Below are 56639 nucleotides of genomic sequence, written 5' to 3' on the forward strand. Positions count from 1 at the left end.
AACCAGTACTAATTGCCCGTGTGGCTTGACCATATAACACCCAAGCAATTTGGTGTGGTCATGACACCGATGAACGACAATCCGAACTTGGATTGAGATACAAGTTACCAGCAACACCCATTTCTATCACCGAACCACCCCTTTACGCTGTGTAGACTAACACCTGCACAGCAACGAATTGCTTGACGACCATAGAGCATTGGAACCACCTGATCCCATCCCGAACTCAGAAGTGAAACGATGCATCGCCGATGGTAGTGTGAGGTTTCCTCATGTGAGAGTAGGTCATCGTCAAGCGCTATACCAAAACCCCGGATATCGAAAGATGTCCGGGGTTTTACTTTGCGCGCAGGAAAACTCACACAGCAGACCGCGCACAGCACCGACACCCGCAAATCATCCTCATTGGCCGACCTTTACTTGGTCATGCCTGGCCCACCCCGTCATTCCCGCGCAGGCGGGAATCCAAACGTAGGTTCAGACCTCGCACATCTCTACAGTTTCTTGCGATGGCGGTTAAGGTCACAATGGTTTCCTCCTGCGCGGGAATGACGGGGAGGTTGGAGCGAAGGGTGGGGCCAGAGGCGGGTAGCGAGTAACGCCTAGGGCGAAGGTGATGGGTGCAGAGACGTTCGCGAAACGGATCACTGATTACCAGCACAAATGCGCCATTGACGCGCTCACCAAGCACCCCCCGCACCCTCTTGCAGCTTGCAGCTGAAATTACTGCGCCGCTTTTTTCCACTCCTCTTCCTGCAGCAGTCGCCACATGATCTTTCCGGTAGGAGACTTGGGAATGCTGTCAGTAAACTCGATCACCACCGGGCATTTATAAGCGGCCATGTTGCTCTGGCACCAGTCGATGATGTCCTGTTCAGTGGTCGCTTCATTACCGGCTGACAGCACGACAAAGGCCTTCACGGTTTCACCACGGCGGGGATGCGGTGTAGAAATCACGCAGACTTCGCGAATGGCTGGATGCGAGTACATGAGCGACTCGACCTCGGCCGGCCAGACCTTGTAGCCTGACGCGTTGATCATGCGTTTGACGCGGTCTACGAGGAAAAAATAGCCTTCTTCATCGTAGTAACCCAGATCCCCGGAGCGGAAGAAGCGGTGACCATCGACTTCTACAAAAGCCTCCTCAGTGGCCTCCGGACGGTTCCAGTAACCCTGGAATATCTGCTCGCCGCGCATGATGATCTCGCCAGTAACGCCAACGCCGACTTCTTCCAGGGTTTCGATATTGATCACCCTGGAGTCGACGCCAATAATCGGAATACCGAGACATTGTGGTTTGCATGCCTGAGGCGGATTGACGTGAGTAGGCGCGATGGTTTCTGACAGGCCATAGCCTTCCATATAAATCAGGCCGGTTTTGTCGATCAATTTGGCCGCGACAGCTGCGGGCATGGCTGCACCGCCACCGCCGATGCTTTTCAGTGAGCTGATATCGTACTGATCGATATCCGGATCGGAGAGCATATCGACGACCATGGTCGAAATATTCCGCCAGGTATTTACCTTGACCCGCTGGATAAGCTCGGCTGCGACCTTGCGGTCCCAACGAGTCATCACGACCAGCGTGCCGCCAGCGTACAGCGTGCTATTCATGCACGATTGCATGCCGGTGACATGAAACATGGGTACTGACACCAGGTGTACAACATCATGTTGCGCATTGGTCCAGACCGCGCCATACACGGTAGTGGCCATGACGCTGTGGTGTGTATGCACACAGCCTTTGGGGTTGCCAGTAGTGCCAGAGCTATAGGGGATAACGCACAGATCATTGGGGCCCGCGGTCAGCGGCCCTGGCGTCAGGTTCGCGGTCAGGGCGGCTTGCCAGCGGGTCACGCCGGGTAGCTTGGCATCGGTGGCAGGCTCGCGCACTGCCTCGGGCAGGTTTAGATTTGTAGGTTCGGTAACGTATTCAGAGTAAGCGCTGACGATCACCTCACGCAGATGTCCCTGGCCAACATGCTCGGAGATGTGCTCGACCAGCTCTTGGGCACAAAGGGCCACCGGCGCCTGGGTGTCTTCAATCAGATACTTGATCTCGGCCGAGCGATTCATCGGGTTGACCGGCACTACTACGGCATTGGCGCGCAAGATGGCGAAGTAGCCAATAATATATTGCGGGCTGTTCTGCATATACAGCAGGACCCGGTCGCCAGCTTTCACGCCGGCATGCTGCAGGTACCCAGCGATGGCCTCGGCCTGTCGCTTGAATTCGTTATAGGTAACATCCGTGCCGTAATAATGAATTGCGGGATGCTCGCCAAAGCGCAAGGCCGAGACGGTAAGGTTGTGAAAGACGCTGGTGGCGGGCAGCTCCAGCTGCCTTGGGACTTGAGGGGGCCAGACGTTGAAGTGGCGTTCGAACATGCGCGAGCTACCTGTGACTGTTGTTGTTTTAACGGTGCATCCAGGGCCTATATGCTGACGGCCAGCGATGCCATTTATTATCGTGACACCAGAGTAGCGCCTTATCGAGCCTATTGTGAACCGCCAGTCATTTTGGTGTTGGCCGGTCATAAGCAGCTGTAAGGTTGCCCTCACTCAAGGCCGGGCAGGGGACCAGATACACTGTTGGATAAGGTATAGTAGAGGCCTATTATTGTCAGGCTAAGCAAGTCTGAAGCGACTGTGTGCAGCGCTATATCAGCCACAAGAGGAGCACTTCCGATGAGTCAGGATCGCGTTATTATTTTTGATACTACCCTGCGTGATGGCGAGCAAAGCCCTGGCGCATCCATGACCAAGGAAGAAAAACTGCGCATTGCCAAGGCGCTGGAAAAGCTCAAGGTCGATGTCATCGAAGCGGGGTTTGCGATCGCCAGTCCGGGTGACTTTGCCGCGGTGAAGCTGATCGCCAATACCATTCAGGACAGCACCATCTGCAGCCTGTCCCGCGCGATGGATGCCGATATTGACCGCGCTGCAGAAGCACTTGCGGGCGCCAACCACGGGCGCATTCACACCTTTATCGCCACCAGCCCTATCCATATGCAACACAAGCTCCGCTTGCAGCCGGATCAGGTAGTGGAGCAGGCGGTTCGCGCGGTCACGCGTGCGCGTAATCTGTGCCCGGACGTAGAGTTTTCCTGTGAGGATGCCGGTCGATCGGAGATCGATTTTCTCTGCCGTATTATCGAAGCCGCAATCGATGCCGGGGCGCGGACGATCAATATTCCCGATACCGTCGGTTATGCGATCCCCCACCAGTTTGGCGAGATGATCAGACAGATCATTCAGCGCGTGCCTAATGCTGACAAAGCGGTGTTTTCGGTCCATTGCCATAACGATCTGGGTTTGGCCGTGGCCAACTCGCTAGCGGCAGTTACCGCCGGGGCTCGGCAAGTTGAATGCACGATCAACGGGTTGGGTGAGCGCGCGGGCAACGCTGCTCTTGAAGAGATCGTCATGGCAATCCGCACCCGTGAGGACGTGTTAGGCGTGCAGACCGGCATCGTCACCGAAAATATCCTCGCTGCATCCAGGCTGGTGTCAGGAATAACCGGGTTTGTCGTGCAGCCGAACAAGGCCATCGTCGGCGCCAATGCCTTTGCTCACGAGTCAGGCATTCATCAGGATGGGGTGCTAAAGCACCGCGAAACCTATGAAATCATGAGTGCCCAGTCAGTCGGCTGGCATACCAACAAGCTGTCATTAGGTAAGTTGTCTGGCCGCAACGCGTTTCGGTCGCGTCTGGCTGAACTCGGCATAGAGCTGCAAAGTGAAGCGGATATGAATCTGGCCTTTGCACGATTCAAGGAACTGGCAGATAAGAAACATGAGATTTTCGATGAAGATCTGCAGGCGCTGGTTTCCGATACGCTGACCGAGGTCGTCGAACATGTGAAGCTGGTTTACCTGGATGTTGCCTCGCGCATGGGCGAGACCCCGCAGGCCCGGGTGGTGTTGAATGTTGATGGTCTAGAGCGGGAAGCCAGTGCGCCAGGTTCCGGTCCGGTGGATGCGACCTTCAAGGCCATCGAACAGATCATCTGTTCAGATTCCATCTTGCAGCTGTATTCGGTGAATGCGATTACACAGGGTACTGACTCCCAGGGCGAGGTCACCGTTCGGTTGGAAAAGGCCGGACGCATCGTCAACGGTAATGGTGCGGATACCGACATTGTTGTGGCCTCAGCGAAAGCCTATATCAACGCGTTGAATCTGATGCGTGAAGGTGCGTATCGCGCGCATCCCCAGGCGGCCGCAGTCTGATGCGCGAATCAGTACGGTTGGCTTATCTCGAAGCCATGGGTGTAACCGGATGGGTACCAATACAGACGCTCGCGCATGCGGCTTTGCGTTCCGCGCCGGAGCCCGAGTTGCCAGCAGAAAACATCCAGCAGCGCCTGGAACCGGCGTTGGCAACAGGTGCGGACGCGGTTATCGATACGCGGAGCGCCGAGCAGCCGACCTCTGCGAACGTCGAGCGCGCGGCTGTACCTGCACCCCGTAAGCATGAGCTGCCGCGCGTGTCGCCGCCGAAGCCGGCTACTTTGCCAGCAAAAATCGAACCCGAAGAAGAAACGGTGGCGCCGGCCGTCGAGCTTACTCAGGTAGCGCCGTTTTATCTGCAGCTATGGATGGCGGGGCCCTGCGCGTTGCTTATCGAAACGCCGGACCCGGGTATCGAAAAGGGTACGCCTCACTATAACTTGCTGGGCGATATCCTCCGCGCTGCACAGTTGCCAACCACCCCGCAGTTACATGCTGACTTCCGCTGGCCATTGAGCCGGAACCCGCAAGTGGCGCGCAGCGCGGCTGCCGCCAGTGAGGCGCTGCAGGCATTTATGCAGGCCCGTCTGGAGCTGGCTCCCGTTAGCTCAATAGGTTGTTTCGGTACCGCGGCGGGTCTGCTTGCCGAAGCTGACCCGCAGCAAGCACAAGCCCTATGCGGCCGGGAGGAAGCGCTGGATGGTTTGGTTGCGGCATGGTTTGCCCCGGATCTGCAGACATTAATGAATCAACCTGAGGAGAAAGCGCGCCTATGGCATTTGTTAAAGCGGGTAATGCCGCGCTGGCAGGACAGGGCATGAGCGAATTGCATTACCGAGCGATGCTCGAAGCGGACCTGGACGAGGTGTTGAGTATCGAAACCGCCGCGTTCAGTCACCCCTGGACGCGCGGTATCTTCCAGGACTGCGTACGCTCCGAATACGAATGCTGGTTGCTGTTTAGCGGAAACCAGCAGGTAGGCCATACCGTTCTTTCCGCTGCCGGCGATGAGTCGCATTTGTTGAATATCACCATCAGACCTGAGAATCAGGGCTTCGGGTTGGGCGCTGCGTTGCTGGAATTCATCATCGACCGCGCCAAACAGCGCAAGGCGGAGGTGACCTTCCTAGAAGTCCGGGCTTCGAATGAGGCGGCTGCGAGGCTTTACGAGCGCTTTGGGTTTAATGAGATCGGACGACGGCGAAACTATTACCCCGCAGCGGGTGGCAGAGAAGACGCTTTGGTAATGGCTTATTCGTTGATTGACTAGATGTGTTCCAGACAAGGTGGTGTGAATGACTGATTTGACGCAGCTGTTTGATAATAACCGCGCGTGGGCTGAATCCATCACGAAGGAAGATCCCGAGTTCTTCTCCAAGCTGGCAGGTCAGCAAGCGCCTGAGTATCTGTGGATTGGTTGTGCCGATTCCCGAGTGCCGGCCAACGAGATAGTCGGGCTGTTACCGGGGGAGCTGTTCGTGCACCGGAACGTCGCCAATGTGGTACTGCATACTGACCTGAATTGCCTGTCTGTTATGCAGTTCGCCGTGGACGTGTTGAAGGTCAAACATATTATCGTCACCGGTCACTACAACTGTGGTGGTGTGCGTGCGGCGATGCATAACAAGCAGCTCGGTCTCAGCGATGGTTGGCTGCGTTCGATTCGCGATCTGTATTATGAGCAACGTAATAAACTCAGCCTGATAGAGAGTGAAGAAGCTCAGCTGGACCTGATGTGTGAGTTGAACGTCAAGCGTCAGGTGGCCAACGTCAGCCACACCAGCATCGTTCAGAACGCTTGGCACCGCGGCCAGCCCTTGAGCGTGCATGGTTTTATTTACGGTCTCAAAGATGGACATCTGAAGGACCTGGACGTGTCTGTAGATAACGCCGAGCAAATCCCTGAGCAGTATCGGCTGAGCCCCCCTTGAACCCGCAGGCACGTTCCTGGGCCATGGCCGGACTGGTGGTCTGCACCCTGGCCTGGGCCGGCAATGCGCTGGTAGCGCGGGCCAGCGCGGGCATGTTACCACCGGTGGGGCTATCATTCTGGCGCTGGGTTACTGCGATGTGTCTGCTATTGCCGTTCACCGCCCGCGGGCTCTGGCGTTATCGCGATGTACTGCTAACCCATTGGAAACAGATTGCCGTGCTGGCCGCTGCCAGTATTACCAGTTACAACACTCTGTTATATGTGGCGGCCCAGAGCACTACCGCGATTAATATCACCCTGGTCAATACGGGTCTGCCGGTATCGGCATTTATCTGGACGCTGATTCTCCTGCATCAGCTACCCACTCGCGCAACGCTGCTGGGCACCTTGCTGTCGTTTATCGGCTTGCTGGTGATCCTCACCACTGGCGATCCGTCCCGCCTGCTGGCCCTGCAGTTTAATCCCGGTGATCTGATCATGGTGATTGCGGTGCTCACCTGGGGTCTTTACTCGGTGTTGTTGAGGCGCTGGCCTATGCCATTGCCCGGCTTGATTCAGTTGGCTGCGATGCTGATATGCGGCGTGCCGCTGCTCTTCCCGTTTTACCTCTGGGAATACAGCCAGCTCGGCGCTATGCCCTTCAGTTGGCATGCCGCCGGTGCAATAGCCTATACCGCCGTGATGGCTTCGCTGGTTGCCTATCTGGCCTGGAATAACGGCGTCAAGGTTCTAGGGCCGGCCACGGCTTCGTTGTTCAGTTATCTGATGCCGGTTTTTGCCGCACTGCTTGGCGTGATTCTGCTGGGAGAGTCGCTGCACTGGTATCACCTGGTCGGCGGCGCATTGACCTTCGCCGGCTTGGTGCTGGCAACGCGTGAAGGACGGCGTACATGAGACGTTTGTGTGTTATCCCGGGTGATGGCATCGGTCAGGAAGTGGTGCCGGTCGCGGTGCGTGTGCTTGAGCGATTGCTGCCGGACCTGCAGGTAACCGAAGCCGAGGCCGGTTGGGACTGTTTTCAGCGGCTTGGGCAATCCGTGCCCGAGGCGACCCTGCAAGCGATGCGTGATTGCGGTGCGGGACTGTTTGGTGCCGTCTCTTCCCCCTCGAACGCCGTAGCAGGCTATCGCAGCGCGATACTGACCTTGCGGCAGCAATTGGCGTTGGGCGTGAATCTGCGGCCGGTCCGCAGCTGGCCGGGTTTGTCGGACAGATCTGGTGTGGACCTGTTGATCCTCCGCGAAAACAGCGAAGGGCTTTACGTGGGCAAGGAACATATGGCCACTGCCGATCTGGCTATAGCCGAATGCCACATCAGTCGTCAGGCCAGCGAACATATTGCCCAGCGCGCCAGCGAGATCGCGAAATTGCGCACTAGCCGACGGATAACTCTGGTGCACAAAGCAAACGTACTGCCGTTAACCTGCGGTTTGTTCAGGGATAGCTGCCGTAAGGTGCTGGATGCCCATGGGCTGTCTGCCCTGGTAGACGAGCGCCTGGTAGATGTGGCCGCCTTACAACTGGTAGAGAGGCCAGAGGAATTCGATCTGATCGTCACCACTAACCTGTTCGGCGATGTGCTTTCGGATCTGGCCAGTCACTGGGGTGGCGGGCTGGGTTTGGCCCCTTCGCTAAATTGGGGGCAGGGCATTGCCTTGGCCGAACCGGTACATGGCAGCGCGCCGGATATCGCCGGAAGCGGCAGGGCGAATCCGTTGGCTGCGGTGCTCAGTGCAGGTTTGTTGTTGCGCTATCACTGGCAGCTTATTGAGCAAGCGGACCGCCTCGACAGGGCAGTAGAGGGTTTGCTGAGAAGCATGGGGAAAGCCGATTGGGGCAAGCATACAACCCGACGGGCAGAGCAGGAACTAATCGCGCGGCTTTAGGCTGTAAAAGCGACAAACAAAAAAGGGCTAGCCGAAGCTAACCCTTTGAAATTGTTGGTGGCTACACCTGGACTTGAACCAGGGACCCCAGCATTATGAATGCTGTGCTCTAACCAACTGAGCTATGTAGCCATCCGAGGCTGCGCATTATTCAGTTGCGCGGGATGAAAGTCAAGCGCTCCAGGCGTTTTATTTGCGTGTCTTATCAATCGGTTAACTTTCGCAGTCATGCAACGCAAGGGCAGCCATTAAACGGGTGGTTATCCGTTACTCGCTGCCCAGTTCCAGCTTGGTGAATACCTGTTCGCCTTCGGCTTCCGCCTGGGTGCCGACGTCGAGCAGATAGACGCGTGAAGCCTCGAGATTGGCGTTATCTACCAGATAGGCCTTGATGGCGTCATTCCGCTGTTGAGCCAATCTGCGCAGGATGGCGGTGTTCTGCCCCCATTGCGATGTGATGGCCTGACGCAGATTGCTTTCGCGCTCCTCGGCTGGCAAGGCCTGCCAGTCTGCGGGAATGTCCTGCTTGAGTCTGGTCTGGTAGATGTTTTCGAGCATCTCGCGTTTGTCTTCTTCGGCCACAGTGAGTTGGCTGGCGTCTTCGGGTACTTCCTCGCCGCGTTCCTGCAGCTGCCGCAACTTGCGTTGCTGGAATTCCCGTTCCAGGCGCTGTTCGCCTATCAGTGGGCCATCTTTCGCTGGGGCGCTCATGCCTTCGACTTCGAGTAACAGGCCGGGGCGATCACGCAACGCCGTGGCTAGCGTGTCCAACGCCTGCTTTGCCTGTTCATCCAGTTCTGCGCTGCCGGGCTGGAAACCGATCTGGCTGAGATCGGCGTCGTTGCTGCCGCTGACCAGGTTGGCGAGCATCTTGAAAGGTGCTTGCACGGCACGTTGCATCAGGTTGCCCAGGGTCTGCCAGATGATCGGCATGACGCTGAATTCAGGGTTGTTCAGGTCGCCACTGATGGGCAGTTCAATATCGATATTGCCACGCGAGTCCTTGAGCAGTGCGACAGCCAGGCGCACCGGCAAATCAACGGCATCGGGGCTATCGACGCGCTCACCCAACTGCAGATCCTCAAGCAGCACCTTGTTCTCGGCACTGAGCTGGCCTTGTTCTATACGGTAATGCAGGTCGAGATTCAGGCGGCCTTTGCGGATGCGGTAGCCGGCGAACTTGCTGGAGTAGGGCGTCAGCGTGGTGAGCTCGACATTGCGAAAGCGGGTGGTGATATCCAGGCTGTTCAGCGGATCAAACGGGGTGACACTGCCCTTGATGGTGACGGGCGCGTAGCGGTCCACATTGCCGGTAATATCGACCTCTGCTGGCTGATCGCTCTGGTTGTCCAGTGTGCCAATCTGGCCATTCAGTTGGGCGATGGCCGTGCCGAAAGGAGGTCTGAGGCTGAAGTCGGCAAAGTTGGCTGAGCCGTCTTCAATCCTGACGCTGCCGATCCGAATGGCCAGCGGTTCGCGATCCGCCCCCTCGGCGTCTTCCGCCTTTGCTGAGGCCGGGTCTGGTTGGGCGATGATCAGTTCATCGATGTTGGTACTTAGGTCCTGGTTGATGATAAAGCGCCCGTAAGGCTGTACGAGGGCCGCGCGCTCAATTGCCAGTGCGTTATCCTGAAAGGCTATACCGTCGAGCTGCAGGGCTTCCCACTTAAGCAGATCGCGATTGCGGACCGTGTCGAGGATATGCAACTGGTCAACTTTCGCCGTGCCGTTGATGCCAAGATTCAGCGGCTCACCGGCGTCGATGGCGACATCCAGAGTGCTGTCCAGGCGGCCGCTGCGCAGCTCCATGCGCACAAACGGCGCCAGATAGGCCTGGGCCAGGCGCAAGTCGAGACTTTGTGTAGTGACTTTCAAGTCGGCGGAAAGGGGGCTGATCTGCGCTTGGCCCTCGGCGGTCAGTTGGCCGCGCTCGCCTACGCCAGTGCTGAGTATCAGACTGAATGGCGTGTTGCCTAAACTATCGAATTCGGCAATTTCCAGCTCCAGCGGGCTGAGTAACAGTGTTACGTCTTCGTCGGGCTGACGATCAGTCAGATGCAGCTGATTCTGACTGAGCTGCGCCTGGTTCAGCAATACACGCCAGGGCTCGCTAGCGGGATCCTCAGGCTGCTCCGAGGTAGCAAATACTCTCAGCCAATTCAGTTCGCCTTCTTCGCTGCGTTCTATCCAGGCTTGCACGGCGGAGCTTGCCAGTTTACCAATGCGTACCTGGCGGGCTGCCAGATCCACCTGCGTATCACTGACCGTTATTTGCTCCAGTTGCAGCAGGGGCTGCTGATCAAGATCCTGAATCGCCAGTTCGCGAAGGTCGATCTGGGTATTCTCCAGAGTCAGTTCAAGAGCGGCGGACATGTCCAGGTGATAGTCACTGCTAAAGCCCATATTGCCCTGGCTCAATACCAGCGGCAGTTGTTCGCGTACGTAGGGCCAGAAAGTGCCTAATTGCGCATCGCTGATGCTTAGCTGTCCTGTTGAGCTCAGCGGGCTTATGCTTAAAGTGCCTTGCCAGTCCAGCTTCGCACCGTCCGGGCCGCTGGCGGCCAGGGTCATGTTGGCATCGTCCTGGGTCACCGTGCTTAGATTGCGCAACTCCAGATTGATAGCATCGTAGGCAAAGGTGACCTGGTCTGTCGGCCGTTGATCCTCGAAGTACAGACTGTTCTGGATCAGGGCCAGGTGCTCGATGCGAACGGGGAAGGGTTCGCTGGCAGCGCTTTCTTCTTGCGCTTGCTCCTGGCTGTCGGCGGGATCAATCAACTGGGCCAGATTCAGAGTGCCTTGCTCGTCGAAGAGTATCTGCACGTGGGCCCGCTCGAGCTTTAGCTCGGCCAGGTGCACTGCACCGCTCCAGAGCGACTTCCATTCCAGGTTGGCATATAGCCGCCGCCAGGCCAGGTCCGGTTGCTCCTTCGCGCCGACGACCAGTTTGCCGGCTTCCAGTTCCAGCGTAAAAGGATTGAATTCAAGCTGCTCAAGCTGGGCGGGTACGGTTAAGCGCTTTTCCAGTTGCTGATTGATCAGATGTAATGCAACACCTGGCAGCAAGAGAAAACCCAATAATGTATAAACAAACAGGCCGACCAAGAGCGATACGGCAACCATTTTCGTTCGTTTTGGCATGGAGTGCTGACAACCTCTAAGCGCAAATGTAGGCGAAGTATGGCACGGGTGGCGCGGGGCTGTGGTTTTTTGCGGGCAAAAAAATCCCCCGCGGCGGGGCGGGGGTTGGGTGTTGCAAGGCTCTAGCTCAGACGTTGAAGCGGAAGTGCATCACGTCGCCGTCCTTGACGATGTACTCTTTTCCTTCCAGGCGCCACTTGCCCGCTTCCTTGGCACCGGCTTCACCGTTGTACTTGATGAAGTCGTCATAGGCGATAACTTCAGCGCGGATGAAACCCTTTTCGAAGTCGGTGTGGATCGCGGCCGCTGACTGGGGTGCGGTCGCACCAACCTTGACCGTCCAGGCGCGCACTTCCTTTACCCCAGCGGTAAAATAGGTCTGCAGGTCGAGCAACTGATAGCCTGCACGGATTACGCGGTTCAGGCCAGGCTCTTCCAGGCCCAGGGATTCAAGGAACATGTCTTTTTCCTCGCCGTCGTCCAGCTCGGCGATCTCCGCTTCGATCTTGTTGCACACGGGCACCACAATCGCGCCTTCTTCGGCGGCAATGGCGTTGACCACATCCAGGTGCGGATTATTCTCGAACCCATCTTCAGATACGTTGGCGATATACATCACCGGCTTGCTGGTCAGCAGGTGGAAACTCTTGATCAGTTGCTTGTCTTCCGCGCCCAGGTCCTTGATCAGCGAGCGCGCAGGTTTGCCTTCGCTGAAGTGCGGAATGAGTTTTTCCAGCAGGGCTTTCTGCGCTACGGCTTCCTTGTCACCGCCCTTGGCATTGCGGGCGACTTTGTAGAGCTGCTTTTCGCAGCTGTCCAGGTCAGCAAAGATCAGTTCCAGATCGATAATTTCGATGTCGCGCTTGGGGTCAACACTGTTGGAAACGTGAATCACGTTGTCGTCTTCAAAGCAGCGCACAACGTGGGCAATGGCATCGGTTTCGCGGATGTTGGCCAGGAACTTGTTGCCCAGACCCTCGCCCTTGGAGGCGCCCGCTACCAGGCCGGCGATATCGACGAACTCCATGGTAGTCGGTAGCACTTTCTGTGGCTTGACGATGGCCGCCAGGGCGTCCAGGCGCGGGTCGGGCATGGGCACTATGCCGCTGTTTGGCTCAATGGTGCAGAAAGGAAAGTTTTCCGCCGCGATGCCGGATTTGGTCAACGCATTGAACAGGGTGGATTTGCCAACATTAGGCAGACCGACGATACCGCAATTGAATCCCATACTGGTGTCCTCTGCCGCACGGCGGCGAATAATGTAATCAGGCTTTGAAACTGTGCAGGCGCTGCATGACCTTGGGCCAGTCGCCATCAATCATGCCTGGAAGTTCGCGGATGGCTTCATCGACGCAGGCTTCCAGGGCTTCCTGTTCGGCTTTGGGCGCGCGGCCCAGTACAAAGCCGGTCACCTGCGAGCTGTGGCCGGGATGACCGATGCCGAGTCGCAAGCGATAGAAGGTATTCTGATTGCCCATGCGGGCAAGTATGTCTTTCAAACCGTTGTGCCCACCGGTCCCGCCGCCTTGCTTGCACTTGACCACGCCGGGTGGCAGGTCCAGTTCGTCATGGGCGACCAGTATCTCTTCGGGGGTAATACGGTAGAACCCAGCCAGTGCGGCAACGGCCTGACCACTGCGGTTCATGAAGGTGGTGGGAATGAGAAGGCGTACATCCTGGCCTTGCAGGCTCAGGCGACCAGTCAGCCCGTAGAACTTGCTTTCCATACGCAGGGCGACGTCATGCTTGTCTGCCAGGCGCTCAATAAAAAGGGCGCCAGCGTTGTGACGGGTCAGTTCATATTCAGGTCCAGGATTTCCCAGGCCGACGATCAACTTGATTCCCTGTGTCACAACGAGGCGCCCCTCTTGGGTTTCAGCTGGATGAATTACTCCGCTGATTCCTCACCATCGGCCTTCGGTTCGCTTTCCGCGGTGTCTTCTTCATCAGACACAACACGTGGAGCGTGAACGTTGGCTACGGGCAAATCGTGATCTGCGCCTTGAGCCAGAGCAACAATGCTCACGCCCTTTGGCAGTTTAAGATCAGTCAGGTGAACGATGCCGCCCAGCTCGATCTCGGCCATGTCCACTTCAATGAACTCGGGCAGATCTTTCGGCAGGCAGGTTACTTCCACATCAGTCATGGTGTGGGAGATGATGCCGCCGCCTTGCTTGACGCCAACGCAAGTTGCTTCGTTGATGAAGTGCAGGGGTACGTGCACGGTCACTTCGTGGCCGGCAACAACGCGCAGCAGGTCAGCATGCATCACGTGGCCTTTGGCCGGGTGACGCTGCAGAGCCTTGATCAGCACGTCCTGCTTTTTGCCATCAACGTTCAACTTGATGACGTGTGAAAAGAAGGCTTCGTTTTCAAGCGCTTTCTTCAGTTCACGGGCTTCCAGTGAAACGCTCTGGGGAGCCTTTTCGCCACCGTATACAATGGCAGGTACCATATCGGCGTTACGACGCAGGCGGCGGCTCGCACCTTTCCCCAGATCATCACGCGCTATCGCTTTAAGAGTGAAGTCGACCATAGTTAGTCTCCTTGCTGAACATCCGGGCACTTGCGACCAGCGCGTCGGATGATTGATATAAACCCGGCTGTCATCAGCCAGGCTGCTTACCCAGCGCCCTGTTCCTAGCGGAACATGGCGCTGATGGATTCTTCATTACTGATGCGGCGCATCGCCTCGGCGATGATCGGCGCCATATCCAGCTGGCGGATACGATCACAGGCGGCGCTCGGGCCGGTCAGTGGGATGGTGTTGGTCACCACCAGCTCGTCGAGCACCGAATTGGTAATATTATCGATCGCCTTGCCGGACAACACCGCGTGAGTCGCGTAGGCGAAGACCTTTGCGGCGCCATGTTCTTTAAGCGCCTTGGCCGCATGGCATAAGGTGCCGGCGGTATCGACCATGTCGTCAATCAGGATGCAATTGCGACCTTCGACATCCCCGATGATGTGCATGACTTCCGACTGGTTGGCCTTGGGTCGACGTTTGTCGATAATCGCCAGGTCGACACCGATCTGCTTGGCCACGGCGCGGGCGCGAACTACGCCACCAATATCCGGAGACACGATCATCAGGTTGTCGTGACGCTGGCTGACCAGATCGTCGACCAGTACCGGCGAGCCGTAGATGTTATCCACCGGTATGTCGAAAAAGCCCTGGATCTGATCGGCGTGCAGGTCGACAGTCAGTACCCGGTCAACACCAACGGTGCCGAGCATGTCGGCGACCACTTTAGCGCTGATGGCCACACGCGCCGAACGCGGACGGCGGTCCTGACGGGCATAACCAAAGTAGGGCATGACGGCGGTGATGCGTGACGCTGAGGAGCGGCGCAGGGCATCGGCCATGATCACCAGTTCCATCAGGTTGTCGTTAGTTGGTGCGCAGGTGGGCTGGATGATGAAGACATCCTTGCCACGGACGTTCTCGTTTAACTCGACAGTGACTTCGCCGTCGCTGAAACGGCCAACCGAGGCGTCGCCCAGGGGAATGTGCAATTGACGCACGACGCGTCGTGCCAGATCGGGGTTGGCGTTCCCCGCAAAAACCATCATCTTGGACACGCTGCATTACCTTTTTTGGGTAGTGGTCAGTGCGATGAACCCGCAGCACGGCCATGCAAAAGCATTGGACCCGAAGCGGATTCAAAATGTAGTGGTTGCTGCCGGAGAAAATGGCAGGGGCGGCTGGATTCGAACCAACGCATGGCGGGATCAAAACCCGCTGCCTTACCGCTTGGCTACGCCCCTGTAACTGTCCGGATGCACGGCTGCATCCTTATTACGCGTCTTTGTTGAGCATTTGGTGTAACGGTGATCTGTTACATCCGTGTGCGACAAAGCTTTGTAGAGTGGCTGGCAACCGGGCGCGAACTTTATCAGCTTCGCGTTCGTTTGGGAAGGCCCCAAACACACAACTGCCAGTTCCGGTCATCTTAGCCTCACAATAATTGTTTAGCAAGATCAAAGCGTTACGTATTGCTGGATAACGCTCTTCCGCGACCGGCAGGCAATCATTACGACCACCTTGTTCTCGGAAGGCCGCTAATGTAATGGCCTGGGTATCACGCGTCAACCTCTGATCGGAAAATATCTCTGCGGTACTGACATGGCAGTCAGGTACCAGCACCAGATACCAGGGCTCATCCAGCTCTACGGGAGTCAGCTGTTCGCCGACGCCTTCGGCCCAGGCGGCCTGGCCAAGCACGAACACCGGCACGTCAGCGCCCAGCTGCAGCCCTAGTGCAGCAAGCTCTGCGCCGTTCAGGCCGGTCTGCCATAGATGATTGAGGCCAACCAGTGTGGTCGCCGCATCGGAGCTGCCACCACCGAGTCCGCCGCCCATGGGCAAGCGTTTATGCAGAGTGATGTCGGCACCCAGTCTGGTGTTGGTATGTTGCTGCAGCAGACGGGCAGCGCGGGTAACAAGATTGTCGTTCATGCTCACGCCGGGCAGATCGGCGCGCAGCAGCACCTGCCCGTCTTCGCGAACTCTGAAATCCAGCGTATCGGCGATGTCCAGAAACTGAAACAGGGTCTGCAGCGTATGGTAACCGTCCGCACGCCGCCCGGTGACGTGCAGGAACAGGTTGAGCTTGGCGGGGGCCGGCAGACTCAGAGAAGCAGGGTTCATGGCAGTGCGCGGGGCTCCCAGTGGGTGACGACCAGTGTCAGCAGCACATCGTGCCCAGACAATTGCATGCGCTGGGGTAATTGCATCTCGCCGACAGTCTGGTAGCGGCTATATTCAATGGTCCAGCCGGCCTGGTTCAGTCGCGCCAGGCGGCTGTCGGTATCCAGTTGCAGGCGGCTGGGGCTGTCCGGCGCCGGCAGACCGCGCACCCACCAGAGCAGATGCTCAACCGGCAATCGCCAGCCGATCTGCTGCTCAAGCAACTCTTCTGCAGAAGCGGCGCGCATGGTCGGCTGCCCGGCGATATCCAGCACGATACCGTCGTTGTTGCCTTGTAATTGGGTTGCTCCGCGCCCTAAAGGCCCGGCCAGACGGATGTCATAGCTGTCCCGCTGTTGTTCCCAATACAGCGTGCCGCTGCCCGACTCCTGGGGCGAGCGCACGCCTATCTTGCCCTGAATCAACCAGGCCTGGAGTGGTTCAACACTTTGCCGATGGACTTTCCAGGCCAGAGTATCGCCGCCCAGTTCAAGGGTTTCGCGCTGGTGCAGGTTGCTACAGGCGGCCAGGGTAGTGATCAGTATCAGTAATGACAGATTGCGAAACAGGCGCATGGGTTCAGTTGCTTTCCAGACGTTGGCGGATGGACGGGATCAGATCGTTCTCTGGGTCGGTCTTCAGCGCTTCGTCCCAGATCTTTCGGGCCTCCCGTTGTTTGCCCTGGGCCCAGAGTACCTCTCCCAAATGCGCAGCGACTTCTGCATCGGGGTAGGCAGTATAGGCTTTACGCAAATAGCTCTCGGCTAGCTCGAGATTGCCCAGGCGATAATGGACCCAGCCCAGGCTGTCGGTAATGGCCGGATCATCCGGGTTGAGGCGCGCTGCCTGTTCAATCATTTGCAATGCTTCATCGAGCCGCTCGTTGCGGTCGGCCAGCGTATAACCCAGTGCGTTCAACGCCATGGCATTGTCCGGCTCGCGTTCGATGATCGTACGCAGATCCACCTCTAGCTGGTCGGGCTGGCCCAGTTTCTCTGCGAGCATGGCACGGGTGTACAGCAGACTGCTGTCGAACTCATATTGCTGCAGCGCCTGGTTCACGCGCTGCATGGCCAGGGCTGGCTCGCTGGGGGCAAGCGCTTCAATTTCGATCAGATAAAGCTGTAGCGCCAGATCCGGGCGGGCTGCTCGATCGGCTTCCAGAGTTTTACCCAGTTCCTCGGTGCGGCCTTGTTCGGTCAGCAACTGGCTGATGCGCAAGCGCGAGGTGAGAAACTCACTTTCACCCTGGACCCCTTGCCATGCCCGCAGGGCGTCGTCTGGGCGGTCGAGTCCCTGGTAGGCAATGCCCAGGTGATACCGCGCGGTAGCATTTTCCGGGTCAATTTCCAGCAGGCGCTCAAAGTGCTGAGCTGCGGCTTCGAATTGCTCGCCTTCCAGATTGATCAGCGCGAGCGACAGCAACAGGTCCAGATCATCGGGGTTGTGCTGGGTGAGTAGGGTGAACTGCGCTCCGGCGGCATCCAGTTCGCCTTCGGACACCAGCAGGCGAGCCAGCAGCAATCGCATGCGGCTGTCATCAGGACTCTGCCTCAAGCCTTCCTGCAACAGGCTGATGGCGTCATCGCTTTTGCCCTCGGCAGCCAGCAGGCGACTATGCAGCATCAGCGCCGGCGGCGCAGACGCTGCTTCAGGATTAGCCTCGAGCAATGCCAGCGCCTCATCTTCGCGCTCGTCCTGCTGCAGCAACAGGGCATTGGCAAAAATCAGCTGGGCGTTCTCGGGGTTTTCTGCGACCAGACGCTCGACGCTATGCAGCAATGCCTTGTGCGTCTCGCCGTCACTCTGAGCGGCGGCCAGTGCCAGAAAGTCGAAATGCGTTTCGCCCTGCATGGCCAGCACCTTCTGCATCGCCTGCATGGCTTCTTCGTGCTGGCCGGCGCGGGCCAGGTGCAAGGCTGCCGAGCGGAAGGCGTCGGCATTCTGCGGGTCTACTTCAGTCCAGAGTATCGCCATATCCAGCGCTGGGCGTTGGGCGCCGAGAAACTCGGCCACGCGCATCGCGCGCTCGACCACGCCTGGATCACGGGTTTGCTCGGCTTGTAACAGGTAGTTACCTAAGGCCACGTCATATCGATTACGCTGCCCGGCAATTTCCGCCGTCAGCAGGTCATACAGCGTATCCTTGCGGAAGTTGCCATAGACTACTGACGCTTCAGGTGCCTCGACCTCTTCAGCCTGAGTCGCCGGTGCAGGCTCAGGTGCTGTCGGGCTGGTGCTTGTGGCAGCGCAGCCGGTCAGAATCAGGCCCAGGCCGAGGCTCAGCAACGGGCGTTGGAAGACTGCCTTGATGGGATGGCTCATGCGTACTCTGGAGTTGTTCGGCGGAGACTTCATCATGACACAGGATCTATTGCAAACCCACTGGGTCAAGGGAATTGATCGCCACCGGTATACATAGGACAATTGCACGTTATGTTGGCATAAACGGGACACCATGGGCTTCCTCGCGTTCGGGATCAATCACAAGACTGCAGCTGTCGATCTGCGTGAACGGGTGGCGTTTGCCCCTGAGCAGCTGGCCGATGCCTTGCGCCGTCTGCGTGATGAAACTATGACCCAGGAAGTGGCGATTCTTTCCACCTGCAATCGCACCGAAATCTACTGCTCGCAGGATCATCCCGACGCCGAGCGCCTGTTGAACTGGTTTGCCGGCTTTCACGGGATGACGTTGGAGGAGTTGCGCGGCTGCAGTTACCTGCACAGCGATGCGGGCGCCGTCACGCACATGATGCGTGTGGCCGCCGGGCTGGATTCAATGGTGTTGGGTGAGCCGCAGATTCTCGGGCAGATGAAAGACGCCTGGCAGTCGGCGCGCACCGCCGGCACGCTGGGTCCCTATCTGGATCGGCTGTTCCAGAGCACCTTCAATACCGCCAAGCAGGTCCGTACCGATACCGCGATTGGCGAAAACCCGGTCTCGGTGGCCTTTGCCGCGGTCAGCCTGTCGCGGCAGATTTTCAGTGATCTCAAACGCAGCACCGCGCTGCTGATTGGCGCCGGGGAGACCATAGCACTGGTCGCCCGGCACCTGTTTGAACAGGGTGTGGGCCGGATTATCGTGGCCAACCGTACCCTCGAACGGGCCGAGCTGCTCAGTGAACCGCTCGGAGGTCAGGCGATTCTGCTCAACCAGATCCCGGATTTTCTCGCCCAGTGCGATATCGTCATCAGTTCCACTGCCAGCCCGCTGCCGATTCTGGGCAAGGGTGCGGTAGAGCGCGCGTTGAAGCAGCGGCGGCACAAGCCGATGTTCATGGTCGATATCGCCGTGCCGCGGGATATCGAGCCCGAGGTAGGCGGGTTGGCCGACGTGTATCTGTACACGGTTGACGATCTGCATGAAGTCATCGAAGACAACCTGCGCTCGCGGCAGGACGCCGCCGAGGCCGCCGAACGGCTGATCGATCTGGGCACCCAGGAGTTTATGCAGCGTCTGCGCGCGCTGGCGGCGGTGGATGTGCTGCGACGTTACCGGGTCAAGGCCGAGGCGATGCGCGATCAGGAACTGGCCAAAGCCCAGGCGCGTCTTGAGCGCGGTGCGGACGCTTCGGTGGTGATGGCCGAAATGGCCCGCGCGTTGACCAACAAACTGCTGCACGACCCAAGTGTGCAATTGAAACAGATGAGTGCCGAGGGCCGTGCCGAAGCTCTCGCGCTGGCCCAGGAGCTGTTTGCCCTGGACGATGTGACTACCACGCAAGGCGAATCATGAAGGCATCTTTATTAAACCGGCTGGACATCATGCAGGAGCGCTTCGAGGAACTATCGGCGCAGCTCAGCGATGCCGAGGTGATCAGCGATCAGACGCGTTTTCGCGCCTATTCCAAGGAATATGCCGATCTGGATGCGACCATCCAGTGCTATATCGGTTGGCAGAAAGTCCAGGCTGACCTGCTTGAAGCCCGCAGCCTGCTCAAGGACAGCGATCCGGACGTGCGCGAGATGGCCGAGGAAGATGCTGCCGACTGTGCATCGCGTTTGGCCGAGATCGAAGAGCGGCTGAATTTTCTGCTGCTGCCGAAAGACCCGAATGACGAGCGCAACGTGTTTCTCGAAGTGCGTGCTGGTACTGGCGGCGATGAGGCGGCGATTTTTGCCGGTGATCTGTTCCGGATGTACAGCAAGTACGCTGAACGACAGGGCTGGCGCATCGAAATCCTCTCGGAAAATACCGGCGAGCATGGCGGTTATAAAGAGGTTATCGCTCGAGTTGAAGGCCAGGGCGTGTATGCCCGGCTGAAATTCGAATCGGGTGCCCATCGTGTGCAGCGCGTGCCGGAAACCGAATCCCAGGGCCGCATTCACACTTCGGCCTGCACTGTGGCGATCATGCCAGAGGCTGACGAGCAGGCGCAGATCGAGATCAACGCTGGCGACTTGCGCGTTGATACTTACCGCTCTTCTGGCGCGGGCGGCCAGCACGTGAACAAGACCGACTCGGCCATTCGCCTGACGCATTTGCCCACCGGTATTGTGGTCGAGTGTCAGGAAGAGCGTTCCCAGCACAAGAACCGGGCCAAGGCCATGAGTCTGCTGCAGGCGCGGCTGGATAACCGCCAGCGCGAGGCGCAGGAAAAGGAAATGTCCGACACGCGGCGCTCGCTGGTTGGCTCCGGTGACCGCTCAGAACGTATTCGCACCTATAACTTCCCGCAGGGGCGCTTGACCGATCACCGCATCAATCTGACGCTCTACAGCCTCGATGATGTAGTACAGGGCAACCTGGATCAGGTGATTGAACCGCTACTGCGTGAATACCAGGCTGATCAGTTGGCTTCTCTGGAACAGATCTGATGACCTGCATTGCCGATTTGCTGGCGCAGGTTGAGCTGCCGGATTCGACGACGCCGGATCTGGATGCCCAATTGCTGCTGACCAAGGTATTGGGCAAGTCGCAAAGCTACTTGAGAACCTGGCCAGAGCGCGAGCTGGATGCCGAGCAATTGGCGGCCTACGAACAGCTGATGGCGCGACGACGCCAAGGCGAGCCGGTAGCTTATCTGCTCGGCCAACAGGGGTTCTGGAGTCTTGATTTACAGGTTAGCTCGGCCACCCTGATTCCCCGCGCCGATACTGAACGTTTGGTCGAGCTGGCGCTGGAGTTGGGGCCACCTGGCGCGGCACGGGTATTGGATCTGGGGACCGGTAGCGGCGCGATTGCGTTGGCACTGGCCAAAGAGCGCTCTGAGTGGCAAGTACTCGGCTGCGACACCGTGGCGCAAGCTGTTGAGCTGGCTGAGCGTAATCGACTGGCTCATAAGCTTGGCAACGCCCGCTTTGTACAGAGCAATTGGTTTTCAGCTTTAGCCACCGATACCTTTGAATTGATCGTCAGCAACCCGCCATACATTGCCGACACGGATCCGCATCTGCAGCGCGGCGATGTTCGCTTCGAGCCCGCCAGTGCGCTGGTTAGCGGTACCGACGGGCTGGATGCAATCCGGCAGATCATCGAGCAGGCACCAGCGCATTTGCACAATCATGGTTGGCTGCTGATCGAGCACGGCTGGGACCAGTCTGCGCCCGTAGGCGAGCTGTTGCAGCAGCGCGGATTTGCTGCAGTGCAATCCTGGCAGGATCTGGCTGGCCACCAGCGTGTCAGTGGAGGGCAATGGCGTGGATGATCAGCAGTTGCTGCGTTACAGCCGGCAGATTCTCTTGCCGCAGATTGATGTCGAGGGCCAGCAGCGGCTGCTCGATAGCCGCGTTCTGATTGTCGGCCTAGGTGGTCTCGGCGCGCCGGTTGCCTTGTATCTGGCTGCCGCAGGTGTCGGTACTCTGGTCCTGGCAGATCACGACCAGGTCGACCTGACCAACCTGCAGCGGCAGATCATTCATCACACCGCTGATATCGGCAGGGCCAAGGTGGACTCTGCGGCCGATCATCTGCTGGCGCTCAACCCGCAGATACAGATTCGTCGGCTGCAGCAGGCCCTGGCCGATAGCGCGCTGCAGGATGCGGTAACTGGCGTAGATCTGGTGCTCGACTGTTCAGATAATTTCGCCACCCGCCAAGCGGTCAACGCCGCCTGCGTGGCCTTTAACAAACCACTGGTTTCCGGTGCGGCCATTCGGCTGGAGGGGCAGTTGAGCGTGTTCGACCCACGCATTGCCGAGAGCCCCTGCTACCAATGCCTTTACGGAAATGGGGATGACCAGACGTTGAGCTGCAGTGAAGCGGGTGTGATCGGGCCGTTGGTGGGGCTGGTAGGTAGTTTGCAAGCGCTTGAAGCGCTGAAGCTGCTAGCCGACTTTGGCGAGCCGCTGGTTGGCCGTCTGCTGTTGATCGATGCGCTTACCAGCCGCTTTCGGGAGATGCGTATTCGCCGCGACCCCGCCTGCAGCTGCTGTGGAGCACGCGCGTGAACGACGCCCCAGTAGGCGTCTTCGACTCCGGCGTCGGCGGTTTGTCGGTGCTGCGTGAAATTCGTCAGCAGCTGCCCAATGAATCGCTGCTATATGTCGCCGACAGTGGCTACGTGCCCTATGGTGAGAAAAGTCCAGAACAGATACGCCAGCGCAGTCGGGCGATTGCCGATTTTCTGTTGGGGCAGGGCGCCAAGACCCTGGTGGTGGCCTGCAACACCGCTACTGCAGCAGCGGTAAATGATCTGCGCAGCCTCTATGACCTGCCAATTATCGGGATGGAACCTGCGGTCAAGCCTGCCGCGCTGGCCACGCGCAGCGGTATCGTTGGCGTGTTGGCGACTACCGGGACTTTGCAAAGCGCCAAATTTGCAGCCTTGCTGGATCGCTTTGCCGGCTCGGTAAAGGTGATTACCCAGCCCTGTCCCGGGCTGGTAGAGTTGATCGAACAGGGGGAGTTGCAGGGGCCGCGGATTGAAGCGTTACTGCGTGGTTTTACTGCACCTTTACTCGCCGCCGGCTGCGATACGCTGATACTTGGCTGCACGCATTACCCGTTTATTCGAGGTGTTTTGCAACATTTGTTGCCTGCGGAGGTCAATCTTATCGACACCGGGGCCGCAGTGGCCAGGCATCTACACGGCAGGCTGGCGGACGCCAACCTGCTGGCAGCGGGTCCAAGCGTCGCCGAGCGGTTCTGGACCAGCGGAAATGTGGAGCAGATGCGAAATGTGTTGCCGGTCCTTTGGAAGCATGATGCCAAAGTGGAATGGTTACCGGTGTAAATTCGACTAAGCTCTGAACTGAAGTCTTGGTCACTTTTGCCAAACGTTTTTTTCAGGAATGGATAGATGAAGAAAAGTAGTCTTTGGGTAATGGCCGGCCTGTGCGCCGCGCTGCTCACACAGCCGGCATTTGCCGCCCGCGGTTTCACACTGGAACTGGGCCAGAGCTCGGAGTCCGATCCAACCTATCGGGCTGGCATGCAGTTCGATTTTGGCAAGCCGATTTGGCAGAGTGATGGTGGGGCGATGGAGCTTGGCGGTTATTGGGACGCTGGTCTGACCTACTGGGATGGGATTGATGCCTTCAGTGCCACGCTGGCACCGATGTTCCAGCTGAACTTTCCTCGTGCCATGAACACCGTCACCCCCTTTGTTGAGGCGGGTATTGGCGCAGCCTTGTTCTCCAAGACTGATCTGGCACCCGGTGCTGATATCGGCTCGACCTTCCAGTTCGAGGATCGTATTGGTCTGGGTATGCGTTTTGCTTCCGGCTCGGAGCTAGGTGTGCGTTATTACCACTACTCCAATGCCAGCATCAAGCAGCCGAATCAGGGCATCGATAAAGCTGCGTTGTACTACCGCGTCAACTTCTGATCAGAAGAGCCGGGCTCTGGCCTGGTTGACGATGACAAAAATGCCGAGGTGAACTCGGCATTTTTGTTACTGCGGTAGACGCATCAGTGCTTGTGCAGGCTCAACTGACGTAGCCGGAATTGCTCGCGATACAGGTGTGCGAAACCGTGCAGCAGCGGATACATGATCGCCCAGCAGATCGCCAGGATCACCGCACTGAGTTGTGTGCCGAGGGGCAGCCTGACCTCTGCCAACGCGGCGCCGGCGAAGTAGGAGAAGGGTCCGGCAATGGCGCCCAATACACAGGCCATCCACAGCGGTTTTGCGCTCCAGGCCAGGCAATGATTCAACGTGGTGCCGAGCATGGCCCACAGCAGCACTAGCCATAACGGTGCCAACAGCGGCTCGCCGGTAAATTGGAAAACCCCCATCTGCAGCAGGAACGAATCCAGCGCGGCGCCTGCCAACATAACGCTGACCACCAGCTTGCCTTCAGCCGCCCAGGAACTGATCCAGGTGAAGTGCACGATCAACGCTGCCAGCGGCACCAGCAGCCACACACTGGTGCCGCCAAGTACACAGGCAAACCAGCCAGCCTGGAACAGCAACGCATTGGCGATCAATTTCACCGGCATATCAGACTCCCAGGTTGTACAAATCGAGTTCCGGTCGGGCGTCGGGTTTGCTCAGCAGTATCTGCGCGGTACCGATTGAGCGTTCGAGAAAACCGCCTTCGCAGTAACACAGATAGAACTCCCAGAGCCGGAAAAAGTAGTCATCATACCCCAGCTGCTCGAGGTGACCGCGCGCGGTTTTCAGATTCTCGTGCCAGAAGCGCAGAGTGCGGGCATAGTGGCTGCCGATGTCTTCCAGGTGCAGCATGGACAGGTCCGTATGTTTGCGAGTCAGTTCACCAATCAGGCTGACTGACGGCAAGGAGCCGCCGGGGAAGATATAACGCTGAATGAAATCAACGCTGCGCCGCGCCTGATCGTAGCGTTGATCGCGGATGGTAATTGCCTGCAGCAGCATCATGCCGTGGGGCTTGAGCAGTTTCGCGCAGGTTTCGAAGTAGGTGCGAAAGTACTCATGCCCAACCGCTTCGACCATTTCGATCGACACCAGTTTGTCGTATTCGCCGGTCAGTTCGCGGTAGTCCTGCAGCAGCAAGGTGATGCGGTCCTGCAGCCCAAGCTCCTCGACCTTGGCGGTGGCATAAGCCAACTGTTCCTTGGACAGGGTGGTGGTGGTCACGCGGCAGCCGTAATGCTGTGCGGCATAGATGGCCATACTGCCCCAGCCGGTGCCGATCTCGAGCAGATGATCATCGGCGCTGAGCTCCAGCTTGCGGCAGATGCGTTCAAGCTTGTTCAGTTGTGCCTGTTCCAGGTTGTCGCCCTGCGGCGGAAACACCGCGGCGGAGTACATCATGGTCGGGTCGAGAAAGTTCTCGAACAGGTCATTGCCGAGGTCATAGTGCGCCTGTATGTTGCGCCGTGAACCACTCAGGGTATTGCGATTGAATCGGTGCAGCGCTTTGAGAGCGGGCAGCCCAATGCGGGCAATGCCTTTCTCCATGGCATCCAGCACATCCAGATTGCGCACAAATATCTTGGTCACCGCGGTGAGGTCGGGCGTGGTCCAGAAGCCGTGAATATAGGCCTCCCCCGAACCAATGCTGCCGTTGGTGGCAATCATCGGATAGGCCGCATGGCTGTGCACGTATATGTCTGCATGCAGGCCGTCCGAGTCAGGCTGGCCAAAATGCATGATTTCACCCTGGTCATAAACCGTAATGGTGCCGCGTTCGATGGCCTTGAGCTGCTTGAGCACCAGTTTGCGGCTCAAACGCACCAACCAGCTACGCCGGGTTTTGTCTTCGGCGTTAAGGTCGCGAGTGGCGCCCAGCAATGCGCGGGTGCGTTCACCGGCATCGGAGTTAATGGGCTCGCAACAGCTGGCTGTTGACTCACCTCGGCTATTTTTCATGGGACTGCTCCTTTACCTGAATCGCTGAGGCTGCCGCCGACCTGGCGGAAGGCGAGTGATGATCGAAAATGGGCAGACGCTTGAACGCCAGTCGCACGGCCTGCCAGTAAATCCCCAGCACGGTTTTGCCTACCATGAACGGGAAGGACAATGCCTCGCGCCGCAGCAATGCGGCGCTGAGTGGCTGACGTGACAGCGTCAGGGTGGCGTCGAACAAGCGGGTGCTGTCCTGCCAGTCCTCCATGTGCACCATCAAGGTGTCGGCTGGCCGGTTGAAACGCATGCGATAGGTCAGTTCCTGCGGCAAAAACGGCGATACATGGAACGCCTTGTCGAGTTCGAAGTGCTGCAGCGGCTGTGCCGGATCGGTGGCCATGACATAGCAGAAACGCTCGCGCCATGGCGTATTGGATACTTCGGCAATAATCGCCTGCAGTTGGTTTTGCTGATCGTGGCAATAAAAAAACGAGACCGGATTGAATAACATGCCGAAACTGCGAACCTGCGTCAGTAAGCGCACCGGCCCATCTAGTTGCTTGCCCAATTGCTCCTTGACCAGGCGCCTGGCAGTATCACTCAGGCCTTCACCGTCATTACGCTGATCCTTGAGGTAGTCACGCTCATTGAAGCGCATGGGTGACCACCAACGCCCTGACCATAAGCCGCTCAGCGAGAACACGCTCTGTTGCTCACTCAGGTCCAGCCACAGCAGGCTGACCCGGTAGCGAAAGTGGTGTTTGCGCGGGGCATGTCGCCGATGGCGAATCACCCCGGTATAGAGTGCGCTGTTCAGCGACATCAGACACTCTCCCCGAGCGCTTCAGTGACCCGTAGCGCGCTCATCACCCCATCCTCATGGAAACCATTGGCCCAGTATGCGCCGCAGAAGTAGGTATGGTTTGCACCGAGCAACTCCTGCCAGCGGGCCTGGGCTGCTGCGGCCGCCAGACTGAACTGCGGATGCGCATAACTGAACTGGCCGAGAATTTTTGCCGGGTCGATGGCGTCGGTCTGATTGAGGCTGACGCAGAAGGTGGTGTCAGACTTGATGCCTTGCAGAATATTCATGTTATAGGTCACCGCAGCGGCGCGCTGCTGGGTGCTATCGAGCCGATAATTCCAGCTGGCCCAGGCCAGTTTGCGTCGCGGCAGAAGAGCGGTATCGGTATGCAGCACCACTTCGTTGTCGGCATAGCCGATGGCGCCAAGAATGGACTGCTCGGTTTCAGTTGGCTGAGCCAATAAACGCAGCGCCTGATCGCTGTGGCAAGCGAGGATGAGCTTGTCGAAACGTTCTTCGCCGTTCTGGCTGGTCAAGGTCACCCCATGCTCGTCGCGGCTGATGCTCTTCACCGGACAGTTAAGGTGAATTGAATCCTTGAACGGGGCAATCAGCGGCTCGATATAGGAGCGTGAGCCACCGCTGATAACCCGCCATTGCGGCCGATCACTGACCGACAGCAACCCGTGGTTTTTAAAAAATCGCACGAAGAAGGCCAGCGGGAAGGCCAGCATGTCGGCCAGTGACATGGACCAGATCGCGGCGCCCATCGGAACGATGTAATGATCGGTAAAGCGTTGCCCGTAACCCTTGGCGCGCAGATAGTCGCCCAGGGTGGTCTCGCTGTGAATGCGGCCGCAGTCGAGGTCATCCAGGGCTTCACGGTTGAAGCGCAGAATATCGCGCACCATGCCGATAAAACCGGGTGAAAGCAGGTTGCTGCGCTGGGCGAACAGGCTGTTGATGCTGTGGCCGTTGTACTCCAACCCGGTCGCAGGCTGGTTCACCGAAAAGCTCATTTCGGTTTCCTGCGATGCCACGCCCAGTTGATCCAACAGGCGAATAAAGTTTGGGTAGGTCCAGTCGTTGAAAACGATAAAGCCGGTGTCTATCGCGTACCCCTTGCCCTCGACTTCTACGTCGACCGTATGGGTATGCCCGCCAATCCAGTCTGCCGCCTCAAATACGCTGACATCATGCTGGCGCGAGAGCATGCGGGCACTGACCAGCCCGGAGATGCCGGAACCAACGATCGCGATCCGCATTATGACGCTTCCTTGTTCGATGCCGGGCGCGCCATTCCTTTGGTCAGCGCAAAGCGCAGCCGATTGGGCAAGCTGCCCATCAGTTTGAGCACGGTAATAAACGGGCCGGGGAAACTGACCTCGCGTTTGCCCTTTTCAATGCCCTTGATAATGATCGCGGCAGCATCGTCGCTGTTGACCTGCATCGGCATGGGGAAATCATTGCCTGCGGTCAGCGGTGTTTCGACAAAGCCAGGGCTGACCAGCGTCACGCCGATATTCCACTGCGCCAGATCCAGCTCCAGAGATTGAAACAGATAGCGGATCGCTGCCTTGGAGGCGCCGTAGGCAGCGGCGCGGGGCAGAGGGCAGAAGGTCACGCTGCTGCCTACGCCGACCAAACGCGGCTGCGTGCCCTTGCGCAACAGGGGTAATGCCGCTTCGATGCATTGCACCGTGCCCTGGACATTGGCCTGCATCACCCGCTGAAACATCGCCGATTCGAACTCGGCGATGTCGACGTATTCACAGGTGCCGGCATTCAGGATCGCCCAGTCGAGTGCGCCCCAGGCGTTTTCTATCCGCACGCCCACCTGGCGTACGGCATCTGCGTCGGTCATGTCTACCGGCAGTACCAGTATTTGCCCTGGAAAGCGGTCGGCCAGTTGTTGAAGCGGGTCCTCACGCCGGGCGCTGACTGCAATCAGATGACCTTCGATCGCCAGCTGTTCGGCAATGGACTGGCCAATGCCGCTGGACGCACCAGTTAGCCAGATACGTTTTTGCGTGCTCATGCCAGTCTCCTTTTCAGCCAGTGGATGATCCCGCCGAGCAGCGGAATGTGCTCGTACAGCAACGCGCCAGCGTCGTAATAGTCGATATGTCTGGTAACGCGCTGGTTCTTGAAGAAGATGCAGCTACAACCCTCCACCTGTATTTCCCGGCCCTTGTTCAGCCGCGGATGGCAGAAGGTCATGGTCCAGCGCAGTAATGCCTGGCCATCGCGCACGCTGTCGCACTGGTGGAAATCAAAATCGATATGTGTGACGTTGGCGTACAGCTGTTCAAAGTAATCGCGCATGGCCTCGAGGCCACGTACATCGTGCAGCGGGTCGGTGAAGTGCACGTCAGGGGCATAGATTTCCTTCAGCCGGTCAAGGTTATGCTTGTCCAGTTCGGCGAAGGTCTTGGCGAAAAACGCCGGAAAGTCTTCAGTCATGCTGGTCACCTTGTTGTTTGAAGACGTCCAGAGCCCGCCTGCGGCTTTGACTCAGGTCGACCAGTGGCGCGGGGTAATCTGATGAGGCAAATAAATCATCAACCGGCGGCTGATGAATCTGTTTGCTGGACAGGTGCCCGATCTCTGGCACCCAGGTGCGGATGAAGTCGCCCTGCGGATCGAATTTGCGTGATTGGGTCACCGCATTGAAGATGCGGAAGTAGGGCGCCGAATCGGTTCCGGTGGAAGCGCTCCATTGCCAGCCGCCGTTGTTGGCCGCCAGGTCGCCATCGATCAGCTGCTGCATAAACCAGCGTTCGCCGTGCTTCCAGTCAATCAACAGATTCTTGGTCAGGAACATGGCGGTGAGCATGCGCAGACGGTTGTGCATCCAGCCGGTGGTCAGCAATTGGCGCATCGCCGCATCAATAATCGGGATGCCGGTGCGCCCCTGCTGCCAGGCTTCCAGCGCCGGAGAGTCATCTCTCCAGGGAATGCTTTCCATCTCCGGGCGAAAGGCGCGGTGCATGGATACGCGCGGATAGCAGACCAGAATATGTTTGTAGAACTCGCGCCATAGCAGCTCGTTGACCCAAGTAATAGCGCCGGGGTTGCCCGAGTCGAACTCGCCCTGATTAGCGCTGATGGCGGCGTGCAGGCATTGGCGGGGGGAGAGCACACCTGCTACCAGGTACGCTGAAAGCCGGCTGGTGCCATCCACGTCGGGAAGATCACGGGCGCTGTCGTAGTCGGCCATGATCTGCTCGGTAAACAGGGCCAGACGTTCGCTGGCAGCATCCTCTCCGGCCGGCCAGAGCGAGCGCTGCTGGGCGCTGGCGGGCTGGTAGCCGGCAATTTGCTTGGGTACTGCGTCAGCCTTGATGCCGGTCTCCTGCTGTTTGTCCGGTGCGGGCAGGCAGGTGGGCAGGCTTTCATGCAGCCGTTGGTAAGCCTGTTTGCGGAATTGGCTGTAGACCTTGAACATGCTGCCGGCCTGGGTCAGGAGGCTACCGGGTTTGAACAGAATCAGGTCGGTGAAGCGTTCGCACTGCAGGCCTTGTGCAGTGAACGCAGCAGCTACCGCATCATCGCGCTGTTGTTCATGTACACCGTATTCGTCATTGAAGAACAGCGCCTGCGCATCCAGGTCGGCGGCCAGATCCAGCAATAGTTGCGCGGCATCTGCCCATTTATCTGCGCTGAGTATCTTCAGCGGAATATTTAACCTGGATAGCTGTTCGCTAAGATGCTCCAGATTGCGCCGCCAGAAGTCCACCTTCACAGGCGCGTCATCATGTTCCAGCCAGGTATCCGGGGTGAGCAAGCACACAGCCACCACCGGCCCATTCTGGCTGGCGTGCCAGAGGGCGTGGTTGTCGTGCAGGCGCAGATCATTGCGCAGCCAGCATAGTTGTATTGCATTCATTGCAATGTCCTTAGCTGAGCCAGCAGCAGAGGGTAAGCAAGGCTGGCGCGCTCAGGCAGCGCCAGTATGCCGAGTTCGGCAAGCTCTTCTTCATGGATGCGCGCCGCGGGGCCGGCGACTATGACCGGAATCGGCTGCAACTGAACCAGCTTGGGTAGCTGCCGGCGCAGTTGATTTAACGCCAGCGCCTGGCTGCTGAAAAACAGCATGGCGCGGGGCTGGCAGCGCTCCGCCAGCAAGGCCAGTTCACTTGCAGGTACTTCCCATTCCAACATGCAAAACGGAATGCCCTGGGCATTGAGCATTAACGCCAATAGCCAGATACCGGCTTCGCAGTGCTGCTCGGATAAATTGACCAGGAGTATTGGGCGGCCATGCAACTGGCTGTTTTTCGCGTGCAGGTGAGCGGCGAGATTGCCACGCAGCCAACTGTGGCAGAAGACCATCTCCAACTGGCTGCCGAACTGACCCTGCCAGCGCTGCTGCAGGTGCTCCAGCACCGGCTCCAGCAGAAAATGACACAGACGGTCGGCATCATGGCGTTGAAGCGTAGCGCTCATGATGCGGTTGAGTTCGGCAGCATCGTATTGCACAAATGCCTGGACCATCGCTCGCCGTATTTCATGCCAGGGGGAGTTCGCGTCTTCGTCCACTGGCTGCGGAGCATGCAGTAGCTCCTTTACCTGCCCAACGGCTACACCGCGCCCAAGCCAGGTGAGGATGTCCTGAATTTGCTGCACGTTTTCTTCGGTATACAGGCGGTGACCCTTGCCCGTGCGATGCGGCGTGATGAGACCATAACGACGCTCCCAGGCCCGTAGAGTGACTGCATTGACGCCCGTCACTCGGGATACTTCGCGAATGGGCAGCATGACACTGGACGGCATGCTCATGAACGCTCCACTTTAGAAGCGGCCCATGGCAGTGAGCTGTAGATTGATAGCATGGCGACTCCTGGCTTATACAGCGTTATGGTTCTGTATAAGTTTTAGTGTACACCAGCTATATTATTGTACAAGTATTAGTCGCAGTTGCAGACTAACGCCATCCCGCCTGCCATTGATTGCTGTCTTTCAACAGCTTCCATGGCAGACGCTGAGTGCGCGTGGTCAGTACCGCCTGGAGGTCCACGCTGACCACTGCTTCTTCCTGCTCGTCCAGCTGGCAATCGGTCACGATAAAATGCTTCTCACGTTGCAGCGGCTGGACTGCGGTCCATTTCGACAGCAGCAGCTTGTGCGGATTGATTTGATTCATCGCTTCTCCATCAAGGTGTTCGCCGCTTGTTGCCCGCTGAGCCAGGCGTTTTCGACCCGCCCACCCATGCACCAGTCGCCGCATACGTACAGGTCCTTTTCCGGCGCGGCCAGCGCACCCCAGTTGCAGGCATCGGCTGGTCGGGCGTAAAGCCAGCGATGGGCGTGGGTGAACAGGGGTTCCGGCAAGCTGCAGCCAATAACTTCGGCAAAGGCGGCGAGCAGCTCGCGGGTAATTTCTTGGGCGTCCAGTTGCAGATGATCACTGGCCCACTCGGGGGTGGATTGCAGCACCCAGCTATCCTGCCCGGTGCGGCCCGGCTTGCTGCTATTGCGGGAGATCCAGTCCAACGCGCCAGCTCGAACGAAACACGCTTCAACGGGTGTGGGCAGGGGGTCGGAAAAGGCCACCGCCAATGCCCAGCCAGGTTGCATTTGCACCTGCGCAGCGGCGTGGGCCAGGTGTGGCGATTGCTCCAACAATGCCACGGCCTGGGGTGCGGGGGTGGCAACGATAACGCGGTCAAAAGGGCCGTGCTGATGTTGCTGCTCATCGACCAACAGCCAGTGCTTGTCTTCGTGCTGAACAAGGTGGCTGATACGCGTCTGGCTGGCAAAGTCCAGTCCTTGCAGTAACTGCCGGGTCAGGCCAGTCATGCGCGGCGCGCCGACGAAGCGTTGCTGGTCGTCCGCCGCGCTGCGCAAGCCGTTTTGGTCGTAGGCGTACAGGGCTGGCGCCCATTCGGCGACCCAGCCGTTGTCGAGCCAGGTCTTGAGTTCGTGACGGAATCGCGAATCACGGGCTGTGAAGTACTGGGCGCCCATGTCCAGATCGCCCACTTCGGTGCGCTTGCTGTTCATCCGGCCGCCGCTGCCGCGGCTTTTGTCGAACAGCTTGACGCTATGGCCCGCGCGAATCAAAGCGGTGGCGGCGCTGATACCGGCCATTCCGGCACCAATAACGGCGATATTGTAACGGTGAGTCATGGTCATCTATTCCCTGAATCGATTTCGGGTTTCCAGCTACGAGGGGCTTGGGCTATAGGCACAAACTATAGCTGGAATGCATTCGACATAACTTGTACACGATGCTAAGTCTGTATAGCATCCTACAATTGTGAACTGTCTGCAATTTCATCCTGTCTACGGCTGATATGCTCAGTGGTGAATTTTGAACTGCTTGCACTATATAGCTCTGCATAGCTCTGCGTGTTTGCGTTATGTGACGGATGATGACCGCTTCTGGCGCTGGCTATGGGGATTCTTCTCAACCCTTTTGTGACAGGGAGTTGAACATGCATGTGCTAATTACCGGGGGTACCGGATTGATCGGCAGTGCTCTTTGCCGGAAGCTTCTGAGCGACGGCCATGAAGTATCGGTGTGGAGCAGGCGGCCGGAGACGGTGGCGTCCCGCTGCGGCCCGGGTATCAATGCTGTCGGTGAACTGTCGCAACTGAGCGGCAAGCCTGTTCAGGCGGTGGTGAATCTGGCGGGGGAGCCGATCGCCGACAAACCCTGGACCAGCAAACGCAAGGCGGCGCTGTGGGCTAGCCGCGTGACCTTGACCGAGCATCTGGTGGAGTGGTTAGGACGTCAACCGGTGAAGCCGGAGGTGTTGATCAGTGGCTCCGCTGTGGGTTGGTATGGTGATGCCGGGGCGGCGGTTGTGACTGAAGCCACCCCTGCCAAGCCGGAGTACACCCATACTCTGTGTGATGCGTGGGAGTCCGCGGCCAAGCGTGCCGCGGCGCACGGCATCCGCGTGTGCCAACTGCGCACCGGGTTGGTCGTGGCACCAAAGGGCGGTTTCCTTCAGCGCCTGTTGCCGCCGTTCAAGCTTGGATTGGGCGGGCCGATCGGATCCGGTCAGCAGTACATGCCTTGGGTACATCTCGAGGACATGGTCGGGATTATTGTTTTTCTGTTGAATAATTCGCAATGCAAAGGGCCGTTTAATGCGACCGCGCCGCATCCGGTGACGAATCGCGAGTTCGCCAAGACCCTGGGCAACTCCCTGAAAAGACCTGCGATAATACCTGTCCCTGCATTCGTGCTTAAAGCCGCGCTCGGGGAAATGTCCCGATTGTTGCTGACCGGACAGCGTGCGCTGCCGGAAAAGCTTCGTGAGGCGGGGTACGTGTTTCGCTTTGAACACCTTGAAACGGCCTTGGCCGATGTTGTGAAAACCTGAGGAGTAGTGTGGATGTCTGATCGTGCGGTTTTGCTTGCCAACCTGGGTTCGCCCGCCAGTACTGAGGTGGCAGATGTGCGCCGTTATCTCAACCAGTTCCTGATGGACCCCTATGTGGTCGATCTGCCGTGGCCTGCCCGCCGCTTGCTGGTTGGGTTGATCCTGTTGTTGCGGCCCAAACAATCGGCCGCCGCTTACGCGTCCATCTGGTGGGAGGAAGGTTCGCCTCTGGTGGTAATCAGCCGGCGGGTACAGCAGGCGTTGCAGGCCAAGCTGGACATGCCGGTTGAACTGGCGATGCGTTACGGCGAACCATCGATTGAAAAGGGTCTGTTGGCCCTAGCCAGCCGTGAAGGTGTAAAAGAAGTCTTGTTCATGCCGCAATACCCGCAGTTCGCTGCCAGTACGGTGACCACCTCGATCAGGGAGGCTGAGCGCGTTGTGGCAGAGCACAAGCTGAATATAAAACTGACAGTGGTGCCGGCATTTCATGACAAACCTGGCTATATAGACGCACTGGTCGCCAGCGCGGCGCCGCATCTGGAGCAAGGTTTCGATCATCTGCTGTTCAGTTATCACGGGCTGCCGGAGCGGCATTTGCGTAAGGCCGACCCCACTGGTTCACACTGCTTGAACTACCCTGACTGCTGCGATCGGCCGTCCCCCGCGCACGCCACCTGTTACCGCGCTCAATGTGTGTCGGTCACGCGCGCCTTTACCGAGCGTATGGGGTTACGCGACGATCAGTGGTCGTTGGCGTTTCAATCGCGGCTGGGAAAAGACAAATGGATCGAGCCCTACACTGAAGCCCGCGTTGAAGAACTCGTCGAACAGGGCGTCAAGCGCCTGCTGGTTATGTGTCCGGCGTTCGTCGCCGACTGTATCGAAACCTTGGAGGAAATCGGCGACCGTGCACGTGAGCAGTTTATTGAGGCCGGCGGAGAAGAGCTGGTATTGGTGCCCTGCCTGAACGATCACCCGCAATGGATTGATACATTGGCTCAGTGGTGCAAAACCGAGCCCAGCGCTGCCTGAACCGCCCTAGAGTGGCTGGGCCCCGCGCTTCAGCCACTCACTCAGCACCAGGTGCAGGCCCAGGCCAATCAGCACTGCGCCCATCAGCCGATCAAACCAGTGACCCAGGCGGCCAAAGCCTCGGCGGACCCGCGCGTGACTGAAAAGCACGGCCACCAGGCAAAACCAGGCGCCGGTAGCGATGGCGAGATAGAAGCCGTAGAACGTTTGAATGCCAATAGGCGTCTGCGGACTGATGACCAAGGTAAAGAGCGACAGAAAAAACAGCGTTGCCTTGGGATTCAGCCCGTTGGTGACGAAGCCGTTACTGAACGCCTTGGCACCCGATAAAGGCGGGCGCCGGCTCATTTCGCCGTCAAGCATCTGCGGCTGTGAGCGGAGCGCCTTGATGCCGAGGTAAAACAGATAGCCGGCTGCGGCGAGTTTCAGCAAATTGAACAGCCACACCGATTGGGAAACGATCAAACCGATGCCCAGTAAGGAATAAGCCACATGCACCAGAATGCCGCAGCCAACCCCCAGCGCAGTAAGCAGGCCAGCGCGGCGCCCGGAACCCACACTGTTGCGGATGACAATGGCAAAATCCGGGCCCGGGCTGATGACGGCGAGCAAATGTACCAACGCCACCAGCAGAAATTCGTTTAGATACATGGACTCCCCCGTTCAAAGCCGCCATTCTAGACGCTGAACCCACTGCCAGGTAGATACAGTCCGCATGAATAATTCGCCTTCCGTTGTTTTTCTCGATCTTGCCAGTCTGAGCAAGGACGATCTGGATATGGGTGAGTTGCAGACGCTGTCTGCCGACTTCCAGGCTTACCCGAGCACCTCACCCGAAGAGGTGCAAGAACGCATAGCAGGCCGTTCGGTGGTCATCACCAACAAGGTGGTGATTGATGAAGCGGCAATGCAGAGCAACCCGGATTTGCGGTTGATTCTGGTCGCCGCCACGGGCATGAACAATATCGATCTGCAGGCAGCGGAGCGCCTGGGGATTCAGGTTCGCAACTGTCAGGCTTATGGTACGCCGGCCGTCGCGCAGCACTCGTTGATGCTCATGCTGGTGCTGATCACGCGCTTCGAATCCTATCGCCAGGCGGTCAAAGAGGGCGCCTGGCAACGCAGTAGCCAGTTCTGTTTGTTGGACTATCCGATTGCCGAACTCTCCGGCAAAACCCTGGGTATTCTCGGTTACGGCGAACTGGGTCAGGCCGTCGGTCGTCTGGCTGAAGCCTTTGGTATGCAAGTGATTGCCGGCTCGTTGCCGGGCCGCCCACACCCTGGCCGACCGGAGCTGGCGGAGCTGCTGCCGCAGGTAGACATCCTCAGCCTGCATTGCCCTCTCACCGATCAGACCCGCAACATGATCGACGCCGAGGCGCTGGCGCTGATGAAGCCAGGTAGTTTGCTGATCAATGCGGCGCGCGGCGGTATGGTCGATGAGCAGGCGCTGGCTGACAGTCTGCGCAGCGGGCACCTGGGGGGTGCGGCCTGTGATGTGCTGAGCGTCGAGCCGCCAGTGAATGGCAATCCGCTGCTGGCAACCGATATTCCCAACCTGGTCATTACCCCGCATTCTGCCTGGGGTAGCCGCGAGGCGCGTCAGCGGATTGTGGGGCAGTTGGCCGACGGCCTGCGCGCTTTCGCCGGTTAGCCTTTACCAGGAACAATAGCGCAGCGTCTGGGGGTCAAGCGGGTCAGGACCACAGGTGTTGCGCAACTTTCATCTCACCCTTTTTGGTAGTTGTCAGCCCCGTGATGAGCCGCTAACGTCGGTAGCCATCAAGACCCTGTCGTAGTGTGTACAGGATGGAATGTACAGATACGACTCAAGGGACTGGCTGGTCATGTATGCACGGATGCGGTTGCAACTGGATGGCGAAGGATCTCGCCGCGCCATTGCGAAGAGCCAAGGCGGCACCGAGATACCGATAGCGCTTGTTTCATTGGCGGTGGCGTTCGCTACCGTTGTCTTCTACCGCTGCGTCGCTGTTCATGGAAAGCGTACTGCTTCCCAGTGTGATGCAGCTGCTGTAACGCCCCTGCGCTCGCCCGGCAGAGCCCCCTTTCTGTCGATCAGCCAGCAACGTGGAGTGAGTCTGCTGGAGGTCATGATTGCAGTGCTGGTATTGGCGGTTGGCATACTGGGTGCAGCCTCCTTGCAGCTCAATGCGATACGTTACAGCGCCAGTGCCGGCTACAGCACCCAGGCAAGTCTGATAGCCAGTGATCTACTGGATCGCATGCGTGCCAATTCAGCATCGTTAGAAAACTATGCAGCATCGATAGAAGGGGACTGCACCAGGAGCAAAGGCGGCGGCAATATAGCAGTACGCGATCTGGCGGATTTCACCGAGGCGGTCACCTGCTACTTGCCCAGAAGCACGGGCGCTATTGTTATCAGTGGCGACCGCGCGACTATCAGTATCAGTTGGTCCGAAGCCAGAACAGTGGCCGACGCAGAGGATACCCGCTTCGTTGTGTCTTCGGTGGTCAGGTAGTGACATCCTCGCTGCATTCACCGCTGAAGGCGTCGCTTATAGGGCGGCGGTGTGCCGGTTTTGGACTGATCGAACTGATGATTGCGTTGACGCTCGGGCTGGTTCTGGTAATGGGTGTGGTCCAGGTATTTATCGCCAGTAAACAGACGCTCGTAGTGCAGCGCGCTGCAGCCACCCTGCAGGAAGATGCGCGTTACCTGCTTGGACGTTTAAGCCAGGAATTGCGCATGCTGAACATGTACGGTTGCCTGGACCTGGCCCGCCTGCCGGAAAGCATTCGCAGTGCCGTTCCGCCAGCGCTTGAGGCGCCCATCAGTTATTCCGTTGGCAGCACTGCCGGGACCCTGACCTTGATTACAGCAGTGCCCAACGCCGAGATCTTCACTGCGGACACTACCCGCAGGGCCAGCAATTATGGCGCGCGTTGGCTGATAGTCACCAACTGCCGGGACACCGACGACCTGCGTATAGCGAGTGCTGATGAGCTTGACGTCAGACCCGGCGACCTGGTGATTCCGCTACGTCAGGTTGAATATCGGGTGAAAAATCACGCATTGCAGATACGCAATAACGGCGCAGGCAATTTCCAGACATTAATTGAAGGTGTGGCGGACCTGTCCCTGGGCTTCGGCCTGGCTGCCAGCGCAGATGACCGGCAGGTCAGTGGTGGATACATGGATGAGATTCCGGCCGCTCAGGCGCAGCTTGTACGCAGCGTCAAGTTGGATCTGCAAATGAGCGACAACCCGCAAAGCCCGGAGGACGGCCAGGTGCGGGCGCAGAACTTCATGCAGGTGGTGGCCATCCGTAATCGAATTGACTGATCTGGAGTTGAGCATGTGGGGTAAAAAATCAGACAGAGTGCAGCGTGGCTCGGCACTGATCGCGAGTCTGGTATTTCTGTTGTTGCTTACGCTGGTCGGGGTGGCGGGGATCAAGTCATCTACCAGTCAAGAGCGTATGGCCGCCAGCACAAAACTCAAAAATGACAGCGTGCAGGCAGCCGAGGCGGCCTTGCGCATTGTTTATCAGCAACTGGCTATAGCGGCGCAGGAAAACAAGCCTTTGCCCACGCCCTGTCAGGCGACGGATTGCGTTATTCCCGAGTCGGCTCTGGATATCGATGCGACGGGCTCCCCAGGGGCCGGCTGGGTGCAGATAGCTACCTCGGCCGAGACCAACAACATGCAGGTCTGGTACCGCATTACCAGTCTGGGTGAAGCGCTGGCACCAGCCAATACCCTGTCCGCCAGCCTGCCTTATGAAGGACCGGGCAACCTCTATCGCATTGTAGTGGTGAGTTTCAAAGGATCGACGCGCACGGTACTGGAGAGTGTCTATGTGCATTATGTGGTCTGAGCAGTCACACCTCGCGGTTGGCGTTAGAACACGGGTGTGTGGTGTGGTATTGGGCGTCCTGGTCGCACTGCCAGCGCAGGCCGGCTTCACTCCGTTCAGCGGTCCCTTGTTGTCCGCGTCCGGGGTGCCGCCCAACGTCGTGATGGTGTTTGATAATTCGTCCAGCATGGTTATCAACCGCATCGACGGCGAAACCCGCCTGGACATTGCTCGGCAGACGGCCAAGGAGGTAATCGGCAACAACCGCCATGTGAATTTTGGTTTGTTCGCTTTCCGGGACACCGAGGGTCGCGGTGATCGTCGCAACGCGCCAGGCGGAAAGCTATTGGTCGAAGTAGGTGATATCTCCGCACAAAATAGCGAGGGCATCGACAGGTTCAGCTCACTGAATAGCCAGCTTGATGCGCTCAGGCCGAGTACTCGTTCGTCGGCATACACCTATACGCCGTTGGCAGAAACCTATTACGAAGTGACACGCTACATGCGCGGAATGCGTGCCTTTTACCCGCAATCGAGCAGTGCTGCAAATCGTGAGCAATTTGCCAGTCCGATCCAATACCGCTGCCAGAAAAATGTTGGTTTAATAATCACCGACGGGCTGCCGACCTACGATTCAGAGTTTCCGACCGCTGTATCTCAGGATCCGGATATCGACAATCCAGCACTTGCAGGTGCCGTCAATCTGCCCAATTGGGACGGCGATACGGCCGGGGACAGTACCGGCGAACAGCTGAGCACGGAAGGTAGCCGCTTCTACCTCAACGACATCGCGCAATTTGCCTACGAGATCGATCTGCGCAATGTTCAGCGGCACGCTATCGGTAACGATGCGGCCGGCGAGAGTTGGGACGATCCGGCCTTTCCAGAGCAGAACCTGCGCACCTATGCCCTGGGTTTCGCGCTGGATGATGAGCGTCTTGCCGGGGTCGCCAAGGCCGGAGGCGGGCGTTATTACACTGCATCTGATCCCGAACAACTGACCGGTGCGTTGAATGATGTCATGCGCGAGATCAATGCGACCGCAGGCTCCGGTGGTGGCGCAGTTGCCAGCGCACCCGCTCTGGCGACGGGGGCGCTGTATTACCGCACGCAATACAATCCACTGGACTGGAGCGGAGCGATAGAGGCTCTGAGTCTTGACGGCCAAGGCCGCGCAGGCACCCCGGTATGGAGTAGCGACAGCACGGTCACTATCGATTCGGCAGCGCTCTATCAGACCTGGCGTCTGCCGCAGGATAACCGGCCGGGCGCAGTGCTCGCACTGGATAACAGTACCTACACACAGTTGACTGAGGGGCAGCGTCGCCTTCTCGACGAAGCGGCCGGCACTCAGTCGGCTCAGTCGTTGTTGGATTGGAGCCGTGGGGTGGACGTTAGTGGGTACCGCGTCCGTGCTCGGCTGATGGGTGATGTGATCAACTCTTCGCTGGCACTGGCTGATGCTGGAACAGCGCTGGTCTCCAGGAACATCACCGGTTATGTCGACTATCTGCAGAGCAAGCGGGCCAATATGTATTCGTCGTTGCTGGCTGGCGCCAATGATGGATTTCTGCATGTGCTGGCTGCGGATACCGGTGAGCATCGCTTGGCATATCTGCCTGCCAGTGCGCATGCTGCCCTGGGTGCCCGCGCGGCGACCGATTTTGTACAAAATGGCCATGTATCCGGCGTCGACGGCGGGATCGCAGTGGGCGATGCGCAATTGAATGACGTCTGGGCAACGCTGGCGGTGGCCGGTCTGGGCGCGGGTGGGCGTGGCCTGTTCGCGTTACGTCTGTTTGATCAGGTGTCGGGCAATGCTGCGCTCGGCGCTGAGTGGGAAATAAGCCCTGGCACTGCCGGCTATAGCGAGTTGGGTCACAGTTACGGCAAGCCGGTGTTTGCGCGTTTAAACGGAGAGTGGGTAGTCATCGCCGGGAACGGTTATGGCGGCGCTTCCGGTCAACCGACCTTGTATGTGATCCGTGTCAGCGATGGCGAGTTACTCCGCAGTCTCGCGGCGGGCAGCGCCGATTCGGTAACGGGCAATGGTCTGTCTGCTCCGCAGGTGGTGACGAATTACCACGGCGAGGTGACTGCTGCATATGCCGGGGATTTGCAGGGGCGCGTGTGGAAGTTCGATCTGGCAGGTGAGCGCTCCGATTGGGCGGTCGCATTCGACGGTGCGCCCTTGTTCACCGCTGAGTTGGAAGCAGGTGTGGGCCAGCCGATCAGCGCGCAGCCGGTGTTGGTTGAACACCCTCAAGGCGGGCGGCTGGTCATTTTCGGAACCGGCAAGTTTCTGGAGGCTGCGGATCAACGCAGTACTGCGCTGCAGGCGGTGTATGCCGTATGGGATCGGCCTGGGGGCGCCGGCAGTATTACCGCCGGAACACTACAACCACAGCGCATTACCGGCGAATCAAGTGTGGGGAGTCGTCGGGTCCGAACCGTAAGCCAGGATCGGGTGAACTGGAGCGGCACGCGTGGCGACGGTTGGTATCTGCCCCTGATTGCGGCTGACCGTCCCCAGGGTGAGCGAGTAACAGGTAACTTGCTGATTCGCGGCGGGCGGCTGCTGTTCAATACCGGGTTTGTTCAGGCTGGTGGTGATCCTTGTCTGAGTCAGGGCGCGGGCTGGCTGATGTCCATGGATGTGTTTTCTGGCGGCATGCCTGCGGTGGCGACACTGGACGGCAATGATGATGGCGTGGTTGATAGCGCCGATACGCCCCAGGCGGGTGTAAGCATTGACGGCGGCCTGCCGGGGGATCTGGTGATACTTGAGCAACCGCGCATACTTCCCGCCGACGGCTCTGACGGCTCTGACGGCTCCGACGGCTCCCACAATCCTGTAGGCGAACCCGGCGCGGGCAGCCCCGCTGCACCTCAGCGCTGTGATGCTGCCACAGAATTCTGCCCCTGTGATCCGGCGGTCGATGAATGTGCATGCCAGCCTGGAGAGCCCGATTGCCGGACGATCTACTGCGGTCAGGAATATAACCTTGCCGTCACTACTACTTCGGTCGATCTGGTAGTGGGCTCGGGCAACTGCCGTTTCAATCGAGTCATGTGGCGGCAATTGATGTGATCGTTAGAGCGCTTACGCAGGGCTTACGCAGGGTTTACGCAAGGGAGACGCGGATGAGAAAACCGAAGCAGGCAGGCTTCACTCTGATTGAGGTAATGATCGTGGCCGCGATTGTAGGCATTCTGGCAGCCATCGCTTATCCCTCCTACCAGGAACACGTTCGCCAGGCGCGGCGCGCGGAAGTAGCAACCGTGCTGCTTGAGAGTGCCCAGTTGTTAGAGCGGCATTTTACCCGCCATGGCGCTTACGACGCGGGTACCCTGGCGTTGGCTAGCCAGAGCCCTACGGTCGGACAAGCGGTATTTACCCTCACTGCGGTGCTTGACGAGGATAGCTACAGTTTGACTGCACGCGCAGTGCCGCAGGGCATTATGGCCGGGGACGTCTGTGCCCGGTACACGCTCAATCAAGTGGGGCAGCGCACGCCAGCCGACATTAGATGCTGGCGGCGCTGAGAGTAGAGGTTACTCGGCGGGTTCTTCGCCAACATCGGCGGCCATTTCAGCGGTGGGGTGGGGCAGTAGCAGATTCATGAGAATGGCTACCACACCGCACAGGCTGATGCCCTGCAGGCTGAAACTGTCATTACCAATGATCAGGCCGCCGATACCGAATACCAGGGTCACTGACACAATGCACAGATTGCGGGCTTGTGACAGGTCGACCTGGTGGCGGATAAGCGTATTCATGCCGACCACCGCGATGGAGCCAAACAGCAGGCAGAGAATGCCACCCATCACCGGTACCGGCATGCTCAACAGCACCGCCCCGAACTTGTCGATAAAGGCCAGGCCAATGGCAAACACCGCCGCCCAGATCATCACGTTGGGATTGAAATTGCGCGTCAACATCACAGCGCCGGTCACTTCCGAGTAGGTCGTGTTTGGCGGGCCACCGAAGCAGGCAGCGGCCGAAGTGGCCAGCCCGTCGCCGAGCAGCGTGCGCTGGAGCCCGGGCTTTCTGATGTAATCCTTGCCGGTTACCGAGCCAATCGCCAGCACGTCGCCGATATGTTCAATCGCCGGAGCAATGGCGACGGGGATCATGAACAGGATCGCCGCCAGCTTGAATTCAGGGGTCACAAAGCTGGGTACAGCCATCCATTCGGCCTCCCCGACTACGCTGAAATCAACCACGCCGAGAAACCAGGACAACCCGTAGCCCACCAGCACGCCGGCGAGAATCGGCACAAGTCTGAAAATACCCTTGGCAAACACCGCGAACACAATGGTGGTAGCCAGGGCGGACATGGAAATAATCATCGCGGTGGAGTATTCCACCAACTGTGCACTGCCATCGCCGGCCTTGCCCATAGCCATATTGACGGCCACCGACGCCAAGCCGAGACCGATAACCATAATCACCGGACCGACCACCACCGGTGGCAACAAGCGGTGGATAAATCCAGGTCCACGCAGGCGCACTATCAAGCTTAGCAGGATATACATGAACCCCGCCGCCATGAGTCCGCCGAGCGTAGCGGGCAGGCCCCAGGTCTGATTGCTGTAGAGGATAGGAGCAATAAAGGCGAAGCTTGATGCGAGGAAGACCGGCACCTGACGCTGGGTGGTGAACTGGAAAATCAGAGTGCCGATGCCGGCGGTAAACAACGCAACGCTGGGATTCATGCCGGTAATCAAGGGCATGAGTACCAGCGCGCCGAAAGCTACAAACAACATTTGCGAGCCTGCCAGCGCGCTGCGCCAGCCCGTGGTCTGCACTGAATCCATCAGTGAACATCCTTCTGTTTGGTGCCGAAGATCTTGTCGCCAGCATCACCGAGACCGGGAATGATATAGCCGTGCTCGTTGAGGCGCTCATCGATCGATGCGGTAAATATCTGTACATCGGGGTGCGCCTTGTAAACGCGGGCTATGCCTTCTGGCGCGGCGACCAGAACCAGTGCGCGAATCTCTCTCGCACCGGCGCGCTTGAGCATGTCTATGGTGGCGACCAGGGACCCGCCGGTGGCCAGCATCGGATCGATGATCAGTGCCATGCGCTGGTTCATTTCACCCACGAGTTTTTCCAGGTAGGTGTCCGCCTCAAGGGTTTCCTCATTGCGCACTAGGCCGATCACACTGACCTTGGCGCTGGGGATCAAGCTGAGTACGCCGTCCAGCATGCCCAGGCCGGCCCGTAAAATGGGCACGACAGTGACCTTCTTGCCGGAGAGTTTTTCCACCTCGACGGTGCCGCACCAACCCTCGATCTGTTGAGGCTCCACAGGCATATCCTGGGTGGCTTCATAGGTCAGCAGGGCCGCAACTTCCTGCGCGAGTTCACGAAAGTTTTTGGTACTGATCTCGGCTCGGCGCATCAGACCCAGCTTGTGGCGGATCAGAGGGTGACGTATTTCTTTGATATTCATCAGCAGTTACTCTCGTGCGGGGCGCTTGGAATGGGCATAGCCTAAACTAATGTCCGTTTGCGGTCATCCGCCTTGAACCGTCGCGCGACCCGCCATGCTTGCCTTTCGCGCTCAGGATCAGTAATTTGCGCACCCTCTATTAGCTTCGTACCGGGAGTTCTGCATGTCCGTCGATCTGGATCACATTCGGCAAGTCAAGGCCGAGGCCGACTGTCTGTTTACCGCGGCTGATATAGAAGCGGCCATGGATCGCATGGCAGCCGAGATCAATGCCACGTTGGCCGATAGCAATCCCATCGTCTATAGCGTGATGAATGGCGGCCTGGTGATTGCTGGTCAACTGGTGACCCGTCTGGACTTCCCGATGGAGGTTGGCTATCTGCATGCCACGCGTTATCGGAATAAGCTGTCCGGCGGCGAGCTGTTCTGGAAGGCTCGCGCCGAGCATTCGCTGGTCGGGCGCACGGTGCTGATCGTCGACGACATTCTTGACGAGGGCCACACCCTGGCAGCCATTGTTGAATATTGCCGGGATGCGGGCGCTAGCCAGGTTCTCACCGCGGTTTTGCTCGACAAGCAGCATGATCGCAAGGCCTACGCGGGGATGCGGGCGGACTTTACCGGGATGCCGGTAGTAGATCGCTACATCTTCGGCTTTGGCCTGGATTACAAGGGCTATTGGCGCAATGCCAACGGTATTTTTGCCATACCTGAAGCTTGATCCAGGCGCCCTGGTAGCCTGAGCGCTTCAGCTTTTTGCTGAGGCGTTGTCATCATCGGCCAGTTGCTGACGAATCAGCTCGGCGACCCGGTCCGGATTGGCGACATAGTGCCGGCGACCCCGTAGCGCACCCACCCCCGCGCGCTTGAGTTTGAGACGCACCGAAGCGTTGACGCCGATCAGGTATACGCGGATTTCCCGCCGGTCCAGATCTCTCAGCGCTTTCTCAAACATCACTAGCGCGCTCATATCCATGCTCGGCACCGCCTGCATATCAATCGCCAGGAACGCAATGCCTTCGTCAAAGCGGCTCATGGCACTCAAGGCCTTGTCTGCTGCTGCGAAAAACAAGGGGCCGTTGATCTGGTACAAGGCGACGCTGTCGGGCAACTCTGACAGGGCAAGGTGCTGATGCCGTGGCATCTTCGCCCCCTGGCTAAGATCCGCCATGCGTTTGATGAACAACGCTGAAGCCAGTAACAACCCCACACCCACGGCCAGCACCATATCGAACAACACCGTCAGCGCCAGGCAGATCAGCAGTACCCACACGTCCTGCCGCGGCCCGATTCGCAACATGTGCAGTACGTGAGGTGCCTCGCTCATGTTCCACGCCACGATCAGCAGCATCGCCGCGAGCGAGGCCATGGGTAAATAGGCAAACAGGTCGGCCAGTAGCACCACTGCGAGCAGGATGACCAGCGCGTGGAAAACCCCGGCCATCGGTGTGCGTGCACCCGAACGCACACTGGTAGCCGTCCGGGCAATCGCCGCCGTGGCGGTGATGCCGCCGAAGAATGGCACGATCATATTGCCCAGCCCCTGGCCCATCAATTCCGCATTGGGATCGTGGCGAGTATTGGCCATACCGTCGGCGACGAGCGCACAGAGTAGCGATTCGATGGCGCCGAGCATTGCTACAGCCAGGGAGAAAGGCAGCAGCTCGCGCAACAGATTGAAGTTCACCTGCAAAGGCGTTCCGTCAGCACCGGGTAGGGTCCAGGGTAATAGCCACTGCGGAGCAAAAGGGGGAATGCCGGGATGCGTTATCCCGTCTATTTCGTAACTGAAGCGCGAACCGAGCGTGCTCACCTGCAGGTCGAGCTGTAACAGCAGTACGGCAAGTAAACTGCCGACGAGCAGAGCGACCAGATGCCCCGGGATGCGGCGGGTGAGGTATGGCCAACCGATCAGCACCAGCAGGGTCGCCGAGCCGACCAGAGTGTCGCCAAGTTGAACGCTGGGGAGGGCTGAAGCGAGCGCCTGAACCTGATCCAGATAGCTTTCGTGCTGGCCCACGTTCTGCAGGCCAAGGAAATCCTTGATCTGCAGGGTGGCGATGACGATGCCGATGCCCGCGGTAAAGCCCATCACCACCGGATAGGGCACAAACTGGATCAAATTGCCCATCCGTGCCAGACCGAGTACCAATAAGATCACCCCGGACATGCCGGTGACCAGCAGCAGCCCGCCCAGCCCATAGGCCTGTGTGATGGGTAGAAGGATCACCACGAAGGCCGCGGTCGGGCCCGATATGTTGAATCTTGAGCCGCCCGCCAGGGCAATGATGAGGCCGCCGATAATACCGGTATACAGCCCATGTTGGGGGGCTACTCCAACGGCAATCGCCAGTGCCATGGCCAGTGGGATGGCGATAATGCCGACGGTCAGCCCGGCGAGCAGATCGCCGCGCAATGTGGCGAGGCTGTAACCCTCCCGTAAGCTGTCCCGTAGTGCGGTAAACAGCGGCAGCTTGATGGACGCTTTGCTCATGGGGTATCTCGGATTGACAAAGGTAAGGTGGGAGTGCCACAACAGATCTCTGTCTGTTTCAAAGGAGAAACGCATGTCGATAGGTTCCAAAGCACTAGTTAGCATACTCCTCGCGCTGCTGAGTAGTGCACCTATGGCTAATACGCTGGGTCTGCCACATGACCAATACATGCCGGATGATCTTTATGCTGCCCGGCAGGACAAGCCCGATCAGATGCTGTTCGAGGTGGACAGTTACCGCCTGACCCTGGGCACCGAGTACCGACCCAACGCTTTGCCTTCACCGCAGTCCGCGGGCGTCTGGGTGTTTGTGCAAGGGCGCAGCTTGATCGCCGGGAGCCCGGTCCATCAGGCGCGGATTGCTTTTGTGGACGCCGGCAGTAAAGCCCGCCCCGCCAGGCTCGAGCCCGACACTCAGACTTTGCTTATCGAATATCCAGTAGCTTACATGCAGACCCTGATGCGTCTGCTTGATGGCGACGCTCCGGCATTTGTGCAGGCACGCTTTTATGGTAATGGCACGATTTGGGCGGATGTGCATGGCGGCGACTAGTGAGTACGCTGCGGGCTGGGTACAATGCGGACTTTGCAATTTGCTGAGGTAGGAACGGGTGCGTAAAGATAAAGAAAAGGTGATTGGCGAGCCGATGACCGACGAGCAGGTAGCGGTTTTTCTTCAGGCGCGGCCGTATGCGGGCGAATCAGTTGAACACCACATTCTGACGCGAGCTTACCGTGGTTTGCGCGCGCATGACTTTGAGCGTTTCGTGCAGATGTTCAAGGCGCAGGGTTTCGACTTGAATGCACTCGATGCCAATGGTCAGACCTTTCTGCAAACCATTACCGAGCACGCTCAAGCGCAAGACTACGCCGAGGTGCTCAAAGCCGCTGGCGCTAATAAGGCCTGAGGGTTAGATAAAAGCGGTTGCAGCACGGATGGCGCATTCCCCGAACTGACACTGGCATGCTTGGGTAAAGGCTGGCCGAGCCATAGCGGGTTGAACTCGCTCACCTGTACCCAGCGTCCGCTATCAGGCGTGTTCTCCAGCACCCACAGCGACACGCAGTTGCCCTGGGTGTCCAGCTGGGCGAAATTTCGAGTCACCGGCTGGCGCCGCAACAGTCTTGAAATCAGCATGGGAATCCTCCACAAAGATCTCCAGTTTGCCCCTGGAAGATGTCATCAGTGTGACTATTCAAGCCTCACCGCTCGAGCTGGAACCAGCGTATGCTGGGGGATGTCCAAGCTGCCAATGTCGGCGCTGTTTCGTTTATTTCATTATCAAGTTCAGGAGAGTTGAATATGCTTAATCGTTTGGCAATGCTGGCCGTGGCGGGTCTCGCGGTGGTTCTGGTCGGCTGTGCGCATAGTCCGCAGCAACTGAATGTGCAGCCCAAGGTGCTGGTGCCGCTTAATCCGGTGGCCAGTTCGCAGCCAGTTGCGGTGGTGGTTCAGGACACACGCCAGTCCAAGGTGCTCGGCACCCGCGGCGGTCTTTACCCGAACTCAAGCAACCTGACCATTAACGATCAGGCGCTGACGCAGATTAAGCAGCAGGTCGAGCAATCGCTTCGCCAATTGGGCTTCATGGTGGTCGCCGAAGGAACGCCAAATGCCAATCGACTCACGGTCAGCCTCGCCGAGCTTAGCTACCAGTCGCCCACAGCTACTACCTACGTCACAGAAGCGGACATAGGCGCGACCTTCGCAGCCGAAGCGCGGGGCATGAACCAGCAGTACAAGGGACGCTACGGTGCTTCAGCCAATCATCGTTTTGGCTACGCGCCAAACCAGGCAACCAATACGCGCCTGGTGACCGATGTGATGAGTGATGCATTAACGCGGGTGTTCAAGGATCCGGAGATTTTGCGCGTGCTACAGCAGTAAGTTTCGGCACTGGCAGGATGATAAAAGCCCGATCGGCACTTGCCGATCGGGCTTTTTCGTTTTAGCTGGCGGGCTTGACCTCCGGTACGTCATGCAGCATCTCATCATGCTCGGCCATGTTCCACGGCAGGCTGCCGGGGGATATGTGCAGGAAGTGCAGATACTTCTCGAAATGGTCGAGGATATCGCCAATCAGCTCCTGCTGGTCATAACCGTAGACGTCGTAAGTCTGACCACCGCGGCGCAGAAACACCTCGGCACGGTAGTAGAACTCCTTGGCCTCGTCAGCACGGGCCATCTGCGGAAACGCAAAGCTCGGCCGTGCATACTCGCGCATGCGCACATCGTAAATAAAGTCGAGCTCACCTTCCTTGATGATTTCGATGTACACCCGGCCATGCTCGGTATCGGCATGTACTTCGGCTTCCCAGCCCTGTTCAACCATATTTTGCTGCAGACCCTGCATCGCCTCCAGCGCCACCCCGTTGATAAACTTTTCCACCTGGGCCTTGTCGGGAAAGTTGACGATTCCGGCCAGACGCTTTTTCCAGGCGGTGGTCGGATTGCCTGTGTGGTGACGGGTAGACTGCATGGGGTGCAGCAGGCTTTGATCGCGGTGGCCTTCAATGACCAGCGCTCGCCACATTCCGATCGCCGAGATAATCATGATGATCGAGAACGGCAGAGCGCTGGCGATGGTCATGGTCTGCAGCGCGCTAAGACCGCCAGCCAGCAGCAGTACCGATGCCACCACCCCTTCGAGTATCGCCCAGAAAGCGCGCTGCCAGGCAGGTGTGTGCATGGCGCCACCTGAGGCCAGCGAATCAATCACCAGCGAGCCGGAATCCGAGGAGGTAACAAAGAAGGTGATGATCAGGATCACCGTGATGAAGGACACGATCGAGGTCAGCGGCAACCGTTCATAGAGTTTGAACAGGGCAATCGCAGTATCGTTCTGCACCTCGGTGATCAGCGCGGTATAACCCTCGTTCATGATCAGATGCAGCGCGGTATCACCAAAGATTGAAAACCACAAGAAGGTGAATATCGTCGGTACCAGCATCACGCCCATGACGAACTGGCGGATGGTGCGGCCGCGGCTGATCTTGGCGATAAACAGGCCGACGAAGGGCGCCCAGGCAATGGTCCAGCCGAAAATGAACAAGGTCCAGTTGCCGATCCAGTCACTGCGGGTGTAAGCCTGAAGGTTGAAAGTCCGCTCGACGATATTGTTCAGATAGCTACCGGTATTCTGCAGGAAGGTCTCAAGAATCATGATCGAGGGCCCAACGGCGAAAACGAAGACCATCAGTACTATCGCCAGCACCATATTCAGGATCGACAGGTTCTTCACACCCTTGTCCAGCCCGGCGACAACCGAGATCAGAGCCAGACTGGTAATTATCGCGATGGCGATGATCTGCACTGTGATATTCACCGGGATGCTTGGCCACAGATAATTCAACCCCGCATTGATTTGCGAAACCGACAGACCCAGCGTGGTGGCGATGCCGAACAGCGTGCCGAGGATCGCGAATACGTCCACCGTGTGACCGATCGGGCCATAAATACGGTCGCCAATCAGCGGGTACAGCGCCGAACGCATCGACAGCGGCAGGCCATGCCGGAAGGAGAAATAGGCCAGCACCAGACCTACCAGGCCGTAGATCGCCCAGATATGAAAGCCCCAGTGAAAAAATGCAATCTGCATCGCCTGCTTGGCCGAGTCGACGGTTTCCGCGGCGCCGGCCGGGGGAGCGGCATAGTGTAATACCGGCTCGGCAACCCCGAAGAACAGCAACGCAATACCGTAACCAGCAGAAAACAGCATGGCGAACCAGGCCGGAAAACTGTATTGCGGCTCCGAATGGTCAGGCCCGAGTTTTATATTGCCCCATTTGCTGAACGCGATCATCACGATGAAAATCAGGAACATGGCCACCGCGAGCATATAAAACCAGCCGAAGGTGGTGGTGATGTAGGCCAGGGTGCTGCTGAACGCTTCGCCCGCCAGTTCTGGATTACTGACAGTGCCGATCACCAGCAGCAGGGTGATGATCACTGCCGGCGCGAAGACCGGAACCAGTATGGTGGATTTCCAGCGGCTTGGCTTTTCAGTCGAGTTGTCAGACGTGTTTTCAGTCATGGTGCCGTCCTTTTATCTGTTGGCAGAATCGGGGGCGCGAAGCAGGGAGATGGGGGAAAAGAGCGGATAGGGATGCCTTTTGTTGTCTGTTTGCGCCCCAGTATAGACACTCATGCCGGGAGTTTGTCCCGCGCAATACAACAAGAAGTTGCGAATAACGCCGCTGGCTTAGCTGTTTTCTTCGTCGCAGAGGCTCAAGCGCACGCGTGCCACACCGCGCTGGATCATGCCCAGATCCAGTGCGGCTTGGCGGGAAAGATCGATGATACGGTTGCCGACGAAGGGGCCGCGGTCGTTGATTCGCACCACGGTTTCGCGGCCGTTATACAGATTGGTCACACAGACGCGAGTGCCAAAGGCCAGGCTAGGATGGGCGGCGGTGAGTTCTGACTGGTCGTAGCGCTCGCCGTTAGCGGTATGCCGACCTTGCAGGCGCGCGGCATAATAGGACGCGCGCCCGGTTTCTTGCCAGATGGCGTCCTGTATATCTTCCGCAGCATCGCTGATGTCCGCTAGTGCGGGCTGTAGCGGCAGTATCAGTGAGAGCAGGGCCAGCAACACAATCCGGCGCATCACAGTTCTCCGTAATCAACCCGCATCGGCAGGCGCGATGGGCAGCAGTCAGCCTTCCAGTTTGCTTCGCAGCAGTTCGTTGACCTGTTGCGGGTTGGCTTTGCCTTTGGATGCTTTCATCGCCTGGCCGACGAAAAAGCCGAACATCTTGCCGCGCTTGTTTTCGTCGCTGGCGCGGTATTGCTCGACCTGTTCGGCGTTGGCTGCCAGCACTTCATCCAGCATCGCGTCGATCGCACCGCTGTCGGTTACCTGTTTCAGGCCTTTGGCTTCGATGATCTGATCGGCACTGCCTTCGCCAGTGGCCATGGCTTCGAAGACCATCTTGGCGATCTTGCCGGAGATTGTGTTGTCCTTGATCCGCGCAATCATGCCGCCCAACTGCTCGGCGCTGACCGGCGACTGCTCGATATCCAGGTCCGATTTGTTCAGCAGGCTGGACAGATCACCCATCACCCAGTTGGCTGCAAGTTTGGCATCGCCGCAGACACGCTGCACTTCCTCGAAGTAGTCAGCCAGCTCACGCTGGGCCGAGAGGACGCTGGCGTCGTAGGCCGAGAGCCCGAACTGGCTTTCAAAGCGCTCACGCTTTTGCTGTGGCAATTCCGGCAGCTCCGCGCGGATTTCCGCGATAAAGGCTGGCTCAATGACTACCGGCAGCAGGTCGGGATCGGGGAAGTAACGATAGTCGTTGGCCTCTTCCTTGCTGCGCATCGAGCGGGTCTCGTCCTTGTTCGGATCATACAGACGAGTCTCCTGAACTACCTTGCCGCCATCTTCGATCAGCTCGATCTGACGCTGCACCTCGGTGTTGATCGCCTTCTCGATAAAACGGAAAGAGTTGACGTTCTTGATCTCGCAGCGGGTGCCGAATTCGGTCTGACCCTTTGGCCGAATCGATACGTTGCAGTCACAGCGCAGCGAACCTTCGGCCATGTTGCCGTCGCAGATTCCCAGATAGCGCACCAGCGAGTGAATGGTCTTGGCATAGGCCACGGCTTCCTTGGCGCTGCGCATATCCGGTTCGGAGACGATCTCCAGCAAGGGCGTGCCGGCGCGGTTCAGGTCGATACCGCTCATGCCGTGGAAATCTTCATGCAGGCTCTTGCCTGCGTCCTCTTCCAGGTGTGCACGGGTGACGCCGACGCGCTTGATGGTGCCGTCTTCCAGGGTGATGTCGAGAAAGCCCTTGCCGACGATCGGCAAGTCCATCTGGCTGATCTGGTAGCCCTTGGGCAGGTCGGGGTAGAAGTAGTTCTTGCGCGCGAAGACGTTGCTTCCGGCGATCTCGGCATCAATCGCCAGACCGAATTTGACTGCATTGCGCACCGCCTGGGCATTCAGTACCGGCAAAGTGCCAGGCATGCCCAGGTCGATCAGGCTGGCCTGGGTGTTGGGCTCGGCGCCAAAGGCAGTGGCGCTGCCGGAGAAGATCTTCGAGGCGGTGGTGAGCTGGGCGTGGATTTCCAGGCCGATTACGATTTCCCATTGCATAGTCTGTTCTCAATCCTCTCAGTAGCCGGCCGGCGTGCGGCTGTGCCAGTCGGTAACCTGCTGATACTGATGCGCGATGTTCAGCAGGCGCGCCTCACTGAAATACGGGCCGAGCAACTGCATGCCCAGCGGCAGCCCATTGGCGAAACCCGCGGGCAGGGCAATACCGGGTACGCCCGCCAGGTTGGCGGTGATGGTATAGATGTCGGTCAGATACAAGCTGACCGGATCATCAATCTTTTCACCGATCTTGAACGCAGGGGTCGGCGAGGTCGGGCACAGAATCACGTCAACCTGTTCATAGGCGGCCATGAAGTCATTCTTGATCAGACGCCGGATCTTCTGCGCTTGCAAGTAATAAGCGTCGTAATAACCGGCCGAGAGCGCATAGGCGCCGACCATGATGCGCCGCTTCACTTCCGCGCCAAAGCCTTCGCCGCGTGAGCGCTTGTACAGGTCAGTGAGGTCGGCCGGATGTTCGCAACGATAACCGAAGCGCACACCGTCAAAACGCGATAGGTTGGAAGAGGCTTCCGCCGGCGCAATAACGTAATAGGCGGGAATCGCCAGCTCGGCATTTGGCAGGCTGATTTCCTTGACCTCGGCGCCGAGCGCCTGGAATTGCTTCACCGCTGCCTGAATGGCGTCAGCGGTAGCGGCGTCCAGACCACTGGCAAAATATTCCTTCGGCAGGCCAATGCGCAAACCCTTGAGCGAATCATTCAGGCTGGCGCTGTAGTCGGCCACCGGCTGGTCGACGCTGGTGGAATCCTGGCTGTCGAAGCCGGCCATGACCTGCATCATCAGCGCGCAGTCTTCGGCAGTCCGCGCCATCGGGCCGCCCTGATCCAGGCTGGACGCATAGGCAATCATGCCCCAGCGTGACACGCGGCCGTAGGTCGGCTTCAGACCAGTCAACGCGGTAAAGCCGGCCGGCTGACGGATCGAGCCGCCGGTGTCAGTGCCGGTAGCTGCAGCGCAAAGACGTGCGGCGACCGCAGCAGCGGAGCCGCCCGACGAGCCACCGGGCACATGCTCGGTATTCCAGGGGTTGCGTGTGGGGCCGTAGAAACTCGATTCGGTGGAGGAGCCCATGGCGAACTCGTCCATGTTGGTCTTACCCAGCGTCACCGCGCCGGCTTCAATAAAGCGCGCAGTCACGGTCGATTCATAGGGTGCGACAAAGTTGTCGAGCATCTTCGAGCCGCAGCTGGTGCGCAGGCCCTGGGTACAGAACAGGTCCTTGTGGGCCAGCGGTATGCCGGTCAAGGCAGTGGCGGTTCCGTCAGCCAGGCGCTGGTCAGCGGCCTTGGCCTGGCTCAGGGCCAGCTCCGGTGCCACGGTAATAAAGCTGTTGAGTGCACCATCAAACTGCTCGATGCGCTTGAGATAGTGTTCGGTCAACTCGACGCTGGAGATCGTCTTGCTGTGTAGGGCCTGCGACAGCTGGGCCAGAGTTTTCTCATGCATGGGAAATTCTTCTCGTGTCTTGGCGAGTCCAGCGCTGATAGGCAGCGTTGGTCAATAACGTTTGTTCGATACTGGCTATTCAATACCGGTTATTCAATCACGGCTATTCAATAACCCGAGGCACCAGATACAAACCGTCCTCGGTGGCCGGGGCGATGGCCTGATAAGCATCGCGCTGATTGCTTTCAGTTGCAGCATCGGTACGTAACCGCTGAGTGGTCTCCAGCGGGTGAGCCAATGGGGCGATACCCTGAGTATCCACGGCCTGCATTTTATCGATCAGCTCGAGAATGCCGGACAGCTTCGCCGTGGTGGCGGGGATATCCTCTTCATTCAGAGCGATTCTGGCCAGGTGGGCGATCTTTTCCACCTCTGTGCGGTCTAATGCCATGTGCTGTTCTCCGTGAAGCAGGGGCGATGCGGCTGAATGTACCCGATGTATCTGAGATATGGTGATTTTGTCGCGGAAATCAAGACAAAGGCGCGAATTTACCACAGACGCGCCTTGCCCAAAAACCCCGCCGTTGTTAGAGTTGCGACACTTCCGGAAGTACCGATCAGTTACCTGCGCATTCGAGTTGGCCCGCCGGCATATCGCCTCAGACAGTCTTGTGAGGACGGCCCGTTTTCCAGACAGGTAGTTTATCAGTGTTTCTTCTACGATTAACCCACGCGCACCAGGGTGTACTTACCGCATGTTCAAAAAAATTCGTGGCATGTTCTCCAGTGATTTATCCATCGATCTGGGCACAGCCAACACGCTAATTTATGTCCGCGACCGCGGCATTGTTCTGAATGAGCCATCCGTTGTGGCCATTCGTACCCATGGCAACCAGAAGAGTGTTGTCGCCGTCGGCACCGACGCCAAGCGCATGCTGGGTCGTACGCCAGGCAATATTCAGGCGATTCGTCCGATGAAGGATGGCGTTATTGCCGACTTCAGCGTCTGTGAAAAGATGCTGCAGTATTTCATCAACAAGGTCCATGAAAACAGTTTCATCCAGCCCAGCCCCCGTGTACTCATTTGTGTGCCGTGCAAATCCACCCAGGTGGAACGTCGTGCGATTCGTGAGTCGGCGCTCGGTGCTGGTGCCCGTGAAGTCTTTCTGATCGAAGAGCCCATGGCTGCGGCGATCGGCGCCGGCCTGCCGGTGGAAGAGGCTCGCGGTTCGATGGTGGTGGATATCGGTGGTGGTACTACCGAAATCGCGCTGATTTCGCTCAACGGCGTGGTCTATGCCGAGTCAGTGCGAGTCGGCGGGGATCGCTTCGATGAAGCCATCGTTACCTATGTACGCCGCAATTACGGCAGCCTCATCGGCGAATCCACTGCCGAACGCATCAAGCAGGAAATTGGTGTGGCTTTCCCCGGTGGTGAAGTGCTGGAAGTCGACGTGCGTGGCCGCAACCTGGCCGAGGGCGTGCCGCGCGCCTTCACGCTGAACTCCAATGAAGTGCTCGAAGCGCTGCAGGAGTCCCTCGCAACTATCGTGCAGGCGGTCAAGAGCGCGCTCGAGCAGTCTCCGCCAGAGCTGGCTTCGGACATTGCCGAACGCGGCCTGATTCTGACCGGTGGTGGCGCATTGCTACGTGATCTGGATAAACTCCTTACTCAGGAAACCGGCCTGCCGGTGATTGTCGCCGAGGAGCCGCTGACCTGCGTGGCTCGCGGGGGCGGTAAAGCGCTGGAAATGATGGATCAGCACACCATGGATCTGCTCTCAACCGAGTGATCGGATTGCAGGCACGCATGCCCGCAGCCTGTGCGGGTTTGTGCTGCTGATCTGGGTTGCTGACAGCCTGAAGTCTGTCGCTGCGAGGAGCTCGCCATCAAACCGCTGTTCATCAAAGGCCCATCTCTGGGCGTACGGGTTTTGGTCCTGTCAGTGCTGTCCATTGCGCTGATGGTGGCCGATGCGCGCGTATCGACATTGCAGCCGCTGCGCTCAAATTTGAGTCTGATCCTGACCCCTATCTACTATGTTGCCGACTTGCCGGTACGCCTTTGGGATGCCGTGTACCAGCAGGTATCCAGCCGCGCCGACCTGTTAGCTGAAAACGAGCGCCTGCGCGCCGAAGCCTTGCTTATCCAGCGCAAGCTGCAAAAGCTGGCGACCCTGACCGAGCAGAACGTGCGTTTGCGCGAGCTGCTCAATTCATCCTCGCTGGTGGACGAGCGCGTGCTGGTCGCCGAGCTGGTCGGTGTTGATCCCAATCCCTATACCCAAAGAGTGCTGATCAACAAGGGCGAACGCGATGGTGTGTTCCTCGGTCAGCCGGTACTCGACGCTACCGGGCTGATGGGGCAGGTGGTGGAGGTCATGCCGTTCACTGCGCGGGTGCTGCTGATCACCGATAGTTCGCACAGTCTGCCGGTACAGGTTAATCGCAATGGTTTGCGTGCAATCGCCTCGGGTGCCGGTAATAACGAATGGCTGGAGCTGCGCTTTGTTGGGGATACCGCGGATATCCGCGTGGACGATATTCTGGTCAGTTCTGG

The 56639-nt window shown here is 58.4% G+C and carries 55 protein-coding genes, 2 tRNA genes and 1 rRNA gene (1 of these 58 running past the window's edge); 27 read left to right on the forward strand and 31 right to left on the reverse strand.

Annotated elements, in window-relative coordinates:
- The first annotated feature begins 181 nt into the window (after window positions 1-181).
- A 5S ribosomal RNA gene (gene rrf / locus DT594_RS15430) occupies window positions 182-297 on the forward strand.
- Between the two features lie 426 nt (window positions 298-723).
- Here rrf and DT594_RS15435 read toward each other — a convergent pair.
- Window positions 724-2388 (reverse strand): long-chain-fatty-acid--CoA ligase, encoded by a 1665-nt coding sequence (locus DT594_RS15435; RefSeq protein ID WP_149333594.1) that lies wholly within the window; start codon window positions 2386-2388, stop codon window positions 724-726.
- Between the two features lie 300 nt (window positions 2389-2688).
- Between DT594_RS15435 and DT594_RS15440 the strand changes: the two genes are divergently transcribed.
- From DT594_RS15440 to DT594_RS15465, 6 genes are read left to right on the forward strand one after another with little or no spacing between them, the layout of a single operon-like run.
- Complete coding sequence (locus tag DT594_RS15440) at window positions 2689-4233, forward strand: 2-isopropylmalate synthase (protein ID WP_149333596.1); 1545 nt, start codon at window positions 2689-2691, stop codon at window positions 4231-4233.
- Window positions 4233-5054: a hypothetical protein gene (locus tag DT594_RS15445; RefSeq protein WP_149333598.1), complete on the forward strand. Its 822-nt coding sequence runs from the start codon at window positions 4233-4235 to the stop codon at window positions 5052-5054. Before DT594_RS15440 ends, DT594_RS15445 begins: the two co-directional genes overlap by 1 nt.
- The gene (rimI, locus tag DT594_RS15450) at window positions 5051-5503 is read left to right on the forward strand and encodes a ribosomal protein S18-alanine N-acetyltransferase (protein ID WP_149333600.1); all 453 of its coding nucleotides are present in this window, start codon (window positions 5051-5053) and stop codon (window positions 5501-5503) included. The genes DT594_RS15445 and rimI overlap by 4 nt, the downstream gene beginning before the upstream one ends.
- A 25-nt stretch (window positions 5504-5528) precedes the next feature.
- Window positions 5529-6164 (forward strand): carbonate dehydratase, encoded by a 636-nt coding sequence (gene can / locus DT594_RS15455; RefSeq protein WP_149333602.1) that lies wholly within the window; start codon window positions 5529-5531, stop codon window positions 6162-6164.
- Between the two features lie 23 nt (window positions 6165-6187).
- The gene (locus DT594_RS15460; RefSeq protein ID WP_149333844.1) at window positions 6188-7060 is read left to right on the forward strand and encodes a DMT family transporter; all 873 of its coding nucleotides are present in this window, start codon (window positions 6188-6190) and stop codon (window positions 7058-7060) included.
- Entirely contained in the window at window positions 7057-8052 is a 996-nt protein-coding gene (locus tag DT594_RS15465; RefSeq protein WP_149333604.1) for an isocitrate/isopropylmalate dehydrogenase family protein, read from the forward strand. The genes DT594_RS15460 and DT594_RS15465 overlap by 4 nt, the downstream gene beginning before the upstream one ends.
- 55 nt (window positions 8053-8107) lie before the next feature.
- Here DT594_RS15465 and DT594_RS15470 read toward each other — a convergent pair.
- From DT594_RS15470 to DT594_RS15515, 10 genes are all read right to left on the reverse strand, one after another.
- Window positions 8108-8184: transfer RNA gene (locus DT594_RS15470), tRNA-Met, on the reverse strand.
- Window positions 8185-8319: 135 nt separating this feature from the next.
- Window positions 8320-11193, reverse strand: a complete 2874-nt coding sequence (locus DT594_RS15475; RefSeq protein ID WP_149333606.1) for a DUF748 domain-containing protein — start codon at window positions 11191-11193, stop codon at window positions 8320-8322.
- A 127-nt stretch (window positions 11194-11320) separates the two neighbouring features.
- Complete coding sequence (gene ychF / locus DT594_RS15480) at window positions 11321-12421, reverse strand: redox-regulated ATPase YchF (RefSeq protein ID WP_149333608.1); 1101 nt, start codon at window positions 12419-12421, stop codon at window positions 11321-11323.
- Window positions 12422-12458: 37 nt separating this feature from the next.
- Window positions 12459-13046 (reverse strand): aminoacyl-tRNA hydrolase, encoded by a 588-nt coding sequence (gene pth, locus DT594_RS15485; RefSeq protein WP_246164663.1) that lies wholly within the window; start codon window positions 13044-13046, stop codon window positions 12459-12461.
- A gap of 35 nt (window positions 13047-13081) precedes the next feature.
- Window positions 13082-13729 carry a 50S ribosomal protein L25/general stress protein Ctc gene (locus DT594_RS15490; RefSeq protein WP_149333610.1) on the reverse strand — a complete coding sequence of 216 codons (648 nt, stop codon included), beginning with the start codon at window positions 13727-13729 and terminating at the stop codon, window positions 13082-13084.
- Window positions 13730-13833: 104 nt separating this feature from the next.
- Window positions 13834-14775, reverse strand: a complete 942-nt coding sequence (locus DT594_RS15495) for a ribose-phosphate pyrophosphokinase (RefSeq protein WP_149333612.1) — start codon at window positions 14773-14775, stop codon at window positions 13834-13836.
- 111 nt (window positions 14776-14886) lie between these two features.
- Window positions 14887-14961 (reverse strand) — tRNA-Gln (locus DT594_RS15500).
- 31 nt (window positions 14962-14992) lie between these two features.
- Window positions 14993-15844 carry a 4-(cytidine 5'-diphospho)-2-C-methyl-D-erythritol kinase gene (gene ispE, locus DT594_RS15505; RefSeq protein WP_149333614.1) on the reverse strand — a complete coding sequence of 284 codons (852 nt, stop codon included), beginning with the start codon at window positions 15842-15844 and terminating at the stop codon, window positions 14993-14995.
- Complete coding sequence (gene lolB / locus DT594_RS15510) at window positions 15841-16458, reverse strand: lipoprotein insertase outer membrane protein LolB (protein ID WP_149333616.1); 618 nt, start codon at window positions 16456-16458, stop codon at window positions 15841-15843. The genes ispE and lolB overlap by 4 nt, the downstream gene beginning before the upstream one ends.
- 4 nt (window positions 16459-16462) lie before the next feature.
- Window positions 16463-18208, reverse strand: coding sequence for a tetratricopeptide repeat protein (locus DT594_RS15515; protein WP_149333618.1), 1746 nt, complete (start codon window positions 18206-18208; stop codon window positions 16463-16465).
- Between the two features lie 133 nt (window positions 18209-18341).
- Between DT594_RS15515 and hemA the strand changes: the two genes are divergently transcribed.
- The 6 genes from hemA (at window position 18342) to DT594_RS15545 (ending at window position 23652) form a co-directional block, all read left to right on the forward strand.
- Entirely contained in the window at window positions 18342-19619 is a 1278-nt protein-coding gene (hemA, locus tag DT594_RS15520) for a glutamyl-tRNA reductase (protein ID WP_149333620.1), read from the forward strand.
- On the forward strand, window positions 19616-20701 hold the full coding sequence (gene prfA / locus DT594_RS15525) for a peptide chain release factor 1 (protein ID WP_149333622.1): 1086 nt from the start codon (window positions 19616-19618) through the stop codon (window positions 20699-20701). The genes hemA and prfA overlap by 4 nt, the downstream gene beginning before the upstream one ends.
- On the forward strand, window positions 20701-21531 hold the full coding sequence (gene prmC / locus DT594_RS15530) for a peptide chain release factor N(5)-glutamine methyltransferase (RefSeq protein WP_149333623.1): 831 nt from the start codon (window positions 20701-20703) through the stop codon (window positions 21529-21531). Before prfA ends, prmC begins: the two co-directional genes overlap by 1 nt.
- Window positions 21524-22273 (forward strand): molybdopterin-synthase adenylyltransferase MoeB, encoded by a 750-nt coding sequence (locus tag DT594_RS15535; RefSeq protein ID WP_149333625.1) that lies wholly within the window; start codon window positions 21524-21526, stop codon window positions 22271-22273. The genes prmC and DT594_RS15535 overlap by 8 nt, the downstream gene beginning before the upstream one ends.
- The gene (murI, locus tag DT594_RS15540; RefSeq protein WP_149333627.1) at window positions 22270-23058 is read left to right on the forward strand and encodes a glutamate racemase; all 789 of its coding nucleotides are present in this window, start codon (window positions 22270-22272) and stop codon (window positions 23056-23058) included. The genes DT594_RS15535 and murI overlap by 4 nt, the downstream gene beginning before the upstream one ends.
- A gap of 66 nt (window positions 23059-23124) precedes the next feature.
- Window positions 23125-23652, forward strand: coding sequence for an acyloxyacyl hydrolase (locus tag DT594_RS15545; protein WP_149333629.1), 528 nt, complete (start codon window positions 23125-23127; stop codon window positions 23650-23652).
- Between the two features lie 83 nt (window positions 23653-23735).
- Here DT594_RS15545 and DT594_RS15550 read toward each other — a convergent pair whose 3' ends face one another.
- The 10 genes from DT594_RS15550 to DT594_RS15595 all read right to left on the reverse strand — a co-directional run bounded on the left by DT594_RS15550 (window position 23736) and on the right by DT594_RS15595 (window position 32533).
- On the reverse strand, window positions 23736-24266 hold the full coding sequence (locus DT594_RS15550) for a DUF2878 domain-containing protein (RefSeq protein ID WP_149333631.1): 531 nt from the start codon (window positions 24264-24266) through the stop codon (window positions 23736-23738).
- Window position 24267: 1 nt separating this feature from the next.
- Window positions 24268-25620 (reverse strand): SAM-dependent methyltransferase, encoded by a 1353-nt coding sequence (locus tag DT594_RS15555; protein ID WP_149333633.1) that lies wholly within the window; start codon window positions 25618-25620, stop codon window positions 24268-24270.
- On the reverse strand, window positions 25610-26413 hold the full coding sequence (locus tag DT594_RS15560) for a DUF1365 domain-containing protein (RefSeq protein ID WP_149333848.1): 804 nt from the start codon (window positions 26411-26413) through the stop codon (window positions 25610-25612). Before DT594_RS15560 ends, DT594_RS15555 begins: the two co-directional genes overlap by 11 nt.
- A gap of 5 nt (window positions 26414-26418) precedes the next feature.
- Window positions 26419-27666 (reverse strand): NAD(P)/FAD-dependent oxidoreductase, encoded by a 1248-nt coding sequence (locus tag DT594_RS15565; RefSeq protein ID WP_149333635.1) that lies wholly within the window; start codon window positions 27664-27666, stop codon window positions 26419-26421.
- A complete protein-coding gene (locus DT594_RS15570; protein ID WP_149333637.1) occupies window positions 27666-28439 on the reverse strand; it encodes an SDR family NAD(P)-dependent oxidoreductase in 774 nt (257 codons plus the stop codon). Before DT594_RS15570 ends, DT594_RS15565 begins: the two co-directional genes overlap by 1 nt.
- Window positions 28436-28864, reverse strand: a complete 429-nt coding sequence (locus DT594_RS15575) for a nuclear transport factor 2 family protein (protein ID WP_149333639.1) — start codon at window positions 28862-28864, stop codon at window positions 28436-28438. Before DT594_RS15575 ends, DT594_RS15570 begins: the two co-directional genes overlap by 4 nt.
- Window positions 28857-30281, reverse strand: coding sequence for a deoxyribodipyrimidine photo-lyase (gene phrB, locus DT594_RS15580; protein ID WP_149333850.1), 1425 nt, complete (start codon window positions 30279-30281; stop codon window positions 28857-28859). The genes DT594_RS15575 and phrB overlap by 8 nt, the downstream gene beginning before the upstream one ends.
- A gap of 5 nt (window positions 30282-30286) precedes the next feature.
- Window positions 30287-31183: a MerR family transcriptional regulator gene (locus tag DT594_RS15585; protein WP_149333641.1), complete on the reverse strand. Its 897-nt coding sequence runs from the start codon at window positions 31181-31183 to the stop codon at window positions 30287-30289.
- A 145-nt stretch (window positions 31184-31328) separates the two neighbouring features.
- Window positions 31329-31547, reverse strand: coding sequence for a TIGR02450 family Trp-rich protein (locus tag DT594_RS15590; protein ID WP_149333643.1), 219 nt, complete (start codon window positions 31545-31547; stop codon window positions 31329-31331).
- Entirely contained in the window at window positions 31544-32533 is a 990-nt protein-coding gene (locus DT594_RS15595; RefSeq protein ID WP_425460573.1) for an NAD(P)/FAD-dependent oxidoreductase, read from the reverse strand. Before DT594_RS15595 ends, DT594_RS15590 begins: the two co-directional genes overlap by 4 nt.
- Before the next feature lie 308 nt (window positions 32534-32841).
- Between DT594_RS15595 and DT594_RS15600 the strand changes: the two genes are divergently transcribed.
- Together DT594_RS15600 and hemH are read left to right on the forward strand one after the other, a co-directional pair.
- Window positions 32842-33738, forward strand: coding sequence for a TIGR01777 family oxidoreductase (locus DT594_RS15600; RefSeq protein ID WP_149333647.1), 897 nt, complete (start codon window positions 32842-32844; stop codon window positions 33736-33738).
- Window positions 33739-33750: 12 nt separating this feature from the next.
- Window positions 33751-34773: a ferrochelatase gene (gene hemH, locus DT594_RS15605; protein WP_149333648.1), complete on the forward strand. Its 1023-nt coding sequence runs from the start codon at window positions 33751-33753 to the stop codon at window positions 34771-34773.
- 6 nt (window positions 34774-34779) lie between these two features.
- Here hemH and DT594_RS15610 read toward each other — a convergent pair whose 3' ends face one another.
- Entirely contained in the window at window positions 34780-35424 is a 645-nt protein-coding gene (locus DT594_RS15610) for a LysE family transporter (RefSeq protein WP_149333650.1), read from the reverse strand.
- 64 nt (window positions 35425-35488) lie between these two features.
- Here DT594_RS15610 and DT594_RS15615 point away from each other — a divergent pair, with 64 nt between their 5' ends.
- The 6 genes from DT594_RS15615 to DT594_RS15640 all read left to right on the forward strand — a co-directional run bounded on the left by DT594_RS15615 (window position 35489) and on the right by DT594_RS15640 (window position 42158).
- Complete coding sequence (locus DT594_RS15615; RefSeq protein ID WP_149333652.1) at window positions 35489-36427, forward strand: 2-hydroxyacid dehydrogenase; 939 nt, start codon at window positions 35489-35491, stop codon at window positions 36425-36427.
- Window positions 36428-36620: 193 nt separating this feature from the next.
- On the forward strand, window positions 36621-37274 hold the full coding sequence (gene pilV / locus DT594_RS15620; protein WP_178091542.1) for a type IV pilus modification protein PilV: 654 nt from the start codon (window positions 36621-36623) through the stop codon (window positions 37272-37274).
- Complete coding sequence (locus tag DT594_RS15625) at window positions 37274-38098, forward strand: PilW family protein (RefSeq protein ID WP_281290921.1); 825 nt, start codon at window positions 37274-37276, stop codon at window positions 38096-38098. The genes pilV and DT594_RS15625 overlap by 1 nt, the downstream gene beginning before the upstream one ends.
- Before the next feature lie 13 nt (window positions 38099-38111).
- Window positions 38112-38633 carry a pilus assembly PilX family protein gene (locus tag DT594_RS15630; protein ID WP_149333658.1) on the forward strand — a complete coding sequence of 174 codons (522 nt, stop codon included), beginning with the start codon at window positions 38112-38114 and terminating at the stop codon, window positions 38631-38633.
- Window positions 38614-41703 (forward strand): pilus assembly protein, encoded by a 3090-nt coding sequence (locus DT594_RS15635; RefSeq protein WP_149333660.1) that lies wholly within the window; start codon window positions 38614-38616, stop codon window positions 41701-41703. The genes DT594_RS15630 and DT594_RS15635 overlap by 20 nt, the downstream gene beginning before the upstream one ends.
- 53 nt (window positions 41704-41756) lie before the next feature.
- Window positions 41757-42158, forward strand: a complete 402-nt coding sequence (locus DT594_RS15640; RefSeq protein WP_149333662.1) for a type IV pilin protein — start codon at window positions 41757-41759, stop codon at window positions 42156-42158.
- A gap of 9 nt (window positions 42159-42167) precedes the next feature.
- On the opposite strand, the gene DT594_RS15645 is transcribed toward DT594_RS15640, so the two are convergent.
- Together DT594_RS15645 and upp are read right to left on the reverse strand one after the other, a co-directional pair.
- Window positions 42168-43433: a uracil-xanthine permease family protein gene (locus tag DT594_RS15645; RefSeq protein WP_149333664.1), complete on the reverse strand. Its 1266-nt coding sequence runs from the start codon at window positions 43431-43433 to the stop codon at window positions 42168-42170.
- Window positions 43433-44074, reverse strand: coding sequence for a uracil phosphoribosyltransferase (upp, locus tag DT594_RS15650; protein ID WP_149333666.1), 642 nt, complete (start codon window positions 44072-44074; stop codon window positions 43433-43435). Before upp ends, DT594_RS15645 begins: the two co-directional genes overlap by 1 nt.
- A gap of 163 nt (window positions 44075-44237) precedes the next feature.
- Between upp and DT594_RS15655 the strand changes: the two genes are divergently transcribed.
- Window positions 44238-44795 carry a hypoxanthine-guanine phosphoribosyltransferase gene (locus DT594_RS15655; protein WP_149333668.1) on the forward strand — a complete coding sequence of 186 codons (558 nt, stop codon included), beginning with the start codon at window positions 44238-44240 and terminating at the stop codon, window positions 44793-44795.
- A 27-nt stretch (window positions 44796-44822) separates the two neighbouring features.
- Here DT594_RS15655 and dauA read toward each other — a convergent pair whose 3' ends face one another.
- Window positions 44823-46568 carry a C4-dicarboxylic acid transporter DauA gene (dauA, locus tag DT594_RS15660; RefSeq protein ID WP_149333670.1) on the reverse strand — a complete coding sequence of 582 codons (1746 nt, stop codon included), beginning with the start codon at window positions 46566-46568 and terminating at the stop codon, window positions 44823-44825.
- Between the two features lie 73 nt (window positions 46569-46641).
- Between dauA and DT594_RS15665 the strand changes: the two genes are divergently transcribed.
- The gene (locus DT594_RS15665) at window positions 46642-47121 is read left to right on the forward strand and encodes a hypothetical protein (protein ID WP_149333672.1); all 480 of its coding nucleotides are present in this window, start codon (window positions 46642-46644) and stop codon (window positions 47119-47121) included.
- A 58-nt stretch (window positions 47122-47179) separates the two neighbouring features.
- Window positions 47180-47476, forward strand: a complete 297-nt coding sequence (locus tag DT594_RS15670; protein ID WP_218574543.1) for a PA4642 family protein — start codon at window positions 47180-47182, stop codon at window positions 47474-47476.
- Here the strand turns inward: DT594_RS15670 and DT594_RS15675 are convergent.
- Entirely contained in the window at window positions 47434-47706 is a 273-nt protein-coding gene (locus DT594_RS15675) for a hypothetical protein (protein ID WP_149333674.1), read from the reverse strand. The two genes, DT594_RS15670 and DT594_RS15675, sit on opposite strands and share 43 nt — an antisense overlap.
- A gap of 165 nt (window positions 47707-47871) precedes the next feature.
- On the opposite strand from DT594_RS15675, the gene DT594_RS15680 reads away from it, so the two are divergent.
- The gene (locus tag DT594_RS15680; RefSeq protein ID WP_149333676.1) at window positions 47872-48456 is read left to right on the forward strand and encodes a YajG family lipoprotein; all 585 of its coding nucleotides are present in this window, start codon (window positions 47872-47874) and stop codon (window positions 48454-48456) included.
- A gap of 61 nt (window positions 48457-48517) precedes the next feature.
- Here the strand turns inward: DT594_RS15680 and DT594_RS15685 are convergent, their stop codons facing one another.
- From DT594_RS15685 to gatC, 5 genes are all read right to left on the reverse strand, one after another.
- Entirely contained in the window at window positions 48518-50602 is a 2085-nt protein-coding gene (locus DT594_RS15685; protein WP_149333678.1) for a BCCT family transporter, read from the reverse strand.
- 168 nt (window positions 50603-50770) lie between these two features.
- The gene (locus DT594_RS15690; protein WP_149333680.1) at window positions 50771-51175 is read right to left on the reverse strand and encodes a septal ring lytic transglycosylase RlpA family protein; all 405 of its coding nucleotides are present in this window, start codon (window positions 51173-51175) and stop codon (window positions 50771-50773) included.
- 48 nt (window positions 51176-51223) lie between these two features.
- Entirely contained in the window at window positions 51224-52669 is a 1446-nt protein-coding gene (gatB, locus tag DT594_RS15695; RefSeq protein WP_149333682.1) for an Asp-tRNA(Asn)/Glu-tRNA(Gln) amidotransferase subunit GatB, read from the reverse strand.
- Between the two features lie 18 nt (window positions 52670-52687).
- The gene (gene gatA, locus DT594_RS15700) at window positions 52688-54139 is read right to left on the reverse strand and encodes an Asp-tRNA(Asn)/Glu-tRNA(Gln) amidotransferase subunit GatA (protein ID WP_149333684.1); all 1452 of its coding nucleotides are present in this window, start codon (window positions 54137-54139) and stop codon (window positions 52688-52690) included.
- A gap of 103 nt (window positions 54140-54242) precedes the next feature.
- The gene (gatC, locus tag DT594_RS15705) at window positions 54243-54530 is read right to left on the reverse strand and encodes an Asp-tRNA(Asn)/Glu-tRNA(Gln) amidotransferase subunit GatC (RefSeq protein WP_096344700.1); all 288 of its coding nucleotides are present in this window, start codon (window positions 54528-54530) and stop codon (window positions 54243-54245) included.
- A 304-nt stretch (window positions 54531-54834) separates the two neighbouring features.
- On the opposite strand from gatC, the gene mreB reads away from it, so the two are divergent.
- Together mreB and mreC are read left to right on the forward strand one after the other, a co-directional pair.
- On the forward strand, window positions 54835-55872 hold the full coding sequence (gene mreB / locus DT594_RS15710; protein ID WP_096344701.1) for a rod shape-determining protein MreB: 1038 nt from the start codon (window positions 54835-54837) through the stop codon (window positions 55870-55872).
- A 141-nt stretch (window positions 55873-56013) separates the two neighbouring features.
- On the forward strand, window positions 56014-56639 hold the 5' portion of the coding sequence (gene mreC, locus DT594_RS15715) for a rod shape-determining protein MreC (protein ID WP_246164664.1). 355 nt of this gene lie beyond the right edge of the window; the window shows 626 of its 981 coding nt (coding positions 1-626); it begins with the start codon at window positions 56014-56016; its stop codon lies off the right edge, out of view.

It is taken from the genome of Halopseudomonas laoshanensis, assembly GCF_008365385.1.
GTDB classification, from domain to species: Bacteria; Pseudomonadota; Gammaproteobacteria; order Pseudomonadales; family Pseudomonadaceae; genus Halopseudomonas; species Halopseudomonas laoshanensis.

Coding starts and splice junctions, on each gene's coding strand:
- dauA (WP_149333670.1), bottom strand. CDS start 46,568: ATGAGCAAAGCGTCCATCAAGCTGCCGCTGTTTACCGCACTACGGGAC.
- DT594_RS15440 (WP_149333596.1), top strand. CDS start 2,689: ATGAGTCAGGATCGCGTTATTATTTTTGATACTACCCTGCGTGATGGC.
- DT594_RS15570 (WP_149333637.1), bottom strand. CDS start 28,439: ATGAGCACGCAAAAACGTATCTGGCTAACTGGTGCGTCCAGCGGCATT.
- DT594_RS15555 (WP_149333633.1), bottom strand. CDS start 25,620: ATGAAAAATAGCCGAGGTGAGTCAACAGCCAGCTGTTGCGAGCCCATT.
- DT594_RS15680 (WP_149333676.1), top strand. CDS start 47,872: ATGCTTAATCGTTTGGCAATGCTGGCCGTGGCGGGTCTCGCGGTGGTT.
- gatC (WP_096344700.1), bottom strand. CDS start 54,530: ATGGCATTAGACCGCACAGAGGTGGAAAAGATCGCCCACCTGGCCAGA.
- gatA (WP_149333684.1), bottom strand. CDS start 54,139: ATGCATGAGAAAACTCTGGCCCAGCTGTCGCAGGCCCTACACAGCAAG.
- DT594_RS15600 (WP_149333647.1), top strand. CDS start 32,842: ATGCATGTGCTAATTACCGGGGGTACCGGATTGATCGGCAGTGCTCTT.
- hemA (WP_149333620.1), top strand. CDS start 18,342: ATGGGCTTCCTCGCGTTCGGGATCAATCACAAGACTGCAGCTGTCGAT.
- DT594_RS15445 (WP_149333598.1), top strand. CDS start 4,233: ATGCGCGAATCAGTACGGTTGGCTTATCTCGAAGCCATGGGTGTAACC.
- DT594_RS15490 (WP_149333610.1), bottom strand. CDS start 13,729: ATGGTCGACTTCACTCTTAAAGCGATAGCGCGTGATGATCTGGGGAAA.
- DT594_RS15515 (WP_149333618.1), bottom strand. CDS start 18,208: ATGAGCCATCCCATCAAGGCAGTCTTCCAACGCCCGTTGCTGAGCCTC.
- lolB (WP_149333616.1), bottom strand. CDS start 16,458: ATGCGCCTGTTTCGCAATCTGTCATTACTGATACTGATCACTACCCTG.
- DT594_RS15460 (WP_149333844.1), top strand. CDS start 6,188: ATGGCCGGACTGGTGGTCTGCACCCTGGCCTGGGCCGGCAATGCGCTG.
- ychF (WP_149333608.1), bottom strand. CDS start 12,421: ATGGGATTCAATTGCGGTATCGTCGGTCTGCCTAATGTTGGCAAATCC.
- DT594_RS15545 (WP_149333629.1), top strand. CDS start 23,125: ATGAAGAAAAGTAGTCTTTGGGTAATGGCCGGCCTGTGCGCCGCGCTG.
- DT594_RS15640 (WP_149333662.1), top strand. CDS start 41,757: ATGAGAAAACCGAAGCAGGCAGGCTTCACTCTGATTGAGGTAATGATC.
- DT594_RS15595 (WP_425460573.1), bottom strand. CDS start 32,533: ATGACTCACCGTTACAATATCGCCGTTATTGGTGCCGGAATGGCCGGT.
- rimI (WP_149333600.1), top strand. CDS start 5,051: ATGAGCGAATTGCATTACCGAGCGATGCTCGAAGCGGACCTGGACGAG.
- DT594_RS15550 (WP_149333631.1), bottom strand. CDS start 24,266: ATGCCGGTGAAATTGATCGCCAATGCGTTGCTGTTCCAGGCTGGCTGG.
- DT594_RS15575 (WP_149333639.1), bottom strand. CDS start 28,864: ATGACTGAAGACTTTCCGGCGTTTTTCGCCAAGACCTTCGCCGAACTG.
- mreB (WP_096344701.1), top strand. CDS start 54,835: ATGTTCAAAAAAATTCGTGGCATGTTCTCCAGTGATTTATCCATCGAT.
- DT594_RS15565 (WP_149333635.1), bottom strand. CDS start 27,666: ATGCGGATCGCGATCGTTGGTTCCGGCATCTCCGGGCTGGTCAGTGCC.
- gatB (WP_149333682.1), bottom strand. CDS start 52,669: ATGCAATGGGAAATCGTAATCGGCCTGGAAATCCACGCCCAGCTCACC.
- prmC (WP_149333623.1), top strand. CDS start 20,701: ATGACCTGCATTGCCGATTTGCTGGCGCAGGTTGAGCTGCCGGATTCG.
- DT594_RS15465 (WP_149333604.1), top strand. CDS start 7,057: ATGAGACGTTTGTGTGTTATCCCGGGTGATGGCATCGGTCAGGAAGTG.
- prfA (WP_149333622.1), top strand. CDS start 19,616: ATGAAGGCATCTTTATTAAACCGGCTGGACATCATGCAGGAGCGCTTC.
- can (WP_149333602.1), top strand. CDS start 5,529: ATGACTGATTTGACGCAGCTGTTTGATAATAACCGCGCGTGGGCTGAA.
- DT594_RS15635 (WP_149333660.1), top strand. CDS start 38,614: ATGTGCATTATGTGGTCTGAGCAGTCACACCTCGCGGTTGGCGTTAGA.
- DT594_RS15665 (WP_149333672.1), top strand. CDS start 46,642: ATGTCGATAGGTTCCAAAGCACTAGTTAGCATACTCCTCGCGCTGCTG.
- DT594_RS15435 (WP_149333594.1), bottom strand. CDS start 2,388: ATGTTCGAACGCCACTTCAACGTCTGGCCCCCTCAAGTCCCAAGGCAG.
- DT594_RS15630 (WP_149333658.1), top strand. CDS start 38,112: ATGTGGGGTAAAAAATCAGACAGAGTGCAGCGTGGCTCGGCACTGATC.
- DT594_RS15690 (WP_149333680.1), bottom strand. CDS start 51,175: ATGCGCCGGATTGTGTTGCTGGCCCTGCTCTCACTGATACTGCCGCTA.
- upp (WP_149333666.1), bottom strand. CDS start 44,074: ATGAATATCAAAGAAATACGTCACCCTCTGATCCGCCACAAGCTGGGT.
- DT594_RS15655 (WP_149333668.1), top strand. CDS start 44,238: ATGTCCGTCGATCTGGATCACATTCGGCAAGTCAAGGCCGAGGCCGAC.
- DT594_RS15675 (WP_149333674.1), bottom strand. CDS start 47,706: ATGCTGATTTCAAGACTGTTGCGGCGCCAGCCGGTGACTCGAAATTTC.
- DT594_RS15685 (WP_149333678.1), bottom strand. CDS start 50,602: ATGACTGAAAACACGTCTGACAACTCGACTGAAAAGCCAAGCCGCTGG.
- DT594_RS15610 (WP_149333650.1), bottom strand. CDS start 35,424: ATGTATCTAAACGAATTTCTGCTGGTGGCGTTGGTACATTTGCTCGCC.
- DT594_RS15645 (WP_149333664.1), bottom strand. CDS start 43,433: ATGGATTCAGTGCAGACCACGGGCTGGCGCAGCGCGCTGGCAGGCTCG.
- DT594_RS15590 (WP_149333643.1), bottom strand. CDS start 31,547: ATGAATCAAATCAATCCGCACAAGCTGCTGCTGTCGAAATGGACCGCA.
- ispE (WP_149333614.1), bottom strand. CDS start 15,844: ATGAACCCTGCTTCTCTGAGTCTGCCGGCCCCCGCCAAGCTCAACCTG.
- pilV (WP_178091542.1), top strand. CDS start 36,621: ATGTATGCACGGATGCGGTTGCAACTGGATGGCGAAGGATCTCGCCGC.
- DT594_RS15585 (WP_149333641.1), bottom strand. CDS start 31,183: ATGAGCATGCCGTCCAGTGTCATGCTGCCCATTCGCGAAGTATCCCGA.
- DT594_RS15475 (WP_149333606.1), bottom strand. CDS start 11,193: ATGCCAAAACGAACGAAAATGGTTGCCGTATCGCTCTTGGTCGGCCTG.
- hemH (WP_149333648.1), top strand. CDS start 33,751: ATGTCTGATCGTGCGGTTTTGCTTGCCAACCTGGGTTCGCCCGCCAGT.
- DT594_RS15615 (WP_149333652.1), top strand. CDS start 35,489: ATGAATAATTCGCCTTCCGTTGTTTTTCTCGATCTTGCCAGTCTGAGC.